The following is a 55,696-nucleotide window of genomic DNA, read 5'->3' as shown; positions in this document are numbered from 1 at the left end:
GGAGACGAGGCGATCCTCTCCTTCGCCCGCGCCCGGATCGCCGCGCAGGCCCGCGCCTACCGCGAGGCCGTCGACGCCGCGGACCCCGAGGAGCGCACCGAAGCGCTGGCCAAGGCCTTGAGCGCCGACGGGTACGCTGCTACGGCGCGCAGCGCGCCGCACCCCCAGCGGGGCGAGCAGCTCTGCCAGCACCACTGCCCCGTCGCCCACGTCGCCGAGCAGTTCCCGCAGCTGTGCGAGGCGGAGACCGAGTTCTTCTCCCAGTTGCTCGGCACGCACGTCCAGCGGCTGGCGACCATCGCCCACGGCGACGGGGTGTGCACCACGTTCATCCCCAAGATTTCCAAGAACACCGACAACGCATCTGCAAGCACGGCCGGGAGGAACCCCGCATGACTCTCCCCACGGAGACTGCCCACCCCGAACTCGAGGGTCTGGGCAAGTACGAATACGGCTGGGCCGACTCCGACGAGGCCGGCGCCTCTGCAAAGCGCGGTCTGAGCGAGGAAGTCGTCCGGGACATCTCGGCCAAGAAGAACGAGCCGGAGTGGATGACCAAGCTCCGCCTCAAGGGCCTGCGTCTCTTCGACAAGAAGCCCATGCCCAACTGGGGCTCGGACCTGTCGGGCATCGACTTCGACAACATCAAGTACTTCGTACGTTCCACGGAGAAGCAGGCGGAGTCCTGGGAGGACCTGCCCGAGGACATCAAGAACACGTACGACAAGCTCGGCATCCCGGAGGCGGAGAAGCAGCGCCTCGTCGCCGGTGTCGCGGCCCAGTACGAGTCCGAGGTCGTCTACCACCAGATCCGCGAGGACCTGGAGGAGCAGGGCGTCATCTTCCTGGACACCGACACGGCGCTGAAGGAGCACCCGGAGCTCTTCAAGGAGTACTTCGGCACCGTCATCCCCGTCGGTGACAACAAGTTCGCCTCGCTGAACACCGCCGTGTGGTCGGGCGGCTCGTTCATCTACGTGCCGAAGGGCGTGCACGTCGAGATCCCGCTCCAGGCCTACTTCCGTATCAACACGGAGAACATGGGCCAGTTCGAGCGGACGCTGATCATCGTCGACGAGGACGCCTACGTCCACTACGTCGAGGGTTGTACGGCGCCGATCTACAAGTCGGACTCCCTGCACTCCGCGGTGGTCGAGATCATCGTGAAGAAGGGCGCCCGCTGCCGCTACACGACCATCCAGAACTGGTCGAACAACGTCTACAACCTGGTCACCAAGCGCGCCGTGGCGTACGAGGGCGCGACCATGGAGTGGATCGACGGCAACATCGGCTCCAAGGTCACCATGAAGTACCCGGCCGTCTACCTGATGGGCGAGCACGCCAAGGGCGAGACCCTGTCCATCGCCTTCGCGGGCGAGGGCCAGCACCAGGACGCCGGCTCCAAGATGGTCCACATGGCGCCGAACACCTCGTCGAACATCGTCTCCAAGTCGGTGGCGCGCGGCGGCGGCCGTACCTCGTACCGCGGTCTGGTCGAGATCGGCGAGGGCGCGGCCGGCTCCAAGTCGAACGTGCTGTGCGACGCGCTGCTCGTCGACACCATCTCCCGCTCCGACACGTACCCGTACGTCGACGTCCGTGAGGACGACGTGTCCATGGGCCACGAGGCGACCGTCTCCAAGGTCTCCGAGGACCAGCTCTTCTACCTGATGAGCCGTGGTCTGACTGAGTTCGAGGCGATGGCGATGATCGTGCGCGGCTTCGTCGAGCCGATCGCCAAGGAACTGCCCATGGAGTACGCCCTCGAGCTCAACCGGCTGATCGAGCTGCAGATGGAAGGCGCGGTCGGCTAGGACCGCCCCCTCGACAGCAGCCAGCAATTTCTGACGTAGGAAGAGAGCAGACCGACAGCCATGGCTGAGGCTCAGAACATCCCGGTGGGGTCCACCACCGCCGGCCAGATCGCGGTGGCCGCCGAGTCGACCGTCGCCACGCGCATGAGCGCGCCCCCGTCCTTCGACGTGGCGGACTTCCCCGTCCCCCACGGCCGCGAGGAGGAATGGCGGTTCACGCCGCTGGAGCGGCTGCGCGGGCTGCACGACGGCACCGCCGTCGCGACCGGCGACGGCGTGAAGGTCGACATCGAGGCGCCCGAGGGCGTCGTCGTCGAGACCGTCGGCCGCGACGACGCGCGGCTGGGCAGGGCCGGCACCCCCGTGGACCGCATCGCCGCCCAGGCGTACTCGGCGTTCGAGAAGGCCGGTGTCGTCACCGTCCCCAAGGAGACGGTGCTCACCGAGCCGATCCGCATCGCCGTGCGCGGCGAAGGCGGCGTCGCCTACGGCCACCAGGTCATCGAGCTCGGTGCCTTCGCCGAGGCTGTCGTGGTCATCGACCACACCGGTGACGCGGTGCTCGCCGCCAACGTCGACTACATCCTCGGCGACGGCGCCAAGCTCACCGTGGTCTCCGTCCAGGACTGGGACGACAAGGCCGTCCACGTCGGCCAGCACAACGCGCTGATCGGCCGGGACGCCGGTTTCAAGTCGTTCGTGGTCACCTTCGGCGGTGACGTGGTCCGGCTGCACCCGCGCGTCGCCTACGCCGGCACCGGCGGCGAGGCCGAGTTGTTCGGCCTGTACTTCACGGACTCGGGCCAGCACCAGGAGCACCGTCTCCTCGTCGACCACAACACCCCGCACTGCAAGTCCAACGTCGCCTACAAGGGCGCGCTCCAGGGCGACGGCGCGCACGCGGTGTGGATCGGTGACGTCCTCATCGAGGCCAAGGCCGAGGGCACCGACACCTACGAGATGAACCGCAACCTCGTCCTCACCGACGGCGCCCGGGTCGACTCCGTGCCGAACCTGGAGATCGAGACCGGCGAGATCGTCGGCGCGGGTCACGCCTCCGCCACCGGCCGCTTCGACGACGAGCAGCTGTTCTACCTGATGGCCCGCGGCATCCCGGCCGAGGAGGCCCGCCGCCTGGTCGTCCGCGGCTTCTTCGCCGAACTGGTCCAGCAGATCGGCGTCGACGACATCGAAGAGCGCCTTCTCGTGAAGATCGACGAGGAGCTGGAGGCGTCGGTCTGATGACCACCACCTTCGTACGCGCCTGTGGACTGAGCGAGCTGGAGGACGACACCCCGAAGCGGGTGGAGCTCGACGGCACGCCGGTCTCGGTCGTCCGCACCGAGGGCGAGGTGTTCGCGATCCACGACATCTGCTCGCACGCGAACGTCTCCCTCTCCGAGGGCGAGGTGGAGGACTGTCAGATCGAGTGCTGGCTGCACGGCTCCAGCTTCGACCTCCGCACCGGCAAGCCGTCCGGCCTTCCCGCGACGCGCCCCGTCCCCGTATACCCCGTAAAGATCGAAGGGGACGACGTGCTCGTCTCCCTCACCCAGGAGTCCTGAGGAACCCATGGCAACGCTTGAAATCCACGACCTGCACGTCACCGTCGAGGCCGACAACGCCACGAAGGAGATCCTCAAGGGCGTCGACCTCACCGTGAAGCAGGGCGAGACCCACGCCATCATGGGCCCCAACGGCTCCGGCAAGTCGACTCTCGCCTACTCGCTCGCGGGCCACCCGAAGTACACGATCACCAGCGGCACCGTCACCCTCGACGGTGAGGACGTCCTGGAGATGTCCGTCGACGAGCGCGCCCGTGCCGGCGTGTTCCTGGCGATGCAGTACCCGGTCGAGGTCCCCGGTGTCTCCGTCTCCAACTTCCTGCGCACCTCCGCCACCGCGATCCGCGGCGAGGCCCCCAAGCTGCGCACCTGGGTGAAGGAGGTCAAGGAGGCCATGGAGCACCTCAACATGGACCCCTCCTTCGCCGAGCGCAACGTGAACGAGGGCTTCTCCGGCGGTGAGAAGAAGCGGCACGAGATCCTCCAGCTGGAGCTCCTCAAGCCGAAGATCGCGATCCTCGACGAGACCGACTCCGGCCTGGACGTCGACGCCCTGCGCATCGTCTCCGAGGGCGTCAACCGCGTCCGCGAGACCGGCGAGGTCGGCACCCTGCTGATCACTCACTACACGCGCATCCTGCGCTACATCAAGCCCGATCAGGTCCACGTGTTCGCCGGCGGCAAGATCGTCGAGTCGGGTGGCCCCGAGCTCGCCGACAAGCTGGAGAACGAGGGCTACGAGGCGTACACGAAGGGTGGCGCATCCGCGTGACACAGCTGCCGGGCCTCCTCGACACCGAGGCGATCCGCAAGGACTTCCCCATCCTGGACCGTCAGGTCCACGACGGCCGGAAGATCGTGTACCTGGACAACGCGGCGACCTCGCAGAAGCCGCGCCAGGTGCTGGACGCCCTCGCCGAGTACTACGAGCGGTACAACGCCAACGTCCACCGCGGTGTGCATGTGCTCGCCGAGGAGGCCACGGCGCTGTACGAGGGCGCGCGCGACAAGGTCGCCGCGTTCATCAACGCGCCGAGCCGCGACGAGGTGATCTTCACCAAGAACGCCTCCGAGTCGCTCAACCTCGTGGCCAACATGCTCGGCTGGGCCGACGAGCCCTACCGGGTCGACCACGAGACCGAGATCGTCATCACGGAGATGGAGCACCACTCCAACATCGTGCCGTGGCAGCTGCTGTCGCAGCGCACGGGCGCGAAGCTGAAGTGGTTCGGCCTCACCGACGACGGCCGCCTCGACCTCTCCAACATCGACGAGGTCATCACCGAGAAGACGAAGATCGTCTCCTTCGTGCTGGTGTCGAACATCCTGGGCACCGTCAACCCGGTCGAGGCGATAGTGCGCCGCGCCCAGGAGGTCGGCGCCCTGGTCCTGATCGACGCCTCGCAGGCGGCACCCCACATGCCCCTCGATGTCCAGGCACTCCAGGCCGACTTCGTGGCCTTCACCGGTCACAAGATGTGCGGGCCCACGGGCATCGGCGTGCTCTGGGGCCGCCAGGAGCTCCTCGAGGACCTGCCGCCGTTCCTCGGCGGCGGCGAGATGATCGAGACCGTGTCGATGCACTCGTCGACCTACGCGCCGGCGCCCCACAAGTTCGAGGCGGGCACGCCCCCGATCGCGCAGGCGGTCGGACTCGGCGCGGCGATCGACTACCTGTCATCGATCGGCATGGACAAGATCCTCGCCCACGAGCACGCGCTCACCGAGTACGCGGTGAAGCGGCTCGCGGAGGTCCCCGACCTGCGGATCATCGGCCCGACGACGGCCGAGGACCGCGGTGCCGCGATCTCCTTCACGCTGGGTGACATCCACCCGCACGACGTGGGCCAGGTCCTGGACGAGCAGGGCATCGCCGTCCGCGTCGGGCACCACTGCGCACGTCCGGTCTGCCTGCGGTACGGAATTCCTGCGACCACGCGAGCGTCGTTCTATCTGTACTCCACGCCGGCCGAGATCGACGCGCTGGTCGACGGCCTGGAGCACGTCCGGAACTTCTTCGGCTGAGGGGCTGGCTGGAACGTGAAGCTTGATTCGATGTACCAGGAAGTCATCCTGGACCACTACAAGCACCCGCACGGGCGGGGCTTGCGGGATGGCGATGCCGAGGTGCACCACGTCAACCCGACGTGCGGCGACGAGATCACGCTGCGCGTGAAGTACGACGGCGAGCGGATCGAGGACATCTCGTACGAGGGCCAGGGCTGCTCGATCAGCCAGGCCTCGGCCTCCGTACTGAACGAACTGCTCGTCGGCAAGGACGTGTCCGAGGCGCAGAAGGTCCAGGAGACTTTCCTGGAACTGATGCAGTCCAAGGGCAGGGTCGAGCCCGACGACGCGATGGAGGAGGTGCTGGAGGACGCGGTCGCGTTCGCCGGTGTCTCCAAGTACCCGGCCCGGGTCAAGTGCGCCCTGCTGAGCTGGATGGCGTGGAAGGACGCGACGGCCCAGGCACTGGGTGACGAGCCCGACAAGGCTGCGAGGAAGACGGCATGAGCGAGAACGAGACCCTGACGACGAAGCCGGCCTCCGAGGAGGAGCTCCGCGAGGCGCTGTACGACGTCGTCGACCCCGAGCTGGGCATCGACGTGGTCAACCTTGGTCTGATCTACGGCATCCACATCGACGACGCGAACATCGCGACGATCGACATGACCCTGACGTCGGCGGCCTGTCCGCTCACCGACGTCATCGAGGACCAGGCCAAGTCCGCCACGGACGGCCTCGTCAACGAACTGCGCATCAACTGGGTCTGGATGCCGCCGTGGGGCCCGGACAAGATCACGGACGACGGCCGCGAGCAACTTCGCGCCCTCGGCTTCAACGTCTGAGCAACCCCCGCGTCCGACGCGCGCGTCGACGACGGCCCCCGGCAACCGTGCCGGGGGCCGTCGTCGTGTCGCGCCCGTCCCGCTCCGCGCGGCCGGGGTTCACACGCCTTTCTCAGCGGCCTCCCAGGGCGGGCTCATCGGGGCGCGACAGCGTGGGGCCGTGCCAGAATCCGTGCGCCCCGTCTTCGTCCTCGGCTGTCCCCGCTCCGGGACCACTCTTCTCCAGCTGATGCTGCACGCGCATCCACGGATCGCGCTGCCGCCCGAGACGCGGTTCGTCCTGCCGGCCTACGAGGGGCGGCTGGGCTTCGGCGACCTCCGGGAACGCGAGAACCGGGCCGGTCTCGCGCGGTGGATCACCGGGTGCCGACAGACCCGGTTCCACGAACTGGGCGTGGACGCCGGGCAGGTCGCGCGTCGCATCACCGACGGCCCCCCGACGCTCGGCTCTGCACTCGGCATCGCCCTGAAGGCGTACGCCGAGGAGCACGGGAAGGCCCGCTGGGGCGACAAACGGCCCGCGTACGCCCTCCATGTCGCCGAGCTGCTGCGGCTGTTCCCCGACGCGCAGTTCGTCCATCTCGTCCGCGACGGACGGGACTGCGTCGCCTCGCTGCTCGGCATGCCCTGGTGGCACCGCGGCTTCCACGAGGCCGTGGCGACCTGGTCGCAGGTCATGGACGCCACCCGCGGGCACGCCGAGACGCTCGGCCCCGGCAGCTGGCACGAGCTGCGCTTCGAGGACCTGGTGGCCGATCCCGAGGGCCGGCTGCGGGAGGTGTGCGGCTTCCTGGGGGAGGAGTACCACTCCGTGATGAGCGAGCCGCACCGGATGGCCGGGGTGGCGGTACCCGCGCGCAAGACCTGGCACCGGCGCACCCACGGCAAGCTGGACGTCTCCCGCGCGGGCAGCTGGGCGACCCGGCTGACGCCCGCTCAGATCGCTCTGTGCGACGACGTGCTGGGCGACCGCCTCGTCTCCCGGGGGTACCCGCTCGCCGGAGCCGTCCGGCCCGACCCCGCCGAGTTGCTGCGTTACCGGCGCGTGGAGTTCTCGCGACGCGCCGCCCACGCCAAGCGGCGACTGCTCGACCGCGTGGCGCGGGTGCGGGAGCCGGGTCCCGTCGCCTGCAGTCCGGCCGCCCTGTCCGGGGCGGCGCGGAGGGCGTCGTGACCCGGCAGTCCCTCAGACGCGCGGGTTGGCCTCCGCCGCACGCAGCAGGACGTCGGCGAGACCTTCGCGGCGGATGCGCCGGTCGATGTAGAGCAGGGTGGTGATCAGCGGCATGAACACCATCGTGAACACCTGGCCGACGACGCTGAGGACCGTCGAGATCGTGAACGACAGACCCAGGTGCGGCAGGCTCTGCGCGAACGCGTCCGACATGCTCATGGGCTGCGGCGACGAGGGGTCGTAGGGCTGGGGGCTCGGCGTCGTGAACACCGTGGGGATGCGCAGCACCAGCGAGACGATCAGCACGGTCAGTCCGCCGAGCAGCGTGATCCCGAACGTGCGCCACCAGGCGCCCCGCATCAGCCGCACCGACCGCCGCAGCGCCTCGACCGGCCGGGCGGCCTCCAGCACGGCGGCGGCAGGGGCGAAGGAGAGGAGCACCCAGAGCCAGACCGTCAGCGGCAGGGCCAGCAGCAGGAGCAGGAAGAAGATCCCGAACAGGCTGTCGCTGCGGGCGAGCACCGCCGCGAGGAGCGAGACGACCATCGCGGCGAACAGCAGCATGGGGATCAGCAGGATCAGACCCATGAGCAGGTTCACGCCGAGCACGGACAGCGTGCGCGGCCAGGTGCGCCGCCATACCTGCCCGATGGTGGTCCGCCGGCCGAGGACCGCGTCGTGCAGGGTGGCGACACAGGACGCCTGCACGAAGGCGCTCGCGACCAGCACGGCGATCATCGCGAAGGCCCACACGCTGCCGAAGGCGACCAGGACGGGCTGGACGTCGCTCCAGCGCGGGCGCCGGTCGCTGTCGTACAGGACGTCGAGCCGGTCACTCACCGAGAAGTACGCGAGGACCGCCGCGCCGCCGATCAGCACCGCCAGGGCGAGCTGGACCAATGCCGCGAGCCCGAACAGCGGCTTGGCGTAGCGGCGCATCGTCGTGAAGGCACCGCCGAAGACATGGTCCACGCCGAGCGGGGCGAGGGGTATGACCCCCGGCTTGGGCGGCGGGGGCGGCGGCGTCCAGCCCCAGCCCGCGGGAGGGCCTCCGTACGGCCCCGCTGGTCCCCACCCCGATGTGTCCGACATTCTTCTTGCGCTCCCATGCTCCGGGAGTCCGACGACTCCGCCCCCACTGCGATGATCGCGAACGATATCCGGTGCGCCGCCCGGTGCCCATGGGGGAGGGGTGCGCAGTTTGTGTACGGTCGTACGCATCGATGAGTACACTCGTACGCATGGGATATGTGCTGCTCGGCGGAGCCATCGCCGCGGAGGTGGCCGCGACCACCGCCATGAAGTACAGCGAGGGTTTCAGCAGGCTGTGGCCGTCGCTGGTGACCCTCCTCGGGTACGTCGTCGCGTTCGCGCTGCTCGCCCAGACTCTGAAGACCGTCTCGGTCGGCACGGCCTACGCGATATGGGCGGGTGTCGGCACCGCGGTCATCGCCGCGATCGGCATGGTGTTCCTCGGGGAGGGGATCGGCGCGGCCAAGCTCGCCGGCATCGCCCTGATCATCGGCGGGGTCGTCCTGCTGAACCTCGGCGGCGCGCACTGATGGCCCGCCGGTACGACCCCGAGCGACGGCAGCGGATCATCGACGCGGCGATCCGCGTCGTGGGCGCCAGGGGAATCGCCGGGCTGAGCCACCGGACCGTCGCGGCCGAGGCCGATGTGCCGCTCGGCTCCACCACCTACCACTTCAGGACACTCGACGAGCTGATGGTCGCGGCCCTGCGCCAGGCCAACGAGGGCTTCGCCAAGGTCGTCGCCGCGCGCGGCGCGTTGGAGGACCCCCGGACCGACCTCGCCGCCGACCTCGCCGGCCTGGTGGGCGAGTGGCTCGCGGGCGACCCGACCGGCGTGGAGCTGGAGTACGAGCTGTACCTCGCCGCGCTGCGCCGCCCGGCCCTGCGTCCCGTCGCGGCCGAGTGGGTCCAGAGCCTTGTGGACCCGCTCGCCCGGCGCACCGACCCCGTGACCGCGCGGGCGCTGGTCGCCCTGATGGACGGGATCTGTCTCCAGGTGCTGCTGACCGGCACGCCGTACGACGAGGCGTACGCCCGCGAGGCGTTGCGCCGGCTCATCGGCTGACCGCACACCGCCGCGCACGGGCCTGCGGTCCGGCGGCGTGCGGCGGGCCGCTGAAGGGACGGCACCCGGACGTCCGTCGCCGCCGTGGACGACGTCTGGTCCCCGAGGTCGCCCTGGTCGGCAAGGAGGCGAGCGGCCCCGACGCGAAGCCGGGCGGACGGTGCGCCCGCACGCTGAGACGCCGGGCGCACCGGTTCGCCCGCGCGGCCCCCGCCAAGTTAGGTTTCACCCATGACCGACACGACTGCTACTCGCACCACCGGCGCCGTCGCCGCCGGGCTTGCCACCGTGACCGCCGACGGCACGGTCCTCGACACCTGGTTCCCCGCTCCCGAACTGTCCGCCGAGCCCGGCCCGGCCGGCACCGAGCGGCTGTCCGCCGAGCGCGCCGTGGAGCTGCTCGGCGAGGGTGCGGCCAAGGCCGTCGGCCCGGACGCCCGTCGGGGCGTCGAGGTGGTCGCGGTCCGTACGGTCATCGCCTCCCTGGACGACAAGCCGCTCGACGCGCACGACACCTACCTGCGGCTGCATCTGCTCTCGCACCGCCTGGTGAAGCCGCACGGCCAGAGCCTGGACGGCATCTTCGGCCACCTCGCCAACGTCGCCTGGACCTCGCTCGGCCCGGTCGCCGTCGACGACGTCGAGAAGGTCCGGCTGAACGCCCGCGCGGAGGGGCTGCACCTCCAGGTGACGTCGATCGACAAGTTCCCGCGCATGACGGACTACGTCGCCCCGAAGGGCGTCCGCATCGCCGACGCCGACCGGGTCCGCCTCGGAGCGCACCTCGCCGAGGGCACGACGGTCATGCACGAGGGCTTCGTGAACTTCAACGCGGGCACCCTCGGCACCTCCATGGTCGAGGGCCGCATCTCCGCGGGCGTCGTGGTCGGCGACGGTTCCGACATCGGTGGCGGCGCCTCCACGATGGGCACCCTCTCCGGCGGCGGCAACGTCCGCATCACCATCGGCGAGCGCTGCCTGGTCGGCGCCGAGGCGGGCGTCGGCATCGCGCTCGGCGACGAATGCGTGGTCGAGGCCGGCCTGTACGTCACCGCGGGCACCCGCGTGACGATGCCCGACGGCCAGATCGTCAAGGCCCGCGAGCTCTCCGGCGCCTCCAACATCCTCTTCCGCCGCAACTCGGTCACCGGCACGGTCGAGGCCCGGCCGAACAACGCCGTGTGGGGCGGACTCAACGAGGTCCTGCACAGCCACAACTAGCCCCACCCGCCTGACCCGTGCCGTGTGCCCTCCCGCCGTCCGCGGGAGGGCACACGCGTCATCGGGGCAGGCCCGCGGTGAACTCGGCCAGCGCCGTGAAGTCGTCCTCGCCGAGACCCAGCCGGGGATCGACGTGGCGCAGCAGCGCGGGCGCGGGGTGGCGGGCGGCGACGTACGCGTCGTCGGCCGGGCTCTGTTCGTCGTCCACCCACGCGAAGGGGCGGTCCTGCGCGTACGCGACGATCCGCTCCGTCTTCCAGTGCACCCCGTCGGGCCGCTCGGCGAACAGGGCGCCGGTGAAGTCGACGTACGGGATCTCGGGCAGCCCGATGACGGGACCGATCCAGCGGTTCGCCGCGTCCATCCAGGTGGTCGCCCAGCACAGCTCGTAGTCGAGGGCGAGGAGCGCCCGGCCGTGGTCGGGGTGCAGCCACACCCGCAGAGGCCTGCCCGGCGTCAGGGCCACCCGGATCGTCGTGTAGCCCGCCGGACGGCGCTCCGGCTGGGCCGCGTACGGGTTGAGAGGCCCGTCGACGTCGAGGAACAGCAGGGGTCGGCTCACCCCGTCACCGTAAGGGACACCTGCCGGGACCGGCTCCGAGATTTTTCCCGGGGCCAGGCATAGCGGCGGCCGGGGCCGGGCGTCACAAGGGGCACAGGGGCGGTTCATGGGGGCCGCCGGGGAAGAGAAGGTGACGATGGATGCCGAGGCGCAGGAGAGCTTCCGACAGTTCGTGGCCAACCGGTCGTCGGCTCTGCTGAAGACCGCGGTGCTGCTCAGCGGCGGGGACCGGCACGCGGCCGAGGACCTGCTGCAGAACGCCCTGATCAAGGCCGCGGGACGCTGGCGCCAGATCGACGAACCCGAGGCGTACGTACGGCAGATCCTGTACCGGCAGCAGGTGAGCCGGTGGCGGCTGAAGTGGCCGCGACGCGAACTGAGCGTCGCGGAGCCGCCCGAGACCGCGCCCGGCGCGGACCTCTCCGCCGCCGCCGAACTGCGCGTCGTGATGCGCGGGGCGCTGGCCCGGCTGACCGCACGGCAGCGCACCGTGCTGGTGCTGCGCTACTTCGAGGACCTGCCCGAGGCCGATGTGGCCCGCGTGCTGGGCTGCTCGGTCGGCACCGTGCGCTCCACGACCCATCGCTCCCTCGCCCGACTGCGCACGCTCGCGCCGGAACTGGCCGCCCTGAGCCCGGCCGGTTCCGAGCCGCCGTCCCGTGACTACCTGCCCGTGGAGGTCCGTCCATGAACGTCGAGGAACTGGTGCGCGACTCCCTGCGGGAGCAGGCCACCGAACAGCCGCCGGCCGCACCGGGGTTCGCCGACCGGGTGCTCGCGGTCCGTCGGCGCCGCCGCACCCGCAGGCTCGCCTCCGTCGCCGCCGCCACGGCGGCCGTCGTCGCGATCGCGGTCGGGGTGCCGCTGCTGGACTCCGGCAAGAGCGATGTGCGGCCGTCCGGGGACGTGGAGCAGCACTCCGATCAGTCGCCGCCGCGACAGGAGATCGCGGTGGGGCAGACGGCGCTCGCCGCGTACTACACCTGGCGGACCGTGCCGCAGACCCGCGACCGGGGCATCGGCGTCCGCACGTACTGGCTGCTCGACCCGGCGACCGGCAGGTATGTGAAGGACTCCCGGTGGGCCTACGTCGCCGTCGCACCGGGCCTGCGGACGGCCGCCGTGCTGGAGCAGACCCTGCCCGTCCGCCGGATCGGCCTGCTCGACCTCGCGACGGGGGAGGTCGAGCGGTGGATCCCGGTCGAGCACCGGGTCGGCGCACTCGCCTACTCCTACGACGGGACCAGGCTCCTGGCGACGACGTACGACGAGAACCCCGATGTGCGCGGCAAGGTCGAGAACGCCAAGGGCGGCCAGGACTGGGGACCCGCGTTCGCCCAGTCGAGCCGCACCGGCTTCTACGACCTCGACGTGGCCTCCGGCGAGGGCGCCTGGACCGGGGTCGCGTCCGACCGCAACGACCTCTCGCGCGGGGACTTCTCCTACAGCCGCACCGGCGATGAGGTGTACGCACGCGTCATCGGCGAACGGGACGGGATGCAGCAGTTCTACGACCTCGACGGCGGCAAGATCGCCGCCCCGGCGGACGAGAAGTACCTGCGCGCGGACGTCGGCGCCCGGCTGTCCCCGAACGGGCGGCTCGCCGCGCTCGGTCTGGCGAAGGAGGTCGCCCCCGGGAAGTCGTACTCCTCGATCCGCGACCCCCGCACCGGCAAGGAGATCACCAAGGTCCGCGGCGGCGACCTGCTCGCCTGGGCCGACGACCGGCGCCTCATCGCCTGGGAGCGGGTGACCGGCCTGGACGAGCCGTACCAGGCCCGGCTGGTGGTGGTGACGATCGGCAGCGACAGGATCGTGCCGCTGAGCGGGGTCCAGAAGCAGATGTACGACGAGCTGAAGGCGTGGCAGCCCGTCTTCGCCCGCCGCTGATCAGCCCGCGGTGAGCTCGTCGTACGCCACGCGCAGTCCGTCGGCCGCCTCCCGGCCGGCGGGCCGCAGCGGCGGCCTGACCGGGCCCGCGGGCAGGCCCAGCGAGCCGAGCAGCGCCTTGGCGGTGACCGAGCCCGGCAGGCCGGCCGCCATCATCGCCTCGACCAGCGGGACGGCCCGGCGCTGGAGGCGGGCCGCCTTTGCCGTGTCGCCCGCGTCGAACGCGTCGAGGATCGCCCGGAACTGGCGGGGCGCCGCGTTCGCGACGGTGCTGATGTACCCGCTCGCGCCGATCGCGCGCAGCGCGAGGACGTACTCGTCGCAGCCCGCGTAGTACGCCAGCTCGGTGCGGGCCAGCACCTTCTGGGTGCCCAGCAGGTCGTACGCGCAGTCCTTGACCGCCACGATCCTCGGGTGCCGGGCGAGCCGGATCATGGTGTCCGGCTCGATGCGGGTGCCGGTGCGTCCGGGGATGTCGTAGAGCGCGAGGGGCAGCCCGACGGCGTCCGCGATGTCCAGGAAGTGGGCCTCCAGCGCGTCCTGCGGGGGCCTGCTGTAGTAGGGGGAGACCACCAACAGGCCGTCCGCTCCCGCCTTTTCGGCCTGAAGCGACAGTTCGACCGTGTGCCGCGTGTCGGCCGTCCCCACCCCCGCCACGATGGACACGTGGTCGCCGACCGCCTCGCGTACCGCCCGCACCAGCGAGGCCTTCTCCGCATCCGTCGTGGTGGGGGACTCGCCGGTGGTGCCGGACAGCACCAGCCCGTCGCAGCCCTCGGTGACCAGCCGGTCGGCGAGCCGCTGGGCACCGTCGAGGTCGAGCGCGCCGCTCTCCGTGAAGGGCGTGATCATGGCGCACAGGGCGCGGCCGAACGGTGCGGCGTGCGCCGGTGCCGGCGTCGTGGAGTCGGTCGTGGCAGTGGTCATGACGGTAGTCTCGGCACCTCGACCGTGAAGCTCCACTTAATTCTTCTACGAAGTACATGCAACAGACGCTAAGGAGTGTCGGTTCCGTCCGCCGGGCGTGCGCCCGCGAGGGGCGGAGGCACTGGTGCCAACTCGCCCTGTTGTGGGTCACTATGGCCGGGACGACAGTCGTCGGCAGATCGCGGGAGGCGTCATGAGGCTGGGCAAGGCACTCGCCACCGGAGTCGCGGAAGAACAGGACCGGACGCAGGAGGACGGACTTCGGCTGCCCGAGGCGGTCGAGGAGCCGGAGACGTCCGTGCCCGAAGAGGTCACGGCCGGCCGATGAGGCTGCGGCTCCCCGAGGAACGCCCGACGGAGCCGCCGACCGGATACAAGATCGCCCACCCGGTGCTGTCCCAGGACGGCACCCGGGCCGGGTTCACCGGTGTGTCGCTGGGCGGTGCGCTGCCGTACGGAGTGCTGGACGAGGCGCGCTGCGTCTACGGACGGCGGCACCGGGCACCGCACCGCCGCTGCGACTGCGGCTTCCACTGCGTGCACGACCGGGCCACCGCCGAGGCGCTGTTGTGCACCGCCGAGCACCGGGCGGCCGTGCTTCTCGAAGTCGCCGTCCTGGGCGCCTACATCCGCTTCGAGCGGGGTTTCCGGTACGCCCGCCAGCGGGTACGGACCGCGACCGTCGACCCGTGCGCGTGCGGCGCCGTGGCCGGCGCCCTCGCCGACGCCGGCTGGGGGAGGCCCGGGTGGCGCGCGCTCGCGGCGGCGTGCGCGGGCTGTGTGCGCGGGCGTACGTCCGTGTCGCTCTCCGCGTTCGCCCGGCTGGCCGGAGACGGGCTGCGGGTCGTGGCGGGCCGCGGTGTGCAGCCCGCCACGGAACTGCCCGAGGGGCTCGGCGTCCCCGAACTCGTCGCGGAGGCGGCTCTGTTGCAGGCCCGTCTCGACTGGTTCCAGACGCAGCTGACCCGGCTCGACGAACGGCCGGTCGGCGGGGAGGAGTGAGGGAGGCGCCGGGACGGGCTTGACCTCGACCATGGTCGAGGTCGAAGGGTGGTCGGTACGTCCGTGACGGCCGACCACCGGAGGCCCGTATGACCCGTCGTACCCCCACGCACCCCGACCCCGCCGACCCGCGCGTCGGCGCGCCCTTCTTCAGCGTCTGGAAGCTGGGCACACCGCTGCGCCGGCAGCAGGCGGCCGAAGCCGTCGCCCGGGCCTGGGAGCGCCGGCCCTGGCCCGCCGACGGGCTGCTCGGCCACCATGTGTACGCCGGGCACGACGCCTCCAGTCTGCTGCACTACGCGCAGTGGACGAGCCAACAGGCCCATGAGGCCTTCGGGAAGACGCACCGTCAGGAGCGTGCCGACGAGATCGACATCACCGTCCCCGGCATCGAGCGGCTGGGGCCCGGCCGTTTCCGGCGCTACCGCAGCGTCGGTCCGGCGGACCGCGACGGACGTGTCCCCGGCTGTGTCGTGATCGTCGACGTGGAGTTCGAGAGCCCGGACGCCGGCCGGCAGCGTGCCTGGGTCGACGCCGTCCTCGAAGCGCTGGAGGGCGAGCCGAACCCGCATCCCGGCGGCATCGGCGCCCACTTCCACCTCGGCACCGACGGCACCCGGGTCCTCAACTACGCCGAGTGGGAGAGCGCCGAGGCCCACATCGAGGCCCTTGCCGCGCCCGGTGACGGGATCGGTTCGGCGACGGCCCTGTGGGAGCGGGTCCAGACCTGGCCGGGGCTGAAGAGCAGCACGGTCACCCGGTACGAGCACCTCTTCGGGCTCGTACCGGACTGACTCCCGTGCCTCCGGCGGCGCGCCTGGCCGTGTCGGCGAGGCGCGCCGCCGGAGGCCCACGCCTCTCCTCGCCCGCACAGCCACCGCCCGACTCACCGAACACTTCATCCGTCTGGACAAAAAAAGTTTTCGGTGAGACGGTGGGGTCATGTTGGACGTGACCGTCATCGAGGACGCAGAGGCCGCCGCCGTCTCGCTGGACCCCGTACGGGCCCGGCTGCTGGCCGAGCTGGCCGCCGGGCCCGCGTCGGCCGCCATGCTGGCCGGCAAGGTCGGACTGCCCCGGCAGAAGGTGAACTACCACCTCAAGGCGCTGGAGCGGCACGGCCTGGTCGAGCTGGCGGGGGAGCGCCGCAAGGGCAACGTCACCGAGCGGCTCATGCGCGCGACCGCCGCCTCGTACGTCATCTCACCGCTCGCCCTGTCCGCCGTGCAGCCCGATCCGGACCGCTTCCGCGACCAGCTGTCCGCCCGCTGGCTGCTCGCCCTCGGCGCCCGGCTGGTCCGGGACGTCGGCTCACTGATCACCGGCGCGGCGAAGGCCCGCAAACGGCTGGCGACCTACGCGCTGGACGGCGAGGTCCGCTTCGCCTCGGCCGCCGACCGCGCGGCCTTCGTCCAGGAGCTGACGGCCGGAGTGAGCGCCCTGATCCGCAAGTACGACGCTCCCGGCGCCGACGGCGGTCGGGACCACCGGATCGTCGTCGCCCTCCACCCGACGGTCAAGGACCCCGCCGAGACCGGCACCGCCACGACGGACCCCGCGGTGACGGAGAAGGCGGTGACGGGGGCGGACGGCGCGCAGACCGCGATCGCCGAGGCCGGCCGGCCCACCCCCGAGAACGACCCCGAGACCCACTGAGCAGGAGCCCCCATGTCCAAGGAATTCGAGATCGCCCGCGAGTACGAGGTCGACGCCACGCCCGAGCAGGTGTGGGACGCCCTCACCACCGGTACCGGGGGCTGGCTGTGGCCCATGGAGTTCGACGGCGAGCATCGCGTCGGCCCCTTCGGATCCACCCTCACCAACTGGGACCCGCCGCACCGGCTGACCTCCCGCAGCGAGGACGTCGGGTTCCCCACCCAGAGCCTCAACCAGCTGGACAACACCATCGAGCCGCGCGACGAGGGCCGCCGGGCCTGGGTGCGCTACGTGCACAGCGGGATCTTCACCGACGACTGGGACAACCAGTACGACGGCGCGAGCAAGCACACCGACTTCTATCTGCACACCCTGCGCCAGTACCTCACGCACTTCGCGCCCCGCCCGGTCGCGTTCACGACGCTCAACGGGCCCGAGGCCTCGCAGGCGTCCGACGCGTTCACCGCCGTGGGCCGGGCCCTGGGACTGTCCGACGACACGGCCGAGGGGGCCAAGGTGGCCGCCCGGGGGCCCGGCGGCCGGACCCTGGACGCGGTGGTCGACTATCGCAACCCGTACTTCATCGGCCTGCGCACCGATGACGCCCTCATCCGCTTCTTCGGGCGCAACCACTGGGGCGCGCCGGTCGGCATCAGCGTCCACGACTTCGCGGCGGACGCCGACGCCGGGCGCGACGAGACCGCCTGGCAGGGCTGGCTGAACGGCGTGTTCGACACCCCGTAGACGCGCCGGGGCCGGCCCCCAGCGGGGAACCGGCCCGTGCCGCGGTGTCGCCACCGCGAGCGGACAGGGCAGGAGCCCGGCCCCCCGGACGACGGGGCCGGGCTCCTGCCCGCGCCGGACTACGGCCTGAACCGCAGCACCTGCGGGTCGTGGTCGCTGATCTGGTCGTGGAACTCCGAGTTGATGTGCACGCTGTCGTACTCGAAGTCGCAGTCCCGGCGGATCGCGGGGCTGACCAGGATCTGGTCGAGGACCTGGCTGTTGCCCTGGTAGTCGTAGGTGTAACGCTCGCTCTTCGGCAGCGACTTGATCGCCGACCAGAGCTCGCCGTCACCCTCCAGGATCTTCACGGTGTCCGAGAACTCGAAGTCGTTCATGTCGCCGAGGGCGATGACGTCCGCGTTCTTCTGCGCCTTCAGGATCTCGTCCACGAAGGTGTTCACCAGCGTCGCCTGCGCGTGGCGCTGGGTCTCCGAGCTGCGCACCGGCGGCTGGTACTGCGAGGTCAGACCCTGGTCGCCGCCCTTGGAGTTGAGGTGGTTGGCGATCACGAAGACGGTCCTGCCGCGGAAGACGAACTCGCCCGCGAGCGGCTTGCGGCTGCTCTTCCACGCCGTGTCGGCCGGGGCGATCCGGCCCGGGGACGCGGTCAGCTGCGCCTTGCCGTGCACCCTGGTGACGCCCACCGCGGTCGTCGAGTCGCCGCCCGCGCGGTCGGTGAAGGACACCCGCTCGGGGTTGAAGAGGAAGACCTGGCGGATGTTGCCGCCGGGCTCGCCGCCGTCCTGGTCGTTGACCGGGTCTATGGAGCGCCAGTCGTACCGGGGGCCGCCCGCCGCGACGATCGCGTCGATCAGCTTGTTCACCGTCTGGTCGGCCGCGACCGTGCCGTCGTCCGTCGCGCCGTTGTTGTCCTGGATCTCCTCCAGGGACACGATGTCGGGCGACCGGAGGTTGTTCACGATCGCGGACGCGTGGGCGGCGAACGTGGCGTCGCCCGGGTCCAGGTTCTCGACGTTGTACGTCGCGACCGCCAGCTCGCCGCGCGCCTGCTTCTTCGTCGTCTCGCGCTCCAGGCCGCCCTGCTCCAGGGTGCCGAGCTGCCCGGCGACGAGCGTGTAGCCGCCGAACTGGTTGAAGTCGAGCGGCCCCGTGGTGTCGCCGGTGAGCTCGTCGCCCACATTCGCGACCGGGAAGTCGGCCGTCGAGCCCAGGGACTGGATCTGGATCCGGCCCGTGTTCTGCGAGGTGTACGAGCCGTACACCGAGCCGCCCCGCTCGTTGGCGTGCTCGCGCGGCTTCACCGTGACCCACAGCTCGCTGTACGGGTCGGTGGCGGTGACCACGCGGGCGTCGCTGACCTGGACGTTCATGCCCTCGAGGGACTCGTAGTAGTCCAGGGCGTACTTCGCCGGCTCCAGGGGCAGGGCGTTGATCGAACCGCTAGCGGCGGTGTCGCCCGCGGGCGCGTAGGCGTCCGGTACGGACCGGGCGTCGACGACCGTCGCGGCCGGGACGGCGTTGCCGCTGGAGACGACGGTCACCGTCGGCTTGGTGATCTCCGTCAGCGACTGGTTGCCGCTGGAGGCACCGCCCGGGACGTACTCCGAGACCGTGCCGGTCACCGTGACCGAGTCGCCGACCGCGACCTTCGGGGTGGAGCTGGTGAAGACGAACACGCCCTCACTGGTCGCCGGGTTGTCGTCCGGGGTGGGGTCCTGGATCCAGAAGCCCTTGGACGAGCCGTAGGTGCGCACACCCGTGACGATGCCGGCCACGTCCGTGACCTTCTGGCCCGCGAGCGGGGAGATCCGGGTGGTTCCCTGGATGTCGTGGATGTGGACGGTGTCCGCGTGAGCGGGCGTGGTGAGCACCACGGCGGAAAGGGTGGAACAGACCGCGGCGACGGTCAGCGCGCCTGTGCGCGCGGTTCTCCTGCTCGGCAAGGGAATCCCTCCGGGGACGTACGTGAGCGCCGGGACGAGGGTGGAGCTGTGGTCGAACGCGTCCTGCGTGCGGGCCGGTGACGCGCGTAGAAGCCGGCGGATCGCTGACCCGTTCGACTTCTACGCGCGTCAATCTCGTGTGTGGCGAGGGGAGTTGTCAAGGTTTCCGTGGTGTACGGGGGTTGTCGGGGACATGAACCAGGCGGCATGGGTGGAAATCCGTCTAGGCTGAGCGGTCGGCACGGATTCCCCGGCGGCCCTCGGACCCTCGCGTCCGGGGACACCTCCTCGGGTCCGGTGCGGCGGCAGGGAGACGCTCCGCGCCCGTTTTCGGGTGCTCTGCGGCTTCTTGTCACTGCTCGCCGACGCTTTTACGATTGCCCTGCTTGTCCTGGTTGTTCGGAGGAGAACCCAGCCGATGTCAGACAGCTCCCCCCTGCCGCCGGTGCGGCTGCACTCCGAAGCGGAGCTGGCGCGGGACGCGCTCGCCACCCCGCTGCTCTCCCGCGCCGCCCGGCTGGCCCGCTGGGCGGGTCCGGACACACGGGTCGGCGCGGGGGGCGAGCTCGTCGAGGAGCAGCTGCCCGAGGCCGCCGCCCTCCTCGGACTCTCCGGGGACGACGCGGAGGCCTTCGCCGCCGAGGCCTGGGGAATGGCCGTCGACACCGGACTCGTCGAGATCGTGGACGAGGAGGAGGGCACCGTCGGTCCGGGCGAGGACCTCGCCCTCCTCACCTCCGGCGCCCCGCAGGACGTCCTCGGCGTGTGGCTCGCCCTGCTCGACACGGTGCTCGCCGACGCGAGCGTGCCCGACCTCGACGACCTGGTCGACGCGATGGGGGAGAGCGGCGAACTCGACCTCTCCTCCCTGGACTGGGATCCCGAGGCGGAGGCCGAGTTCCTCGAAGGGGTGCTCGGCAACCTGTACGTGCTCACCGTGGGCGACGACGGGGCCGGCGACGGGACGGTGCCGCTGCCCGCGCTCGCCGCGTCGGTGATCGTGCCCGACGACATGGGAGAGCCCAGCGACGACGTCCTGGAACAGGTGTCGGACGCGATGATGCGGCTCGACGACCAGTTCCGGCTGCTGGAGCCCGCCGGGCTCGTCGACTTCCAGCCCGTCGACGAGGCGCTCATGGCGGACGCCGAGGACCCGGCCGCCGACGACGACACGGACGTGTCCCGGTACGGGATGGTCCGGCTGACCCCGCTCGGCCTGTACGGGCTGCGTGCCCGGCTCCTCGAAGCGGGCCTCGACGCCCCCGCGGTGGGCGACCTCGCCGACAAGGGGGCGGACGCGCTGCTGGACGGCACGGCCGTGTTCCCGCCGACGGCGGCGCAGGCCGAGACCGAGCAGTGGCTCGCCCGCCGTGAACCGCTGCCCGCCGCACACGAGTTGCTCGCCGCCGCCCGCGGCGGCGACGCCGGTGGGCCACTGCGGCGGCTGCGCTGCCAGCAGGCGCTCTCCCTGGTCGGGCTGGAGGCCGAGCCCGCGCTGCGGGACGTCCTCGACGACCCGGAGCTCGGAGGCCTCGCCCGGGTCTGGCTATCCGAACACGGGGTGCCCGACGTGCCCCCGCCGTCCGAGGCGATGGTCTTCTGGCTCACCGTCGACACGGTGGCGGCCCAGCTCGCCGCCGAAGGCAACTCCGCGGAACTCCAGGCCCTCGTGGAGGGACTGGCCCAGCAGCACAGCGGCTTCTTCGCCACGGCGTGGCGGGTCGACCATCCGGCCACCGCGGACGTTCTGGAGGCCATGGGGCGCCTGCACCCCGACAAGAAGGTCGCCAAGGAGGCCCGCAAGGCCGCGTTCAAGGCACGATCGCAGCAGGGCGGTTAGCGGCACACGCGGTACGCCGGGCGCGACCCCGCCGAGGGGGCGCCCGGCGCAGGAGCCGTCGTGGAGTGGCCGGTCGGCGCGACCGGGTGCTCGGTGAGGGTGCGGGAGGGGGCGGCGTGCGTCCGGGGTCCTGGTGGATTCATGGAAGCGGGACCGGTGAAGTCGGCCGGTGTTCAACTCCCGTTCAGGCGCGGGCGGGAGCGTGTGGCCGCAACCGAGGTCGCCACCGCCCCCCACGACAGTCCCCCTCCACCGTCACAGGAGACACCACATGTCGCTCACCCGCAGGGACTTCGCCAGACGATCCGCGATCACGGGTGCCGGAGTCGCCCTGGCCGGCAGCGTAGGCGCGCTGGCCACCGCTCCGAACGCCCTCGCCTCCACGGAGACGGACACCGACGGCGCGGGCGAGGCTTCGGGGGCGAAGCACGGCGGCGTCGGCTACGGTCCGCTGCTCCCCGACCCCGACGGCCTGCTCGCCCTGCCCGCCGGGTTCTCCTACCGCGTGATCACCTACAGCGGCAGGACCAAGCTGGAGTCCGGCGAGTTCACGCCCTCCAACCACGACGGCACGTCCACCTTCCGCGGTCCGCGCGGCGCCACCCTCCTGGTCAACAACCACGAGCTCAAGGGCCCCCGCGCCGACTGGCCGCACCCCGTTCCGCTCACCGAGGGCCTGGTCTACGACCCGGCGGCGTCCGGCGGCTGCACGGTCGTCGAGGTGCGGCACGACAAGGTCGCCGAGTGGGTCGGCATCGCGGGCACCTCCACCAACTGCGCCGGTGGAAACACCCCTTGGGGCACCTGGCTCACCTGCGAGGAGACCGAGGACAAGGCCGGCCAGAACGGCATGACCAAGGACCACGGGTACGTCTTCGAGGTCGACCCCGTGGACCACCGCCGCAACCGCGGCCCCAAGCCGATCAAGGCACTGGGCCGCTACGCCCACGAGGCCGTCGTCGTCGACCCCAAGCGCGGTCGCCTCTACCTCACCGAGGACGCCGCTGGCCCGAACGGCCTCCTCTACCGCTGGACCCCGCCGCAGGGCTTCGAGCACGGCCACGGGCAGCTCGCCACCCTCGCCGACGACGCCGGCTCGCTCCAGGCCTTCAAGTGCTTCGACTCCGGCGGCAAGTTCGTCGACGACCTCTCCCGCGCCACGAAGATCGGCACGGTCTACGGCGTGGACTGGGTGGACGTGCCCGACCGTGACGCGAAGACCACCTCCGTGCGCAAGCAGTTCACCGACGGCCAGGTCACCCGCGCCCGCAAGCTCGAAGGCATGTGGTGGGGCGACGGCGGCGTCTACATCGTCTCCTCGTACGCCCGCAGCGAGAGCCCCGTCCAGCACGACGGCGCCGTGTGGTTCTACGACCCCAAGCGCCGCACCCTGACGCTGAAGGTCCTCATCGGCGTCAACCCCGACCCGTCGGTCGACGGCGCCTTCGACGGCCCCGACAACATCACCGTCTCCCCGTACGGCGGCCTCGTCATCGCCGAGGACGGCGAGGGCATCCAGCACCTCTTCGGCGCCACGGACAGCGGCCGTACGTACCCGATCGCCCGTAACGAGCTGAACATCGGCAGCGAGGAGGAGCCCGAGTACAGCGAGTTCACCGGCGTCACCTTCTCGCCCGACGGCGGCACCCTCTTCGCCAACATCCAGGACCCGGGCATCATGCTCGCCATCACCGGCCCCTGGAAGCGCCAGAAGCGCGGCTGAACTCCCTCGGTCGACAGCACGCATTAATTCGCTCGCCCGGCCCGCGGCCGCCCTCCTAAAGTGATGCACGTCCAGGTGCGAAGGCAGGACCTACTTCCACTCATAATGGGGCGGCCGCGGGTTCGAGTCCCGCCACCGGTACAACGCGCCGGTGTAGCTCAGGGGTTAGAGCACCTTGTCGGTTCCGCCGACCTCGATCTCTGGACACCACAACTTCATGCACCTCCCGGTGCGCGGGCTGCGGCTACTTCTTCTCTCAAAAGAATCCAGAGCCGCCGCCGACTTGATCTCGGGAGGCGCAGCACAAGGTGGGTGCCCGGTGCGCAGGCGACGGATACTTCTGGGACCGAATCTCCAAGGGTGCGGGTTCGAATCCCGTCATCGACTCAGGGTCGATGTGGCGGAAATGGCAGACGCGTTCGGTGTGTACCGTCGCCGATTCCCGACCTCGGACACCTTCCTTCCGCTGCGCCTCCCTCCGGAAAAGCGACAGACCGTCGCAGGAATTCGGGGGAATTCACCATGGCGCGATTCAACACCAAGGCGGCCCGAGCGCGGCCCACCTCCCGCGTGACGTCCACAGGACGCGTGCTCCGCACGTACGAGGGCGGGCGGGGCCAGGAGCGTGACGCGCGCTCCGAGCTCTTTTTGCTCTCCGTCGCCAACTTCGTGTCCCAGCAGACCTTCTACGAGACCGGCGCCGACCGTGACGACCGCTTCGCCGCGCTCGTCCGCGACCTCGCGGTCGCCGACCCGGCGTGGACCGCCGGTCTGCTCGGCTGGCTGCGCGGCGAGGGCAACCTGCGGACCGCCTCGATCGTGGGCGCCGCCGAGTACGTGAAGGCACGGCTGGACGCGGGCGCCATCGACGGCCCCTCGAACCGCCAGGTCGTGGCCTCCGTGCTGCGCCGGCCGGACGAGCCGGGCGAGCTGCTCGCCTACTGGACCGCCACCTACGGCCGCAACGTGCCGAAGCCCGTGAAGCGCGGTGTCGCCGACGCCGTACGCCGTCTCTACAGCGGCAAGTCGCTGCTGAAGTACGACACGGCGTCCAAGGGCTACCGCTTCGGCGACATCCTCAACCTGGTGCACGCGGCGCCGGACCCGGACAAGCCGTGGCAGGGCGAGCTGTTCCGCTACGCGCTGGACCGGCGGCACAACCCGGACACGGCGGTGCCGCCCGCGTCGGACCGTGTGCTGACCGCGCACCGCGAGCTGATGGCGCTGCCCGCCGCCGAGCGGCGTGCCGTCGTGACGGCGCCCGACGGCGCCGGGCGGCTCGCGGCCGCCGGCATCACGTGGGAGGCGCTGGCCGGCTGGCTCCAGGGGCCGATGGACAAGGCGGCCTGGGAGGCCGTGATCCCGTCCATGGGTGTGATGGCGCTGGTGCGCAACCTGCGCAACTTCGACGAGGCCGGAGTGTCCGACGAGGTGGCCGAGCAGGTCGCCGCGCGGATCAGCGACCCGGCGGAGGTGGCGCGTTCGCGGCAGTTCCCGTTCCGCTACCTCGCCGCGTACCGGCACGCGCCCTCGCTGCGCTGGTCGTACCCGCTGGAGCGGGCGCTCGGTCACTCGCTGGCCAACGTGCCCGCGCTGCCGGGCCGGACGCTGGTGCTCGTGGACCGCTCGGGGTCGATGTTCTTCTCGCAGATGTCCGACCGCTCGCGGCTCAACCGGGCCGACGCGGCGGCGATCTTCGGCACGGCGCTCGCGCTGCGGGCGGCCGACGCGGACCTGGTCGAGTTCGGCTCCACGAGCAGCCGGGTGAAGTACCGCAGGGGCGACTCGGTGCTCAAGGTGCTGGAGCGTTTCGGCAGCCTCGGCGGCACCGAGACGAGCGAGGCGGTGCGCAAGCACTACAAGAAGCACGACCGGGTCCTGATCGTCACCGACGAGCAGGCCGCGTACAGCCACTGTGGCGACCCGACCGAGCAGGTCCCCGCGGACGTGCCGGTCTACACCTGGAACCTCGCCGGATACCGGCCGGGTCACGGCCCCTCCGGGCGCCCCGGCCGGCACACCTTCGGAGGCCTGTCGGACGCGGCCTTCCGGATGGTGCCGCTGCTGGAGAGCACCCGGGACGCCGACTGGCCGTGGGCGGTGTGACGGCCCGGGTGTCTGCCTGACGGCATGAGGGGAGCGGGGCCCGCACATCGGTGCGGGCCCCGCTCTTGTCGGTCCGGCAGATTGACATCTAACATTTCAGTCCATGGAGGCCCTGCGACCCGTGCGGCGGACCCTGCTCAGGGACCGCGCCTACGAAGCGATCCGCGACGCCATCGTGGCCGGGGAGATCGAGCCGGGCGCGGTCGTCCGCGACGCCGAACTCGCCGAGCGGCTCGGGCTGTCCCGGGCCCCCGTGCGTGAGGCCTTCGCGCGGCTGGTCGACGAAGGCCTGCTGGAGACCAAGCCGCAGAGCTACACACGGGTGACCCCGGTCGTGGCCGCCGACGTGCGGGACGCGGCGGCGGTGGTCGGCGCCATGCACGAGCTGGTGACCCGGGTCGCCGTGCCCCGGCTGCGGGACGCCGACGTGGACGCCATGCGCGCGGCCAACGACCGGTTCGCCGCCGCCGTGCGCGCGGGTGACGTGGACGCGGCCCTGGGCGCCGACGACGCACTGCACGACGTCCTCGTCCGGATGAGCGGCAACCGTGCCGCGGCCGCCACCGTCACCCGCTACACCCCGCTCATCCGCCGTCTGGAGCGCCGGCGCTTCGGCGAGGGCGGCAGCTGCCGCTCGGCGGGACTGCACGAGCGGCTGATCGACGCCTGCGCGGAAGGCGACGCGGAGGAAGCGGTCCGTGTGACGGCGGAGATCTGGCGGGGCCTGGAGGAGCTCGCCGACGAAGACACCGACTGATCCGGGAGGTCCCATGTCCCTTTCCTCGTACGCCCGTTATCCGCTGCTCTTCGGCCCCTCCCCGGTGCACCGGCTGGAGCGGCTGACCGGACATCTCGGCGGGGCCGAGCTGTGGGCCAAGCGGGAGGACTGCAACTCCGGTGTCGCGTACGGCGGGAACAAGACCCGCAAGCTGGAGTACCTCGTCGCCGACGCGCTGGCCGAGGGCTGCGACACGCTCGTCTCGATCGGCGGAGTGCAGTCCAACCACACCCGCCAGGTCGCCGCCTGCGCCGCTCGCGCCGGACTCAAGTGCGTGCTGGTCCAGGAGAGTTGGGTGGAGTGGCCGGACTCCGTGTACGACAAGGTCGGCAACATCCTGATCAGCCGGCTCGCCGGGGCCGACGTGCGGCTCGTGCGGGCCGGGTTCGGGATCGGCTTCAAGGAGAGCTGGGAGCAGGCACTGCGCGAGGTCGAGGAGTCGGGTGGCAAGCCCTACGCCATCCCCGCCGGCGCCTCGGACCACCGGCTCGGCGGGCTCGGCTTCGCGAACTGGGCGTACGAGGTCGCGGAGCAGGAGCGGGAACTGGGGACCTTCTTCGACACCGTGGTGGTGTGCTCGGTGACCGGGTCGACCCAGGCGGGCATGATCGCCGGGTTCGCCGCCCTGGAGGAGTCGGGCGGAAGGCCGCGGCGCGTCCTCGGGATCGACGCGTCGGCAGAGCCCGCCCGCACCCGGGGACAGATCGAGAGGATCGCGCGCGACACCGCCCGGCTCATCGGCGTACGGAGGGAACTCACCGAGGCGGACGTCGAGCTCGACGAGCGCTACCACGCGGGCACGTACGGGATCCCCGACGAGACGACGCTGGAGGCGATGCGGCTCGCCGCGCGGACCGAGGGCATGGTCACCGACCCCGTCTACGAGGGGAAGTCGATGGCCGGGATGATCGACCTCGTAGCGCGCGGCGAGCTGGACCGGGACTCCACCGTGCTCTACGCCCACCTCGGCGGGCAGCCCGCCCTGAACGCGTACAGCGCCCTCTTCTAGACGGCGCGCCGCCGCCCCTTGATCACGATCGCCGACACCAGCAGCGCGGCCAGCGCGATCAGCGAGCCGATGCCGAACGCGCGGGCCGCGCCCGCGGTGAGGATCTCGGCCGGGGAGCCGGTCGTGTGCCGGGTCGTCGTGCCGAACACCGTGACCAGGACGGAGAGCCCGAGGGTGCCGCCGAGCCATTGAAGGGTCTGGAGCAGGCCGGAGGCGGCACCCGCCTCGCGGGGCTCGACGCGCGCGAGGATGGTCGCGTTCAGGGGCATGAAGCTCAGACCGACGCCCACGCCGAGCAGCAGCAGCGGGCCGAGCAGTCCCGCCAGATAGCCGTCGCCCGGTGCCAGCCGCCACAGCCAGGCTCCCGCGGCGACGAGCAGGGCCATACCGGTGAGCAGCACCGGCTTGGCGCCGAGGCGCTGGAGCAGCCGCGGCACGCACCGCACGGTCGTGAACATCGCCAGCGTCATGGGCAGGAAGGCGAAGCCCGCGCGCAGCGGGCTGTACTCCAGCACCCGCTGGCTGAACAGGGTGAGGAAGTAGAACGCGCCGAACATGCCCGCGGGCAGCAGCAGGACGCCCGCGTAGCCGCCCGCCCGGTCGCGGTCGGCGAACAGGCGCAGCGGCATGATGGGCTGCTGCGCGCGCCTCTCGATCAGGGCGAAGCCCGCGAGCAGGGCCGCCGCGGCGCCGAAGCCGAGCTGTGCCTGCGCGTCGCTCCAGCCCTGGTCCGACACCCGGATGAACGCGTAGACGAGGGAGGTCGTCCCGGCCGTGCCGGTGAGCGCTCCCGCCGCGTCGAACCGGCCCGCGTGGCGCGGGGTCTCGGCCGCGAAGCGGGGGAGGGCGAGGGCCACCGCGAGGCCGATGGGCACATTGATGAGCAGGGCCCAGCGCCAGGACGCCCAGGAGGTGAGCATGCCGCCGAGGACCAGCCCGACCGAGGCGCCGATGCCCGCCATGGAGGAGTAGACGCCGAGGGCGTGGTGGCGGCGGGGGCCGTCCGGGAAGTTCGTGGTGATCAGGGCGAGGGTGCTCGGAGCGATGAGGGCGGCGCCGACGCCCTGGAGCGCGCGGGCGGCGAGCAGCCAGCCGCTCTCGGTGGCGAGTCCGCCGAGCAAGGAGGAGGCGGCGAAGAGGATTACGCCGGTGGTGAGTGTGCGGCGGCGTCCCGCGATGTCGCCGACCCGGCCGCCGAGGAGGAGCAGACCGCCGAAGGTGAGGGTGTAGGCGTTCAGGACCCAGGACAGGCCGGTCGGGGTGAAGCGCAGGTCCGTCTGGATGTCGGGCAGGGCGACGTTGACGACGGTGGAGTCGACGCCGACCATCAGATACGCGGTGACGATGACGAGCAGAGCGGGGCCGAGCCCGGCGGTTCCGGATGACGCGGAGGGTGCGTCGGCAGTGGTGGACGGTGCGGACGGGGTGGACATGGGATGCTCCCTGTCTCTTGTCCCCGACGGATGCGTGCGGGCAGCACCGACCGCCCGCGAAGATAAGCGGGGACTGTCTCCGTTTAGTCCTCGTTAAGATACGGAGACGGTCCCCGGTTGGCAAGGAGTATCTGAATGGCGCAGGTCAAGCCGATGCGGGCAGACGCGCGGCGGAACTACGAGCGACTCCTGAAGGAGGCGGCGCTCGCCTTCGCCGAGCACGGGGAGAGCGCGTCCCTCGACGACATCGCCAAACGCGCCGGCGTCGGGTCCGGGACGCTGTACCGGCACTTCCCCAACCGGCAGGCGTTGTTGGAGGCCGTGTACGTCGACCGCATCGAGGAGATCGCGGCCCGCGCCGACGCTCTCGCCGCCGAACTCCCGCCCGGCGCGGCGCTGGTGGAGTGGCTGAACGAGCTGAGCGAAGGCATGATCCAGGTCCGCGGCCTCAAGGCGCTCCTCGGATCGGCGGTCACCGACGGCAGCTCCGCCGTGGTGACGGCTTGCGGCAATTCGGTGAAAGGGGCCGCGGCCCGCCTGGTCGGCGCGGCTCAGCGGGAGGGCACCCTGCGCGCCGACGTGGAGTCGATCGACATCCTGCGCCTGGCCCACGGCGTGGCCACGGCGTCGGAACTGGCGAACGGCGAGGGCAAGCACATCCGGCGCTATCTGTCCCTGCTGACGGAGGGCTTGCGTCCCTGACGGAGGGCCTGCGTCCCCGACGGAGGGCCTGCGTCCCTGGAGGGGGCGGGCGGCACCGGCACCCGGCCGGGGAGCAGAACACACGGCACGGCGGTGGTGACCCGAAGTCACCACCGCCGTCTGCGACTTGTGTTCCCGGATGTGCCCGTCCGCTGCCTTCGAGGGCGTGGCCGGGGGGTGGGTCAGAGCGCCTGGGCCGCCGGCTTCACCATGCCGCGGACCGTGCGGGACTTGACGAAGTCGCCCATGGCCGTCATCTCCCACTCGCCGGAGAACTGCTTGATCAGCTTGGCCATCATGACGCCGGTCTGGGCCTCGGCGTTGGTGAGGTCGAAGCGGACCAGTTCCTCGCCGGTGGCGGCGTCGAGGAGACGGCAGTAGGCCTTGGCGACCTCGGTGAACTTCTGGCCGGAGAAGGAGTTCACCGTGAAGACCAGGCCGGTGACCTCCTGGGGCAGGCGGCCGAGGTCCACGACGATCACCTCGTCGTCGCCCCCGCCCTCGCCCGTGAGGTTGTCACCGGAGTGCTTGATCGCGCCGTTCACGATGGAGAGCTTGCCGAAGTAGCAGCTGTCGATGTGGTTGCGCTGGGGGCCGTACGCGATGACCGAGGCGTCCAGGTCGATGTCCTTGCCGCGGTACGCGGGCTCCCAGCCGAGGCCCATCTTCACCTGGGAGAGGAGCGGACGGCCGCCCTTGACCAGGGAGACCGTCTGGTTCTTCTGGAGGCTGACCCGGCCCTTGTCGAGATTGATCTTTCCGCTGCCGGGCGCGGCGGCGGGCGGAGCCGGGGGAGCGGCCGGGACGGGCGGGGCGGCGGCCGTCCGGGGGTCCAGCGGCGGGGCCGGCGGGGTGACGGGCGGCGCGGGCGGCGGGGCGATGGGCTGAGCGGGGGCCGGTGCCGGTTCCTCCACGGTCACGCCGAAGTCGGTGGCGATGCCCGCCAGGCCGTTCGCATAGCCCTGGCCGACCGCCCGGGCCTTCCAGGCGCCGTTGCGCAGGTAGATCTCCATGACCACCAGGGCCGTCTCCGTGCCCAGGCGGGGCGGGGTGAAGGTGGCCAGGACCGCGTTGTCGTCCGCATTGCGCACGGTGGCGGTGGGCTCGATGCCCTGGAAGGTCTGGCCCGCCGCGTCCGGGCTGGCCGTGACGACGATCTTCTCGATGCCCGGGGGGACCGCGGTCGTGTCGACCGTGATCGCGTCCGGGGCGGTGCCGCCGCCGGAGCGGTAGGTCACACCGGGGCCCGCGGGCTGGTTGTAGAAGATGAAGTCGTCGTCGGAGCGCACCTTGCCGTCGGCGGTGAGCAGCAGGCCCGAAACGTCGAGCCGCACCGGGGCGGTGACGTCCACCGTCACGCGGGAGACGGGGAGAGGGATGTTCGAGCCGGGGGTCATAGCTGTCATGCCGGGGATAACGAGCGGGGCCGCTTTACCGTTCCCTTACCCAAGGAATGATTCAAGCGGCCTCGTCGGACTCGTGAGTCGCTTCGGCCCTGCCTGTCCCGTCGGCCCCACCCGGTCCCGTCTGCCTCACCCGTCCTGTCGGTCCTGTCGGTCCCACCCGTCCCGTCGGTCCCGTCAGCGTCGTCCGAGCGCGTAAGGAGCGGCCCGTTTCCGGCCGCGTCCGTCCGCCTCGGTGCGTCCCGGACCGCCCAGGTCCGGACCCGTCGTACCGCTCCGGGCCCGGACCGTCCCGCATCCACACGAGGGCGGCTACGGAACCACGACGATCTTGCGCCCCACTCCCTTCGCGAACTGCTCCAGCGCCTGCGGGTAGCTCGTCAGCGGCAGCCGGTCGCTGATGAACACGTCAGGGTCGAGCACCCCCGTGGCGAACAGTTCCGCGGCCCGTTCGAAGCTGTGCAGCACCGCCATCGACCCGGTGATGGTGATCTCCTGGTTGTAGATGCGGTAGGGGTCGATGGTGACCCGGGTCGCGTAGTCGGCCACGCCGAACTGGAGGAAGGTGCCCGCCTTCGCCACCCGGTCCAGGCCGTCCTGGATCGCCGCCGCGTTGCCCGTCGCGTCGATCACCACGTCCCAGCCCTGCGGGCGGTCCAGTTCGTCGGCCCCCGCCGCGGCCGCCGACACGCCCAGCTGCCGGGCCGTGGCCAGTCGTCGCGGGTTCACGTCCACCACGTCCACGCTCGCCGCGCCCGTGCGCTTGGCGAGCTCCAGCATCATCAGGCCCATGGTGCCGGAGCCGTAGACGAGCACATGGGCGCCGAGACGGGCGTTCAGCACGTCGTAGCCGCGGACCGCGCAGGAGAGCGGCTCGACGAGGGCGGCGTCCTCGGTGCGGACGTGTTCGGGCAGCTTCACACAGTTGGCCACGGGTGCCACCGCGTACTGGGCGGCGCCGCCCGCCGTCGTGACGCCGATCGCCGCCCACCGCTCGCACAGGTTGTTGTGGCCCGTGCGGCAGTACCGGCACTCGTAGCAGTACAGGGAGGGGTCCACCGCCACCCGGTCGCCGACCGCGAGCTCCGTGACCCGGTTGCCCACACCGACCACCTCGCCCGCGAACTCGTGGCCGGGCACGATGGGCAGTTCGGGCGCGAACTCGCCCTGGAGGATGTGCAGGTCGGTGCCGCACAGGCCGCAGGCGGCGACCTCGACGACGACCTCGCGGGGGCCTGGCGTCGGGTCCGGGACCTCGGCGACGACGGCCTTGCCCACGGACTCGATGACGGCGGCCTTCATTTCACGGCTCCCAACGACAGGCCCTGGACCAGCTTGTCCTGGGCGGCGAACCCCGCGGCGAGCACCGGCAGGGAGATGACGAGCGACGCGGCGCACACCTTCGCCAGGAACAGTCCCTGGCTGGTGATGAAGCCGGTCAGGAAGACGGGCGCGGTCTCCGCGACCACCCCCGTGAGCACCCGGGCGAAGAGCAGCTCGTTCCAGCTGAAGATGAAGCAGATGAGTGCCGTCGCGGCGATGCCGGGCAGGGCGATCGGGGCGACCACGCGGGCCAGGACCGTCGGCAGCCTGGCGCCGTCGATCTGCGCGGCCTCGATCACCGCGACCGGCACCTCGGCGAGGAAGGACTGCATCATCCACACCGCGATCGGCAGGTTCATGGAGGTGTAGAGGATGACCAGGAGCCAGATGTTGTCCAGCATCCCGGTGTTCTTGGCGAAGAGGTAGATCGGCAGGAGGCCCGCGACCACCGGCAGCATCTTCGTCGACAGGAAGAAGAACAGGACGTCGGTCCACTTCCGCACCGGCCGGACGGACAGCGCGTACGCGGCCGGCAGGGCCAGCAGCAGGACGCAGAGGGTGGAGACCAGCGACGCGACCGTGGAGTTGACCAGCGCGGGCCACGGGCTCGCACCGCCTCCGGTGCCGAAGAACTCGCGGTAGCCGTCCAGGGTGAGTGCGGCGCCCAGGGAGGGAGGGTTGGTCGCGGCGTCCGACTCCGAGTGGAAGGACGTCAGGGCCATCCACGCGATGGGCAGGAAGAAGACGACTCCGGCCAGCCAGGCCACCAGGCCCAGGCCCGCACCCCGGGCGCGGACGGTACGGCGGGGACCGCGGGTGCGGCGGGATCGTACGGGTACGGCGGTGGCGCTCATGCGCGGGACACCTCCTCGCGGAACAGGGACGACACCACGCGCAGGGCGAAGGTCGCGATGATGATCGAGCCGATGACGACCAGGACGCCCGCGGCCGACGCGAGGCCGTTCTCGTGGGCCTGGTAGAAGCTCTGGTAGACGGTGTAGGGCAGGTTCGCGGTGCCCAGGCCGCCGGAGGTGAGGGTGAAGACCGCGTCGAAGTTCTGCACGATGTAGATCGACCCCAGGAGTGCGCCCAGTTCGAGATAGCGGCGCAGGTGGGGGAGGGTGAGGTGGCGGAAGATCTGCCAGTCGCTCGCGCCGTCCACCCGCGCGGCCTCGATCTGCTGATGGTCGCGGCTCTGCAGCCCGGCCAGCAGGATGAGCATCATGAACGGTGTCCACTGCCAGACCAGGGAGGCCTCGACCGCCAGCAGCGGGGTGTTCGAGATCCAGTCCGGCTGGGGGCCGCCCACGATGTGCAGGAGCCCGTTGAGCAGGCCGTACTCGGGGTTGTAGAGCACGTGCTTCCAGAGCAGTGCCGCCGCCACCGGGACCACCAGGAAGGGCGCGATCAACAGGGTGCGGACGATGCCGCGGCCCCGGAACCTGCGGTCCAGGAGCAGGGCGAGGCCGAGGCCCACGATCAGGCTGACCAGCACCACGGTGACGGTCAGCACGATCGTCGTCCAGACCGAGTGCCGCAGGTCGGCGTCGGTCAGGACGTCGGAGTAGTTGCCGAGGCCGGTGAAGTGCCGGGCCTTCGGGTAGAGGGCGTTCCAGTCGAAGAAGGAGATCACCAGCGTGGCCACGAAGGGCAGCTGGGTCACGGCGATCATGAAGATCAGGGCGGGCAGCAGCGGGGCGCGGGTGGCCCAGGCGCGCAGCCGGGAGGACGGCCTGCGCAGGGTGCGTACGGGAGTCGCGGCCACGGGGGCCGTCGTCGTGGCGGTCATCGTCCCTCGTACTCCTTGGAGATCTTCTCGGCGAGCTTCTGGGACTTGCTCAGGGCCGAGTCGACGGACTGGCGTCCGGCGATGGCCGCGCTGATCTCCTGCGAGACCTTGGTGCCGAGGTCGGTGAACTCGGGGATGCCGACGAACTGGATGCCGGGCGCGGGACGCGGCTGCACCCCGGGGTCGCGCGGCCGGGCCCCTTCGATGGCCTCGCGGGTCATGTCCTGGAAGGCGGCGGCCTCCTTGCGGTAGGCGGCGTTCGTGTAGGTCGAGGCGCGCTTGCCCGCCGGGACGTTGGACCAGCCGGTGGTGTCCCCGACCAGCTGCTCGTACCGCTTGCTGGACGCCCAGGAGATGAACTTCCAGGCCTTGTCGGAGTTGTGGGAGGCCTTCTGCATGCCCCACGCCCAGGTGTAGAGCCAGCCGGAGGAGTCGGTCTTCTGGACCGGCGCCGGGACGTAGCCGAGCTTGCCCTTGACCGGGGAGTCGGCCGCCTCCAGCAGGCCGGCGGCCGACGTGGCGTCGTACCACATGGCCGTCTTGCCCTGCGTCATGTTGTTGAGGCACTCGGCGAATCCGGACTGGGCCGCGCCCGACTCGCCGTGCTCGCGGACGAGGTTCACATAGAACTTGGTCGCCTTCTCGAACTCGGGGGAGTCGAGGCGGGCCTTCCAGTCCTTGTCGAACCAGGTGCCGCCGAAGGTGTTCACGACGGTGGTGAGGGGGGCCATCAGCTCGCCCCAGCCGGGCAGGCCGCGCAGACAGATGCCCTTCATGCCGGACTCCGCGCCGTCGGCCTGTGCGGCCAGTTCGCCCACCTGTTCCCAGGTGGGATGCGCGGGCATCGTGAGCCCCTTCTTCGCGAACACGTCCTTGCGGTACATCAGGAAGGACGACTCGCCGTAGAACGGCTGCCCGTAGAGCTTGCCGTCGTCGGCCGTCAGGGACTGCCGCATCGGCTTCAGGATGTCCTGCTCGTCGTACGCGCCGTCGTCGCGCACGTACGAGTCCATCTCGTGCAGCCAGCCGTTCCTGGCATAGATCGGTATCTCGTAGTTGCTCAGTGTGGCGACGTCGTACTGGCCCGCCTGGTTGGCGAAGTCCTGGCTGATCTTGTCGCGCACGTCGTTCTCCGGCAGCACGGTGAAGTTCACCTTGATGCCGGTCTCTTCGGTGAAGTGCGCCTTGGTGAGCTTCTGGAGCTCCACCATCTGAGGGTTGTTGACCATCAGGACGTTGATGGAGTTGCCTCCGGAGCCCGCGCCGCCCGCTCCGGTCCAGCAGCCGGAGAGCAGCGGGGTGAGCAGCGTCCCTGCGGCGACCGCGGCGAGCAGCGCGCGCGGCCTCCGTCGGCTCGGGGTTCGCATGGATCACTCCTGGACGTATGGGGAGATAAAGGGCGCGACCGGGTGCGGACGGGCCCCTGGGGAGGGTCGGTTGGGTTTCTGGATGTGATGAGGGGAGGGCGGGGGCGGGGGAGAGCGGGTGGGTTGGGTTCTCAGACTCGGATGACCTGGGGGCCTTGCAGGGAGTAGCGGTGCGCCTCGGACGCCGGGAGCAGCGTGCTGGTGACGATCGCCTCCAGGGCTGTGACGTCGGCGAACCGGCAGAAGCTGACGGCACCGAACTTGGTGTGCACGCCCGCGAAGACGGTGCGCCGGGAGGCCCGGATCGCCTGCGCCTTGACCTCGCTGACCGCCGGGTCGGGGGTGGTGAGGCCGTGCTCGCGGGAAATGCCGTTCGCCCCGATGTAGGCGAGGTCGATGACGAAGCCGGCGAGCATCTTCGTCGTCCAGTGGTCCACGGTCGCGAGCGTCCCGGGACGGACCCGGCCGCCGAGCAGCAGGACGCTGGTGTGGTCCGCCTCGGCGAGCGCGCCGGCAGTGGCCAGGGACGCGGTGACCACCGTCAGCGGCCGGTCCCTGGGCAGTGCCTCGGCGATGAGCTGCGGGGTGAAGCCCTCGTCGACGAACACGGTCTCGGCGTCCCCGAGCAGTTCGGCCGCCGCGGCCGCGATCCGGCGCTTCTCGGGCACATGGCTCGTGGTGCGGAAGGCGAGCGTGGTCTCGAAGCCGGCGCTCTCCACGGGATAGGCGCCGCCGTGGGTGCGACGCACCAGGCCGTGGTCCTCCAGGGTGCGCAGATCGCGCCGTACGGTCTCCTTGGCGACGCCCAGTTCGGCGGCGAGCGCGGTGACGTCGACCGAGCCCGCGCGGCGTGCGGCCCGGACGATCTCGCGCTGCCGTTCCTCCGCCGTCATCGCCGTCATGGCCGTCACCCGCTCCCTCGCGCTCCGTCGCACACTGCCCGTTCGGGCCCGGCGGGCCCTTGAGGGAAGTTCTACAGCGGGTTTTCGCCACTGACCAGGCCTGTTGCGTGCCCGATGGTGCCCGGTCGTGCCCGTTTCGCGCAACGGCTGCCCGCGGCGGACCTGGGGTGGAGCGGGAGCCGAAGAGGGATCGGGCAGGGTGCGTGCCCGAACGCGGGAGCGGGCGGGCCCGTTCGGTGCCCGCCCGCTCCCGGGTCGTCGTCCTGTGCCGCCGTGCCGGGCCGCCGTCAGTGCGGCCAGATCGGCGGGCGGGTGGTGAAGTGGCCGCCCAGGTGGGCGTGGTCCGGGTTGTCCGGGTCGAGCTCGCCCTGCTCGGCGATCAGCTTCTCCGCGTACGGCTCGGAGTCGTCCCGCGGCTCGTAGCCCAGAGCCCGCGCGGTCGACAGGTCCCACCACAGACGGGTATTGGCGGACGAGCCGTAGACGACGGTGTGCCGCACGTCCTCGGCGGTCAGTGCCGCGTGGAAGAGGCGGGCCCCGTCCTCCGGGCTCATCCAGACGGAGAGCATGCGCACGCTCGTCGGCTCGGCGAAGCAGGAGCCGATCCGCACCGAGACGGTCTCCAGGCCGTGCTTGTCCCAGTAGAACTGCGCGAGGTCCTCGCCGAACGACTTGGACAGTCCGTAGAAGGTGTCGGGGCGGCGCGGCGTGTCGATCGGGATGAGCGGGTCCTCGCCCCGCGGGCGCGGGGTGAATCCCACCGCGTGGTTGGAGGAGGCGAACACGATCCGGCGTACGCCCTCTTCGCGCGCCGCCTCGTAGAGGTTGTACGTGCCCTCGATGTTCGCCTTGAGGATCTTGTCGAAGGAGGCTTCCAGGGAGATCCCCGCGAGGTGGATGATCGCGTCGACGCCCCGGACCGCCTCGCGCAGCGCCGCCCGGTCGGAGAGGTCCGCGGTGATCGCGTCCGGCTCGCCCTCGACGGGCAGCAGGTCGAGGAGGCGCAGCTCGTAGCCGTACTCCGGCAGCAGTCCCCGCATCAGGGTGCCGAGTCCGCCGGCGGCGCCGGTGAGCAGAACGGTGCGGGGAGCGGGCATGCGGGTGTCTCCTCGGTGCGGGGCGATGTGCCACGACGGGCGGCCGTATTCATGTACGACATTCACATCCGTGGACACGCTAGGGAGTGCCGACCTGCCCCGTCAAGTGTCGCGCGGAGGTGGCGAATCCGCTGCGGTGTTGCGGGTTTGCGCGCTTGACCCGTCCTGAGGTCGCGAATTAGCGTGGGCGCGTTCAGAAATATAGACGTGGATCAGAAACGTGCACCGGTGAGCACCTGTCTAGGGAGAGCCCGTGACCTCAGCCCCTCTCGCCGCTCGACTGAGTATCCCGAGCGGGCCGTTGTTCTTCCCCGTCACCGCGTACCGCCCCGACGGCTCCGTCGACCTCGACGTCTACCGCGCACATGTGCGGCGCGGTGTCGAGGCCGGAGCCGCGGCCGTCTTCGCCTGCTGCGGCACGGGTGAGTTCCACGCGCTCACGCCGGAGGAGTTCGAGGCGTGCGTGCGGGCGGCGGTGGAGGCGGCCGCGGGTCGCGTGCCCGTCGTCGCGGGCGCCGGGTACGGGACCGCGCTGGCCGTCCGCTACGCGCGGCTGGCGGAGGCCGCCGGGGCCGACGGGCTGCTCGCCATGCCGCCGTACCTCGTCGTGGCCGGCCAGGAGGGACTGCTGCGGCACTACCGGGAGATCGCCGCCGCCACCTCGCTCGACATCGTCGTCTACCAGCGCGACAACGCCGTCTTCACGCCGGAGACCGTGGTCGAACTGGCCCGCACGGACGGCATCATCGGCTTCAAGGACGGGCTCGGCGACCTCGACCTGATGCAGCGCATCGTGAGTGCCGTGCGCAGCGAGGCCCCGGGGGACTTCCTGTACTTCAACGGACTGCCGACGGCGGAGCTGACCGGGCTCGCCTACCGGGGCGTGGGCATCACGCTCTACTCGTCCGCGGTGTTCTGCTTCGCCCCCGAGATCGCGCAGGCCTTCCACCGCGCGCTGAACACCGGGGACGACGAGACGGTGAACCGGCTGCTCGACGGCTTCTACCGCCCCTTCGTCGACCTGCGGGCACTGGGCCGCGGCTACGCCGTCGCACTCGTCAAGGCGGGCGTACGGCTGCGGGGCCTGGACGTGGGCGAGGTACGGCCGCCGCTGCAGGAACCGGCCGAGGACCACGTCAAGCAGCTGGCACAGCTGATCGAGCGCGGCCTCGCGCTGCTGGAGGAGGGCCTGTGAAGACGTCCGCCTTCCTCTACCCGTGGGACGTCAACGGAGACCCGGAGGCCGCCGCGCGCACGGCCGGACTCGGCGTCCGGCAGGTCACGCTCGCCTCCGCCTACCACTCCACGCGGGCCCTGACGCCCCGGCATCCCCGGCACCGCGTCGTCACCGCCTCGCACGCGGCCGTGCTGTACCCGGCGGACGACGCGCGCTGGCAGGGGCGCACCCCGCGGCCGTACGCGGCCGGCGACTGGGCGCCCGGGGACGCGTTCGGGACGGCCGCCGCCGAGCTCGCCGGCGCCGGCCTGGAGGTCCACACATGGGTGGTCCTCGCGCACAACTCCCGCATGGGAGCGGACCATCCGTCGACATCCGTCGTCAACGCGTACGGCGACCGCTACCCCTGGGCACCATGCGTCGCGCAGCCCGCGACGCGGGCCTACCTCGTCGACCTCGCCGCGGAGGCCGCCGTGCGCCCCGGAGCGCGCGGTACGGAGCTGGAGTCGCTCGGCTGGTACGGGCTGGCCCACCTGCACGCACACGACAAGATCGGCGGGGTGGCGCTCGGCGACGCCGGCCAGTACCTGATGTCGCTGTGCTTCTGCCCGGCGTGCCTCGACGGCTACGCCGGACAGGGCCTCGACGCAGGGCGGCTGCCGACCGCCGTACGGGAGGCGCTGGACGCGGTGTGGCGCGGCGCGCCGTCGGACGGCGGCTGGGCCGGGGTCGAGAAGCTGCTCGGAGCTCAGGCGGCGGCGGGCACGCGCGCGTGGCGCGACGCGGTCGCCGGGGAACTCCAGGAGGCGGCGGTCGCGGCGGTGCGGGCCGCGGCGCCGGACGGGTTCCAGGTGCTGCTGCACGCGGACCCGGTGTCCTACCACTGCGGCGCGAACGCCGGTGTCGATCCCGCACGCGTCCTGTCCGTGGCGGACGGGGTGGTCGTCCCGTGCACCGGCGGCGCGGGGCTGCTCACCCCCTTCGCCGAGGCCCGCCCGGCCGGCCGGGAGAGCGTGCTGGCCGCCAACTTCACCGTCGTGTCGGGGATGGGCGGACACCCGGGGACGCTCGCCGCGGACGCGGAGCGGGCGGCGGCGCTGGGCGCGACCGAACTCCGCCTCTACCACGCCGGGCTGGCGTCGGACGCGGACCTGGCCGCGGTACGGGAGGCGCTGGCGAGGCTGATCTAGCGGGCAGTGCCGCAGCCCGTCCGGCGTCCGAGGGCGAGGCCGTTCGGGCAGCCGGAGCGGGGGGCCGGGGTGGCACCCCCCGGGGTGTCGGGACGGGCAGGGGCGAAGGGGGCGAGCCACCCGGTCCTACCCCCGCACCGGCGCCCCGGACCGCCGCAGCAACGGCCCCACCGTGACCAGACGAGCGACCCCCAGCGCCACCAGCAGCACCCGATGGTCGACCAGCTCGACCAGCCCCGCACCGACGGCCAGCCCCACGGCGTTGGGCGCGTACAGCAGCGTGCCCGCCGTCGCGGTGACACGGCCGAGCAGATGACCGGGGGTCTCCCGCTGGATCGCGGTGTACGCCGCGACCAGGACGCACGGCAGTCCGACACCGACGGCGACGCACGAGCCGAGCACCACGGCGTCGGAGGGGACCGCGCGCAGCGCGACCGCGACGGCGGTGAGCGCGATCCCGTACCCGGCGAACCGCCGTTCGCCCAGACGGCGCAGGAGCGGCCCGGAGGCCAGTCCGACGGCGATGGACCCGACGCCCTGGGCGACGTACAGCACGCCCACGTACGCGGGGGAGTGCCCCAGCCCCTCGGCCACGGCGTAGACCGTCGCGCCGTTCAGGCCCGCGAAGAGCATGGTCGTGCCCCCGGCCACGACCAGGGCCCGCAGCTCGCCGTGGCGCCACAGGGCACGCACGCCCAGCGCCGTGCGGGCCCGCCACCCCTCCGTCGACCCCTTGGGCGGCGGGGTCTCGCGGACGCGCAGCAGCGCGAACACGCCCGCCGCCGAGGCGAACGTCACCGCGTCCAGCAGCGCGACCGGCGCTCCCCCGTACGCCGCGTACAGGCCGGCCCCGGTGAGGGGGGCGACCAGCTTCATGCCCTCGTTGACCGCCATGCGCAGACCGTTGAAGTCGCCGAGGAGCGGGGTGCCGACCGCGGAGGCGAGCAGGGCGGACTCGGCCGCGTCGAGCACGACCCCGGTCGCGCCGTAGATCAGGAGCACCGCGAACAGGACCCACAGGCGGTCCGGCGCGTCCACGGTGAGCAGCAGGGGCAGCAGCGCGGCGAGGGCCAGGTTCGAGGCGATCAGGAGCGGTCTGCGGCGGGTGCGGTCGGCGAGGGTGCCGAGCGCGGGGCCGATCAGCGTCGGGGCCCACAGCGTGAAGACGCACAGGGCCGCCAGGCCGTCCGAACCGGTCAGGTCCTTGACCCAGATGCCGCAGACCAGCCACATCGCCGACGATCCGAAACCGGAGATCACCGCTCCGGTGAGGTAGAGCGCCGCGTTGCGGTCGCTCAGCACTCGGGTCACTGTCCATGTCATGGCCGGTGATCGTGGTTCTAAGGCGGCTGCCCGGGGATCGGGCGATCGCCCTAGGGTCCGGCCTGCGCGGGCCGGGCCGGCGAGCGGCCGATGAGTTTCGGGCGCGACTCCGGTCCATCCGTCAGTGGACACGAATGCTGAGGAGAAGTGGATGACCGTCGAGATGTTCGACCTCGGGCCGCAGGCCCTGATCGTGGCGCGGCTCGCGGAGGGCGTGATGGACGGGCAGCTCGACAACGAGACGCCCTGTCCGAGGTACCCGGTGCACACCATGCTGGGACATCTGGCCGGACTGTCCGTGGCCTTCCGCGACGCGGGCCGCAAGGACCTGGGTCCCACGACGGACAGCAGCCCCGACACCTCGCTGCCGGACATCGAGGCCGGCTGGCGGGAGACCCTGCCGATGGCGCTCGACGAGCTCGCCGAGGCCTGGCGGGACCCGGCGGCCTGGACGGGCGAGACCCGGGCGGGCGGAGTGCCGCTGCCGGGCGCGGTGGCCGCCGCCGTCGCCGCCGACGAACTGGTGGTGCACGGCTGGGACCTCGCCCGCGCCACCGGCCAGGCGTACGAGCCGGACCCCGTCGCCCTCCAGGCGTCGTACGGGTTCCTCGCCGCCGCTGCCGAGGATCCGAGCAGGGGCGGCGGCATCTTCGGTCCCGTGGTGCCGGTGCCCGACGACGCGCCGCTCCTCGACCGGGTGCTCGGGCTGAGCGGCCGCGACCCCGGCTGGAAGGCGTAGCGCGCTCGCACCGGGCGCCCGCGAGCCGGCCTCTGGCGTCCGGGGGGACACGCCGGCCCGGCACCGTCGGCCCCGGCGCGTGCCCCGTGCAGGCGCGGCCCCGCGTGCGGCGGTCCCGGGGGAAAAGCCGGCCCCTGCAACGCGGCCCGCGCGTACGCTCCCCGCATGGCCATCGCCCTCACGGTCCTCGGCACCGCCTCTCCGCACCCGCAGCCTGGCCGCCCCTGTTCCGGCCATCTGCTGCGGGGCGGGGGCGCCGAGGTGTGGGTCGACGCGGGGCCCGGGACCTTCGCCGCATTGCAGAGGCACACGGATCCGACGCGGCTGGACGCGATATGGGTCTCGCATCTGCACGCAGATCACTACGCCGATCTGACGGCCGCCCTGTACGGGTTCGCCTACGGAGGGCTCACGCTTGCCGCGCCCCTGCCCGTGTTCGGGCCGCCGGAGCTCGCACGGCGGCTCGCCGGCTTCTTCGGGCAGCCCGATCCCGGCTTCATGGCAGGGGTGTTCGACTTCAGGCCCCTGTACGACGGCCACGAGGAGCGCGTGGGCGAACTGGTGCTGCGGACGAGGGCCGTCGTGCACGACGTCGAGGCCTACGGGCTGCGGGCCGAGTGCGGCGGCAGCGTCCTCGCCTATTCCGGAGACAGCGGGCCGTGCCCCGCGCTCGACGAACTCGCGTCCGGAGCGGACCTGTTCCTGTGCGAGGCGGACATCGACCGGCATGGCGAAAGCGAACGCCCGGTGCACCTCACGCCGGAGGACGCCGGCGCGGTCGCCCGACGGGCCGGGGTGGGCGAGTTGCTCGTCACCCATGTGGGGCCGACGCTGACGCCGCAGACGGCGACAGCGCGCGCGGCGGACGCCTTCGGCGGCCGGACCGCGACCGCCCGCGAGGGCGGCACCCGAGCCTTCTGACCGCACACCGGCCGTGCCTCCGCCTCGGAGGCGCACCCCTGAACATCTCGTGCGCGTCGGTGTGTCCGGCCGGGAGGCGCACGCGAACATCTCGTGCGCGTCGGTGTGTCCGGCCGGGAGGCGCACGCGAACATCTCGTGCGCACCGGTGTGTCCGGCCAAGACGCGCACCCGAACACCCCGTGCGCGTCGGTGTGTCCGGCCGCGGCGCGCACCCCTGAACAGTCCGTACGCACCGGTGAGTCCGGCCGCGGCGCGCACCCCTGAACAGCCCGTGCGCCACGCACCCCGACTCGCCGGGCGCCGCCCCCACCCCGCCGGTCACCCCAACTTCTTTTGTCCGAAGCGTTGACGAAACACGGCACCGCTCTTACCTTCATCGCGTCGTACTTCGTACGTCATATATGAGACGCGATACGCGAGATCCGATACACGCGATCCGACACGTGAGATCCGAGAGGCGCGCATGACCTCTGTGCCCACCCCGATCCCGTCCCGCACGCAATTCGTGCTGGAGGGGATCAAACACCGCATCCTCACCGGGCAGTTGACGCCCGGACAGGCCCTGGTCGAGACCGAGCTCGCCGCGCAGTTCGGGGTGTCGAAGACACCGGTGCGCGAGGCGCTCAAGACACTGGCCGGTACCGGTCTTGTCGTGATGAGCCAGTACAAGGGCGTCACGGTGCGCATGGTGGATGCGGACATGGCGCGCGAGGTGTACGACGTGCGGCTGCTCCTCGAACCGGAGGCACTGCGCCGGGCGGTTCGCCGGGGGGCCTCCCTCGACGCCGCGCGAGACGCGCTGACCCGCGCCGACGAGGCCGCCGACACCGCGGAACGCTCGCTCGCCAACCGGGAGTTCCACCGCGCCCTGTACGTGCCCTGCGGCAATCCACTGCTCGGCCGGATGCTCGACGAGGTGCGCGACCAGGCCGCCCTGGTCTCCACGGTCGCCTGGGCCGCGAACCCGTCCTGGGAACGCGAGGCCAGCGAGCACCGGGAGATCCTGCGGCTCGCCCTCGACGGTGACGCCGACGGCGCGGCCGGGGCGCTGCACGCCCACATCGCGTCGTTCGTGCAACGGGCCTTCCCCCAGGGCCAGGAAGAGGATGGACAGGAATGACAGCGACGTACGAGACCCAGCGGGCGGCGCTCGCCGAGGTCGTGGCGATCCCCGTGACCCCGTTCGCCGAGGACGGCACGATCGACCGCGACACTCACCGGGCCCTGCTGCGCCGGCTGCTCGACGGCGGAGTCAGAACCCTGACACCGAACGGCAACACGGGGGAGTTCTACGCGCTGACGCCCGAGGAGAGGCAACTCGTCACCGAGCTGACCGTCGAGGAGGCGGGGGACCGGGCCGCCATACTCGTCGGCGTCGGACACGACGTGCCCACCGCGATCGCCTCGGCACGGCACGCACGGCAGCTCGGCGCCCAGATGGTGATGGTCCATCAGCCGGTGCACCCGTACGTCTCGGAGGGCGGCTGGGTCGACTACCACCGGGCCATCGCCGAGGCCGTGCCCGAGCTCGGCGTCGTCCCCTACCTCCGCAACCCGCTCCTGGAGGGCGCGCGCCTGGCCGAACTCGCCGACGTCTGCCCGAACGTCATCGGGGTGAAGTACGCCGTGCCGGACGCCGCGCGCTTCGCCGCCTTCGCGCGGGACGCCGGACTCGAACGCTTCGTCTGGGTGGCTGGACTCGCCGAGCCCTACGCGCCCTCGTACTTCTCGGCCGGTGCCACCGGCTTCACCTCGGGGCTCGTCAACGTCGCCCCGGCGGTCTCCCTGAACATGATCGAAGCGCTTCGATCCGGGGACTATCCGGCCGCCATGAAGGTCTGGGAACAGATCCGCCGCTTCGAGGAGCTGCGCGCGGCCAACGGCTCGGCGAACAACGTCACCGTGGTCAAGGAGGCGCTGGCCTCGCTCGACCTGTGCCGCCGTGACGTCCGCCCGCCGAGCAAGCCGCTGCCCGCACCCGAGCGCGCGGAAGTGGCGGCCATCGCCGCGGGGTGGTCCATATGAAGCGCCCGGAAGACCTCAGAAGCCACCAGTGGTACGGCACGGACGGGCTCCGCTCGTTCAGCCACCGGGCCCGGACGCGGCAGCTCGGCTATCTGCCCGAGGAGCACCTCGGCAAGCCGGTCGTCGCGATCCTCAACACCTGGAGCGACATCAACCCCTGCCACGTGCACCTGCGCGACCGCGCGCAGGCCGTGAAGCGCGGAGTGTGGCAGGCCGGCGGTTTCCCGCTCGAATTCCCGGTGTCGACGCTCAGCGAGACCTTCCAGAAGCCGACCCCGATGCTCTACCGCAACATGCTCGCGATGGAGACCGAGGAACTGCTGCGGTCGTACCCGGTCGACGGCGCGGTGCTGCTGGGCGGCTGCGACAAGTCGACTCCCGCCCTGCTGATGGGCGCGGCCTCCGTCGACCTGCCGACCGTGTTCGTGCCCGCCGGGCCGATGCTCCCCGGACACTGGCGCGACGAGGTCCTCGGCTCCGGCACGGACATGTGGAAGTACTGGGACGACAAGCGCGCCGGGCTCATCGGGGACTGCGAGATGAGCGAACTGGAGAGCGGGCTCGCCAGGTCGCCGGGGCACTGCATGACCATGGGGACGGCGTCCACGCTCACCGCTGCCGCCGAGGCCCTCGGCGTCACCGTGCCCGGCGCGTCGAGCATCCCCGCCGTCGACTCCGGACACGATCGGATGGCCGCCGCGTCCGGGCTCAGGATCGTCGAACTCGTCCGCAAGGACCGCAAGTTGTCCGACATCCTGACGGCCGACGCCTTCGCGGACGCGGTGACCACCGTCCTCGGGCTCGGCGGCTCCACCAACGCCGTGATCCATCTGATCGCCATGGCCGGTCGGTCCGGGGTTCCCCTCGCCCTCGACGACTTCGACCGCATCGCGCGGACCGTGCCGGTGCTCGCCGACGTCCGGCCCGGCGGACGGAAGTACCTGATGGAGGACTTCCACTTCGCCGGCGGCCTGCCCGGGTTCCTGTCGCGGATCACCGACCTGCTGCATCTCGACCGGCCGACCGTGTCGTACGACAGCATGCGCGAACAGCTCGACGGCGCACGCGTGCACAACGACGACGTCATCCGCACCCGCGACAACCCGGTCGCCTCGGAGGGCGGGGTCGCCGTGCTGCGCGGCAACCTCTGCCCCGACGGCGCCGTCATCAAGCACATCGCCGCCGAGCCGCACCTGCTCAAGCACACCGGTCCCGCGGTCGTGTTCGACGACTACCGGACCATGCAGCGCACCATCAACGACCCCGGGCTCGGCATCACGGCCGACAGCGTGCTGGTGCTGCGCAACGCCGGCCCCAAGGGCGGCCCCGGCATGCCCGAGTACGGGATGCTGCCCATCCCCGACCACCTGCTGAAGCAGGGCGTCCGGGACATGGTGCGGATCTCCGACGCCCGGATGAGCGGTACCAGTTACGGCGCGTGCGTGCTGCACGTGGCGCCCGAGTCGTACGTCGGCGGGCCGCTCGCCCTGGTGCGCAGCGGTGACACGATCACCCTCGACGTCGAGGCCCGCACCCTTCGGCTCCACGTGGACGACGAGGAGCTGGAGAACCGCAGGGCGCGGTGGACGCCGCCGCCCGCCCGGTACGAGCGCGGCTACGGCGCGCTCTACAACGACCAGATCACGCAGGCCGACACCGGCTGCGACTTCGAGTTCCTGGCCAGGCCGGGGAAGGTGCCGGACCCGTACGCCGGGTGACCCCGAGCGGGGGCGGGGATGCCCGCCCCCGCACACGGGGACCCCGATCCGCACCCGGGGTCCCCGGACCGCACGTCCGCACGGCCGACATCCCGAACGAGATCCGCGAAGCGCTTCAACCAGATGCATGGAGCAAGCGCTTCCTGCACAGTCCGTGAACGACCGGGCACCCACCGAACAGACCCACCGCAAGCGAACGGAGAACAGTCATGGCCCAAGCCGCAGCCGTGGCGAAACCGCCCGCGCCGGCCCGGCGACGCCGTGCCTCCGCGACGCCGCACAGGCTCCCGTACCTGCTGATCGCCCCGGCGGCGCTGCTGATGCTGGGCTTCATCGCCTACCCCGTCATCAGCGTCTTCTACTACAGCCTGCAGAACTACAACCCCACCAAGCCCTGGCGCAACGGCTACGCGGGCTTCGACAACTTCGTGCACGCCTTCACCGACGACCCCCAGTTCTGGGACACGCTGACCTTCAGCGCCAAGTGGGTCGTCGTCGAGGTGGGCCTCCAGCTGCTGTTCGGCCTGGCGCTCGCGCTGATCGTCAACCAGACCTTCGTGGGACGGGCGGTCGGCCGCGCGCTGGTCTTCTCACCGTGGGCCGTCTCCGGCGTGCTGACCTCCGCGATCTGGGTGCTGCTCTACAACTCCCAGACGGGCATCACCCGTTACCTCGCCGACGCGGGCATCGGACAGTACGGCACCAGCTGGCTCTCCGACACCTCCACCGTCTTCCCGGCCGCGGTGGTCGCCGATCTGTGGCGCGGCGTGCCGTTCTTCGCGATCCTCATCCTCGCCGACCTCCAGTCCGTCTCCAAGGATCTGTACGAGGCCGCCGAGGTCGACGGCGCGGGCCGGGTCCGGCAGTTCCTGCACATCACACTGCCGCACCTCAAGGACGCCATCGTCCTGTCCACGCTGCTGCGCGCGGTGTGGGAGTTCAACAACGTCGACCTGCTCTACACGCTGACCGGGGGAGGCCCCGCGGGCGAGACGACGACACTGCCGCTCTACATCGCGAACACCAGTGTCGACGCCCACAACTTCGGCTACGCGTCGGCCCTGACCACGGTCGCGTTCGTGATTCTGCTCTTCTGCTCGATCGTCTACCTGCGACTGAGCAAGTTCGGAGGCGGGGACAAGTGATCACCAAGGACGCCGGGACGATCGCTCCGGCCGCACCCGCACCGGCGGCCGAGGAACCCCGGCCGACCCTCCAGAAGACCAGGCGGGCCTGGGACGAGGTGCCCCGCTGGCAGATCTACCTCCCGCTGTCGGTCTACCTGCTCTTCACCCTGGTCCCCTTCTACTGGATCCTGCTGTTCGCGCTCCGCCCCGCCGGCTCCACCTCGCTCGTCCCGTGGCCCATGACCTTCGACCACTTCGACAAGGTCTGGACCGAGCGCAGCTTCGGGACCTACTTCCAGAACAGCGTGCTCATCGCGCTCGCCACCCTGGTGCTGACCACCGTCGTCGCCCTCGCCGGCGGATACGCCCTCGCCCGCTTCGACTTCAGGATCAAGCGCGGCTTCATGCTGGCGCTGCTGTGCTCCCAGTTCGTGCCGGGGGCGCTGCTCCTCGTGCCGCTCTTCCAGATCTTCGCCAAGCTCCAGATGATCAACTCGCTGGGCAGCGTCATCATCGCCGAGACGGTCTTCCAGCTGCCGCTGTCGATGATCCTCATCAGCGGGTTCATCAGGAACGTGCCGTACTCCCTGGAGGAGGCCGCCTGGGTCGACGGCTGCGACCGCTTCAAGGCCTTCCGGATCGTCGTGCTCCCGCTGCTGCGGCCCGGCCTGATCGCCGTCGGCTCCTTCGCCTTCGTGCACGCCTGGAACCATTTCCTGTTCGCCCTGATGTTCCTCAGCGATCAGGGCAAGCAGACCATCCCGGTCGGCCTCAACACCCTGATGAGCTCGGACAGTGTCGACCTCGGCGCGCTCGCCGCCGGCGGAATCATCGCCGCCGTCCCCGTCGTCATCGTCTTCGCCTTCATCCAGAAGTGGCTGATCACGGGATTCAGCGCGGGGGCGGTGAAGGGATGAGCCACCAGCCTCAGGCGTCCGCCGTCGGCGGGCCGACGAACCCGCCCGCCCGGGACCTGCCGCTGCCCGTCGTCCTCGCGGGCGCCCGCGGCCACGGCGACTGGCACCTGCGCAACATCCGCCGTCTTCAGGACCAGGGCCTCGTACGGCTCGCCGGTATCTGCGAGCTGAACCCGCTCACGGACGCGGAGCTGGGCGGCCTGCAGGTCCAGCAGTCCGCCGACTTCGGTGCCCTCCTCGACTCCACCCGCGCGGCGATCGCCGTGATCTGCACCCCCATCCCCACCCACACCGACCTGGCGCTGACCGCCGCGGGCAAGGGCGTGCACCTGCTGCTGGAGAAGCCGCCCGCCCCCTCGTACGCGGAGTTCCGCAGGATGGCCGACGGGGTCGCCGCGGCCGGCGTCGCCTGCCAGATCGGCTTCCAGTCGCTCGGCTCGCACGCCGTGCCCGCCGTCCGGGAACTGATCGCCGAGGGTGCGATCGGCCGGGTGCTGGGGATCGGCGGCGCCGGAGCGTGGGCACGGGGCGAGGCGTACTACCGGCGTGCGCCGTGGGCGGGCAAGCGCCGCCTGAACGGCGTGGACGTCGTCGACGGCGTGCTGACGAACCCCCTCGCCCACGCCGTCGCCACGGCGCTCGCCCTCGACGGTGCCACCCGCGCCGAGGACGTCACCGGGATCGAGACCGAGCTGCTGCGCGCCAACGACATCGAGTCCGACGACACCTCGTGCGTGCGCGTCACCACGGCCGGCGGCCGGATCACCGTGGCCGCGACCCTGTGCGCCGAACGCCCCGACGAACCGTACGTCGTGGTGCACGGCAGCGCCGGGCGGATCACCTTCTGGTACAAGCAGGACCGCGTTCTCGTGCAGCGCTCCGGGCACGGCCCCGAGGAGACCGACTTCGGCCGGACGGACCTGCTGGAGAACCTGGTCGCCCATCTGACGGACGGCACGGACCTGCTGGTCACACCCGAGTCGACGGGTGCCTTCATGAAGGTCGTTGAAGCGATTCGACAGGCGCCCGATCCGCGTGCCCTGCCCGAGGACAGCTGGACCCGGGTGCCCGGAGAGAACCGCCGGGTCGTGCGCGGCGTCGACGGCCTGGTCGCGGCGGCCGCCGACACCCTCGCCCTCTACTCCGAGCTGGGCGCCGTCTGGGCGCCGCCGAAGGAGGTGAGCACCGGATGAACGAGGAGTCGCTGGTCCTGCGCGTGGCGGGCCGCCCCGTCGGCCGCTACTTCACCCGGCCCGCACTGCCGGCCCGGCTGTCGCCGCGCCCGTACCTGCACCCCGTCACCACACTGGCCGGCACCGCCGTCACCGAGCTGAGCCCCGCCGACCACGTACACCACCTCGGCGTCGGTGTCGCCGTACCCGACGTCGAGGGGCACAACTTCTGGGGCGGGCGCACCTATGTCCGCGACCGGGGTCCTACCGAACTCGACAACCACGGCGCTCAGCGGCACACCGCCTTCCAGCTGCGCGACCCCGACGGCTTCGTGGAGGAGCTGCGCTGGGTGGCCGCGGGCGGCGAACTGCTGCGCGAGCGGCGCACGGTGGCGACCACCGCACTGACCGGGTCCGCCTGGGCACTGGACTTCACCTTCTCGCTGACGAACACCACCCGGGGCACGCTGACCATCGGCAGCCCGGCCACCAACGGGCGGCCCGGCGCGGCCTACGGCGGCTTCTTCTGGCGCGCCCGCAAGGAGGCCGAGACACCACGGGTGTTCACCGCCGACGCCGAGGACGTGACCGCGGTGCACGGCCGGCGCGCCGACTGGCTCGCCCTCGCGGGCGCCACCTGGACGCTCGTCTTCGCCGGCGCCACCGCGGCGACGCGTCAGGACCCGTGGTTCGTGCGCACCGCCGAGTACCCGGGGGTGGGTTCCTCGCTCGCCCACGAGGAGCGGCTGCCCGTCGCCGCCGGTGACACGTTCGTGCGGCGGATCGTCACCGTCGTCGCCGACGGCCGGCTCGACCGGGCCGAGGCCGCCGCGCTCGTCCGCAAGGCGGTGAGTCCCTGATGGCCCTGCCCTCCGCCGACCTCGGTGACGGGACCTACCGCAACCCCGTCCTGGACGCCGACTGGTCCGACCCCGACATCCTGCGGGTCGGCGACGACTTCTACCTCACCGCCTCCAGCTTCGGCCGTGCTCCGGGCCTGCCGCTGCTGCACTCCCGCGACCTGGTCAACTGGACGCTCGTCGGACACGCCCTGCCCCGCCTGGAGCCGGCGGCGGGCTTTCGCACCCCCCGGCACGACTGCGGGGTGTGGGCCCCGTCGCTGCGGCACCACGACGACCGCTTCTGGATCTTCTGGGGCGACCCCGACCACGGCGTCTTCCAGGTCAACGCCCGCGAGATCCGGGGTCCTTGGACCCGTCCGCACCTGGTCAAGGAGGGCAAGGGGCTCATCGACGCCTGTCCGCTGTGGGACGAGGAGACCGGCGAGGCCTATCTCGTGCACGCGTGGGCCAAGTCCCGTTCGGGCATCAAGAACAGGCTCACGGGCCACCGCATGCGCCCCGACGGCACGGGCCTGCTCGACGAGGGGAAGGTCGTCGTCGACGCCGACCGGATCCCCGGCTGGTTCACCCTCGAAGGCCCGAAGCTCTACCGGCACGACGGCTGGTTCTGGATCTTCGCGCCCGCCGGGGGAGTGGAGACCGGCTGGCAGGGCGTCCTCCGCTCACGCGACTTCTTCGGGCCGTACGAGGAGCGTGTCGTCCTGGAGCAGGGCGACACCGACGTCAACGGCCCGCACCAGGGCGGCTGGGTACGCACCGGTGGCGGCGAGGACTGGTTCGTGCACTTCCAGCAGCGCGGCCCCTACGGGCGGGTCGTCCACCTCCAGCCGATGCGCTGGGAGGAGGACGGCACGCCGGCCGGCGGAGCCTGGCCGGTGATCGGCGACAGGGGTGCCCCGGTCGCCGTGCACCGAAAGCCCGCTCTGCCGCCGCAGCCGCCGTCCGCGCCCGCCACGGACGACGACTTCCCCGGGGGCCGCTTCGGGCGCCAGTGGCAGTGGACGGCCAACCCGCAGGACGGCTGGGCCACGCAGCACTCCGGGGACGGGCTGCGGCTGAGCTGTGTGCGCACGGCCGACGCGCACGACCTGCGCAGGCTGCCGCATGTGCTCACCCAGCGGCTGCCCGGCGGCGCCGCCTGCGTCGAGGTCGGGCTGCGGCTCGACAGCGAGGAGCCGGGCGCCCGGGCCGGACTCGCGGTGCTCGGGGACGCGTTCGGCTGGATCGGGCTCCAGCGGGAGGCCGATGGATCGGTGCGGCTCGTGCACCGGTTCGCCGAGTCGGCCGCCGAGTACGAGCGCGACGCCGCGCACTCCCGGGTGGCACCCGACGGGTGGGCCCGGTTGTGGATCGAGATCGGCGCGGGCGCGCGCTGCCGCTTCTCGTACGACGTGGGCGACGGCCGGGAGTCCTCGGGACAGGTCTTCGCCGCCACGCCCTGGCGCTGGGTCGGGGCCCTGCTCGGGCTCTTCGCGCTCGCCCCGGCGGGCGCGGGTCATGCCGGCGCCGCCACGTTCACGCAGTTCCGTGTCACCGCGGCCCGTTGAGGGCCGCTCCCGATGCACGCACACCGGTGCGGCGACACCGCAGTCGGCGCACATCCACAAGACCCCACAACCCCGTTGAATCCAGAAGAAGAGAGCCGACCAATGAAGATCAGCATCCGTAGAAGCAGGCGTGCCGCGACGGCCGTCGCCCTGGGTTCCGTGCTCGCGCTGACCGCCACCGCCTGCGGCGACGACGGCAGTGGCTCGGCCGGTGACAAGGGCGGCGAGGGCTCCGGCAAGGGCGAGATCACCTTCTGGGACAACAACGGCGGTGTCCGCACCGACATCTGGAAGCAGATCATCGCCGACTTCGAGAAGAAGTACCCGGACATCAAGGTGAACTACGTCGGCATCCCCGCGGCGAGCGCCCAGTCGAAGTACGACACCGCCATCCAGGGCGGCGGCCTGCCCGACGTCGGCGGTGTGGGCACGGCGATGCTCGCCGAGGTCGCGGTCCAGGGCGCGCTGGAGCCGCTGGACAGCCGGGTCGAGAAGAGCGCGCTGAACGGCAGGCTCAGCAAGAACCTGCTCGACAGCAGCCGGGCCGCGGGCGGCGGCGACACGCTCTACCAGGTGCCGACCTCCGCCAACAACGGCACGCTGTGGTACCGCACCGACCTGTTCGAGAAGGCCGGTCTGGACGCCCCGACGACCTGGTCGAAGTTCTACTCGGCGGCCGACAAGCTCACCGCCAAGGGCAAGAACGCGTTCGGCTTCACCATCCGGGGCGGCGAGGGCGCGATCGCGCCGGCGCTGGACGCGGTGTACGGCCAGACCGGCATCACCTCGTTCTGGAACGGCGACAAGACCACCGTCAACGATCCGAAGAACGTGGCCGCGCTGGAGAAGTACGTGGCCCTGTACAAGAAGGACACCCCGTCCGCGGACGTCAACAACGACTTCACCAAGATGGTCGCCCAGTGGGACAGCGGCACCATCGGCATGCTCAGCCACAACCTCGGCTCCTACCAGGACCACCTGAAGGCCCTCGGCGCGGACAAGTTCCGCGGCATCCCGAACCCGACGCAGGACGACGGCACGCGCGTCCAGGTGTCCAACCCGGTCGACGGGCTGAGCCTGTTCAAGTCGAGCAAGAACAAGGCCGCCGCCTGGAAGTTCATCGAGTTCGCGCTCTCGGCCGAGGAGAACTCCAAGTTCAACGAGTCCGCGGGCCAGGTGCCGGCGAACACCGACGCCGCCAAGGACGCATGGATCCAGCAGGCCGAGCCGACCAAGCTGGCGGCCGAGGCGCTCAACGGGACCGGCACCAAGATTGTGCAGCTGCCGTACTACCTGCCGGACTGGAACACCATCTCCAAGGCCGACAACGAGCCGAACTTCCAGAAGCTGCTGCTCGGCAAGATGACCGCGAAGCAGTTCCTGGACACGCTGGCCGACCAGCTCAACGCCGCGCAGGCGGACTGGAAGAAGAACCACGGATGACCCGCCCGAACGCGCGGTGATGCGACTGCGCGGCCGTCGTCCGGCCGTCGGGCCGGCCGGTCGCGCAGTGCCTCGCGCCCCTGTCGGGGGCGCGTTTCCCACCCCCTGTTGAAAGGCACGACGAGATGTCCCTCAGCCGAAGACAGGTCACCTCGGCGGCGCTCGCCGCCGTCCCGCTCGCCCTCGCGGCCACCGGCACCGCCCGGGCCGCGCACCGGCGCCGCACCCTCTACATCGCCGGCGACTCCACCGCCGCCCAGAAGTACGCCGACGCGGCGCCCGAGACCGGCTGGGGCACGGCCCTGCCGTTCTTCCTGCACGACGGTCTGGCCGTCGCGAACCATGCGGTGAACGGCCGCAGTTCGAAGAGCTTCATCGACGAGGGCCGGCTGGACGTCATCCTCGACGCGATCCGCCCCGGCGATCTCCTCGTCGTCCAGTTCGGCCACAACGACGAGAAGAGCGCCGACCCCACCCGCTACACCGAGCCCTGGACGACGTACCAGGACCACCTGCGTCAGTACCTCGACGGGGCGCGGGCCCGGGGCGCGCGTCCGGTGCTCGCGACGCCCGTCGAACGCAGGAAGTTCGACGCGGACGGCAACGCCGTGCCGACCCACGGCGACTATCCGGCGTCGATGCGCGCGCTCGCCGCGGACGAGCACGTCGCACTGCTCGACATCCAGGCGCTGTCCCTCGCCCTGTGGCAGCGCCTCGGTGCCGAGGAGACGAAGAAGTACTTCAACTGGACCGCGACCGAACAGGACAACACACACTTCAACCCGCCCGGCGCGATCGCCGTGGCCCGTCTCGTCGCCGCCGCGCTGCTGCGTCGCGGGGTGCTCGCGCCCCGGGACGTGCGCCGGCTCGACGACGCGGTCCCCGAGTCCTGGATCACCTGGCCCACGGCCTGACCGAGCACCACCCGCCACCCGACCCGACGGGAAGAGAGCCGCACCATGAACGCACAGGAATGGCATGGGCATGCCACAGCACGACGTTCGGCGACACGTGCCGCGGCGCTGATCGGCTGCACCGCCCTCGTCCTCGCCGTCACCGGCACCACCGCCGAGGCCCGCTCCGCCGACCCCGCGCGCCAGACCCTCGCGGCCCGCGACGGATGGGCCTCCGCGGGCACCGGCACCACCGGCGGATCCACCGCGGACGCCGCGCACGTCTACACCGTCACCACCTGGGACGGATTCAAGGCCGCCCTGGCCGCCGGCGGCACCGCCCCGAAGATCATCAAGGTGAAGGGCACCATCGACGCCAACGCCGACGGCTGCGACTCCTTCGCCGCCGACGGCTACGACTTCGACGCCTACCTGCAGAAGTACGCGCCGGAGAACTGGGGTTACGACACCGACCTGTCGGCCGAACCCGACGACAGCCCCGAGGGACTGCGCCGCGCCTCCGCCGCCCGCCAGGACACCGCCATCAAGGCCTCCGTCCCCGCCAACACGACACTGATCGGCATCGGCGAGGACGCGGGCTTCAAGGGCGCCGGCCTCCAGATCAAGGACGTCGACAACGTCATCGTCCGCAACCTCGCCTTCGAGAGCCCCCTCGACTGCTTCCCGCAGTGGGACCCCACCGACGGCGACACCGGGAACTGGAACTCCGAGTACGACAGCGCCGTGGTGTACGGCTCCACACACGTCTGGCTGGACCACAACACATTCACCGACGGGGAGCACCCGGACAGCACCCTGCCGACGTACTACGGCCGGATCTACGAACAGCACGACGGAGAACTCGACATCGTCAAGGGCGCGGACTACGTGACCGCCTCCTGGAACGTGTTCGCCGACCACGACAAGACGATCCTGATCGGCAACAGCGACAGCGCGGCGACCGCCGCCGTCGACCGGGGACACCTGAAGACCACGTTCCACCACAACCTGTTCACCGGCCTCGTCGAGCGCGCGCCCCGCGTCCGCTTCGGCCAGGTCGACTCCTACAACAACCACTTCGTCGCCGACTCCACGTTCTCCTACAGCTTCGGCATCGGCATGGAGTCCCAACTGGTCGCCGAGCACAACGCGTTCACGCTGCCCGACGGGATCAGCGCCGCGACGGTCCTGAAGAAGTGGAAGGAGGCGCCGCTCACCGCCGCCGACAACTACGTCAACGGCAGGAAGACCGACCTGATCGCCGTGCACAACGCGGAGATCCCGGCCGAGACGCTCCAGTCCGGTGCCGGCTGGACTCCCACCCTGCGCACCAAGGTCGACCCGCCGAAGGCCGTCCCGGGCCTCGTCGACCACCGGGCGGGCGCCGGAAGGATCTGCTGACATGGCCGGACCCCCGCTCAGCAGACGGGCGTTCGTCGCCGCGAGCAGCGGAGCCGCGCTGGCTCCACTGCTCGCGGCCCCCGCGACCGCCGCACCCCGGTCGGCGTCACCGCGTCACGGCAGGCCCTTCGGGCGGTACGGATCGCCGTCCGCGCGGCTCACCGAGCGGACCCTGTACGTCCATCCCGGCGGCCGTGGCGACCACACCACCGTGCAGGCAGCGGTGAACGCCGCGACGGGCGCCGGACACACCCTGGTCATCGCGCCCGGTGTGTACCGCGAGACCGTCTCGGTCGGGGTCACCGACCCGGCCACGGG

Annotated in this window: 54 protein-coding genes (2 of these 54 only partly in view); 41 read left to right on the top strand and 13 right to left on the bottom strand. The window is 71.4% G+C overall.

Annotation, left to right across the window (positions count from 1 at the left end; genetic code table 11):
• The 9 genes from BKI49_RS08065 to BKI49_RS08025 form a co-directional block, all read left to right on the top strand.
• Positions 1–396 carry the 3' portion of a helix-turn-helix transcriptional regulator gene (locus BKI49_RS08065; protein ID WP_095933520.1) on the top strand. Its footprint begins 333 nt before the window's first position, so 396 of the gene's 729 nt are visible here — the last part of the coding sequence; the start codon falls outside the window, past its left edge; it ends in the stop codon at positions 394–396.
• Positions 393–1,814, top strand: a complete 1,422-nt coding sequence (gene sufB, locus BKI49_RS08060) for a Fe-S cluster assembly protein SufB (RefSeq protein ID WP_028803409.1) — start codon at positions 393–395, stop codon at positions 1,812–1,814. Before BKI49_RS08065 ends, sufB begins: the two co-directional genes overlap by 4 nt.
• 60 nt (positions 1,815–1,874) lie before the next feature.
• On the top strand, positions 1,875–3,056 hold the full coding sequence (sufD, locus tag BKI49_RS08055) for a Fe-S cluster assembly protein SufD (protein WP_095933519.1): 1,182 nt from the start codon (positions 1,875–1,877) through the stop codon (positions 3,054–3,056).
• The gene (locus BKI49_RS08050) at positions 3,056–3,379 is read left to right on the top strand and encodes a non-heme iron oxygenase ferredoxin subunit (RefSeq protein ID WP_095933518.1); all 324 of its coding nucleotides are present in this window, start codon (positions 3,056–3,058) and stop codon (positions 3,377–3,379) included. The genes sufD and BKI49_RS08050 overlap by 1 nt, the downstream gene beginning before the upstream one ends.
• Before the next feature lie 7 nt (positions 3,380–3,386).
• Positions 3,387–4,151 carry a Fe-S cluster assembly ATPase SufC gene (sufC, locus tag BKI49_RS08045; RefSeq protein WP_095933517.1) on the top strand — a complete coding sequence of 255 codons (765 nt, stop codon included), beginning with the start codon at positions 3,387–3,389 and terminating at the stop codon, positions 4,149–4,151.
• Entirely contained in the window at positions 4,148–5,404 is a 1,257-nt protein-coding gene (locus BKI49_RS08040) for a cysteine desulfurase (protein WP_095933516.1), read from the top strand. The genes sufC and BKI49_RS08040 overlap by 4 nt, the downstream gene beginning before the upstream one ends.
• A gap of 15 nt (positions 5,405–5,419) precedes the next feature.
• Positions 5,420–5,893 (top strand): Fe-S cluster assembly sulfur transfer protein SufU, encoded by a 474-nt coding sequence (sufU, locus tag BKI49_RS08035; RefSeq protein WP_028803404.1) that lies wholly within the window; start codon positions 5,420–5,422, stop codon positions 5,891–5,893.
• Positions 5,890–6,228 (top strand): metal-sulfur cluster assembly factor, encoded by a 339-nt coding sequence (locus BKI49_RS08030; protein ID WP_028803403.1) that lies wholly within the window; start codon positions 5,890–5,892, stop codon positions 6,226–6,228. Before sufU ends, BKI49_RS08030 begins: the two co-directional genes overlap by 4 nt.
• A gap of 160 nt (positions 6,229–6,388) precedes the next feature.
• Entirely contained in the window at positions 6,389–7,402 is a 1,014-nt protein-coding gene (locus BKI49_RS08025; RefSeq protein WP_257004659.1) for a sulfotransferase family protein, read from the top strand.
• 12 nt (positions 7,403–7,414) lie between these two features.
• Here the strand turns inward: BKI49_RS08025 and BKI49_RS08020 are convergent, their stop codons facing one another.
• Entirely contained in the window at positions 7,415–8,494 is a 1,080-nt protein-coding gene (locus tag BKI49_RS08020; protein ID WP_143658392.1) for a DUF7847 domain-containing protein, read from the bottom strand.
• 149 nt (positions 8,495–8,643) lie between these two features.
• On the opposite strand from BKI49_RS08020, the gene BKI49_RS08015 reads away from it, so the two are divergent.
• From BKI49_RS08015 to dapD, 3 genes are all read left to right on the top strand, one after another.
• Positions 8,644–8,964 carry a DMT family transporter gene (locus BKI49_RS08015; protein ID WP_095933513.1) on the top strand — a complete coding sequence of 107 codons (321 nt, stop codon included), beginning with the start codon at positions 8,644–8,646 and terminating at the stop codon, positions 8,962–8,964.
• A complete protein-coding gene (locus tag BKI49_RS08010; protein WP_095933512.1) occupies positions 8,964–9,500 on the top strand; it encodes a TetR/AcrR family transcriptional regulator in 537 nt (178 codons plus the stop codon). The genes BKI49_RS08015 and BKI49_RS08010 overlap by 1 nt, the downstream gene beginning before the upstream one ends.
• Positions 9,501–9,731: 231 nt before the next feature.
• The gene (gene dapD / locus BKI49_RS08005) at positions 9,732–10,721 is read left to right on the top strand and encodes a 2,3,4,5-tetrahydropyridine-2,6-dicarboxylate N-succinyltransferase (RefSeq protein ID WP_095933511.1); all 990 of its coding nucleotides are present in this window, start codon (positions 9,732–9,734) and stop codon (positions 10,719–10,721) included.
• Positions 10,722–10,779: 58 nt separating this feature from the next.
• Here dapD and BKI49_RS08000 read toward each other — a convergent pair whose 3' ends face one another.
• On the bottom strand, positions 10,780–11,283 hold the full coding sequence (locus BKI49_RS08000; RefSeq protein WP_095933510.1) for a hypothetical protein: 504 nt from the start codon (positions 11,281–11,283) through the stop codon (positions 10,780–10,782).
• Between the two features lie 136 nt (positions 11,284–11,419).
• On the opposite strand from BKI49_RS08000, the gene BKI49_RS07995 reads away from it, so the two are divergent.
• Positions 11,420–11,974, top strand: a complete 555-nt coding sequence (locus BKI49_RS07995; protein ID WP_095933509.1) for a SigE family RNA polymerase sigma factor — start codon at positions 11,420–11,422, stop codon at positions 11,972–11,974.
• On the top strand, positions 11,971–13,173 hold the full coding sequence (locus BKI49_RS07990) for a beta-propeller fold lactonase family protein (protein WP_095933508.1): 1,203 nt from the start codon (positions 11,971–11,973) through the stop codon (positions 13,171–13,173). Before BKI49_RS07995 ends, BKI49_RS07990 begins: the two co-directional genes overlap by 4 nt.
• Here the strand turns inward: BKI49_RS07990 and dapA are convergent, their stop codons facing one another.
• The gene (dapA, locus tag BKI49_RS07985) at positions 13,174–14,100 is read right to left on the bottom strand and encodes a 4-hydroxy-tetrahydrodipicolinate synthase (protein WP_179332363.1); all 927 of its coding nucleotides are present in this window, start codon (positions 14,098–14,100) and stop codon (positions 13,174–13,176) included.
• 193 nt (positions 14,101–14,293) lie between these two features.
• On the opposite strand from dapA, the gene BKI49_RS35695 reads away from it, so the two are divergent.
• The 5 genes from BKI49_RS35695 to BKI49_RS07965 all read left to right on the top strand — a co-directional run bounded on the left by BKI49_RS35695 (position 14,294) and on the right by BKI49_RS07965 (position 17,502).
• Entirely contained in the window at positions 14,294–14,428 is a 135-nt protein-coding gene (locus BKI49_RS35695; RefSeq protein ID WP_257004658.1) for a hypothetical protein, read from the top strand.
• Complete coding sequence (locus BKI49_RS07980; protein WP_095933506.1) at positions 14,425–15,102, top strand: hypothetical protein; 678 nt, start codon at positions 14,425–14,427, stop codon at positions 15,100–15,102. Before BKI49_RS35695 ends, BKI49_RS07980 begins: the two co-directional genes overlap by 4 nt.
• 89 nt (positions 15,103–15,191) lie before the next feature.
• Positions 15,192–15,896: an antibiotic biosynthesis monooxygenase gene (locus BKI49_RS07975; protein ID WP_095933505.1), complete on the top strand. Its 705-nt coding sequence runs from the start codon at positions 15,192–15,194 to the stop codon at positions 15,894–15,896.
• Positions 15,897–16,044: 148 nt separating this feature from the next.
• Complete coding sequence (locus BKI49_RS07970) at positions 16,045–16,758, top strand: ArsR/SmtB family transcription factor (protein WP_257004657.1); 714 nt, start codon at positions 16,045–16,047, stop codon at positions 16,756–16,758.
• 12 nt (positions 16,759–16,770) lie between these two features.
• Entirely contained in the window at positions 16,771–17,502 is a 732-nt protein-coding gene (locus tag BKI49_RS07965) for an SRPBCC family protein (RefSeq protein ID WP_095933504.1), read from the top strand.
• A 119-nt stretch (positions 17,503–17,621) separates the two neighbouring features.
• Here the strand turns inward: BKI49_RS07965 and BKI49_RS07960 are convergent, their stop codons facing one another.
• The gene (locus tag BKI49_RS07960) at positions 17,622–19,448 is read right to left on the bottom strand and encodes an endonuclease/exonuclease/phosphatase family protein (protein ID WP_095933503.1); all 1,827 of its coding nucleotides are present in this window, start codon (positions 19,446–19,448) and stop codon (positions 17,622–17,624) included.
• A 418-nt stretch (positions 19,449–19,866) separates the two neighbouring features.
• Here BKI49_RS07960 and BKI49_RS07955 point away from each other — a divergent pair, with 418 nt between their 5' ends.
• The 5 genes from BKI49_RS07955 to BKI49_RS07935 all read left to right on the top strand — a co-directional run bounded on the left by BKI49_RS07955 (position 19,867) and on the right by BKI49_RS07935 (position 26,904).
• Positions 19,867–21,288, top strand: a complete 1,422-nt coding sequence (locus BKI49_RS07955; RefSeq protein WP_095933502.1) for a hypothetical protein — start codon at positions 19,867–19,869, stop codon at positions 21,286–21,288.
• A gap of 271 nt (positions 21,289–21,559) precedes the next feature.
• Positions 21,560–23,011 carry an alkaline phosphatase PhoX gene (locus BKI49_RS07950; protein ID WP_095933501.1) on the top strand — a complete coding sequence of 484 codons (1,452 nt, stop codon included), beginning with the start codon at positions 21,560–21,562 and terminating at the stop codon, positions 23,009–23,011.
• A 522-nt stretch (positions 23,012–23,533) separates the two neighbouring features.
• Positions 23,534–25,117: a TROVE domain-containing protein gene (locus BKI49_RS07945; RefSeq protein ID WP_095933500.1), complete on the top strand. Its 1,584-nt coding sequence runs from the start codon at positions 23,534–23,536 to the stop codon at positions 25,115–25,117.
• A 103-nt stretch (positions 25,118–25,220) separates the two neighbouring features.
• Positions 25,221–25,874, top strand: a complete 654-nt coding sequence (locus tag BKI49_RS07940) for a GntR family transcriptional regulator (protein ID WP_095933499.1) — start codon at positions 25,221–25,223, stop codon at positions 25,872–25,874.
• A 13-nt stretch (positions 25,875–25,887) separates the two neighbouring features.
• A complete protein-coding gene (locus BKI49_RS07935; RefSeq protein WP_095933498.1) occupies positions 25,888–26,904 on the top strand; it encodes a 1-aminocyclopropane-1-carboxylate deaminase in 1,017 nt (338 codons plus the stop codon).
• Here the strand turns inward: BKI49_RS07935 and BKI49_RS07930 are convergent.
• Entirely contained in the window at positions 26,901–28,337 is a 1,437-nt protein-coding gene (locus tag BKI49_RS07930) for an MFS transporter (protein WP_095933497.1), read from the bottom strand. The two genes, BKI49_RS07935 and BKI49_RS07930, sit on opposite strands and share 4 nt — an antisense overlap.
• Before the next feature lie 135 nt (positions 28,338–28,472).
• Between BKI49_RS07930 and BKI49_RS07925 the strand changes: the two genes are divergently transcribed.
• The gene (locus tag BKI49_RS07925) at positions 28,473–29,039 is read left to right on the top strand and encodes a TetR/AcrR family transcriptional regulator (RefSeq protein WP_095933496.1); all 567 of its coding nucleotides are present in this window, start codon (positions 28,473–28,475) and stop codon (positions 29,037–29,039) included.
• Between the two features lie 182 nt (positions 29,040–29,221).
• Here the strand turns inward: BKI49_RS07925 and BKI49_RS07920 are convergent, their stop codons facing one another.
• The 7 genes from BKI49_RS07920 to BKI49_RS07890 all read right to left on the bottom strand — a co-directional run bounded on the left by BKI49_RS07920 (position 29,222) and on the right by BKI49_RS07890 (position 36,920).
• Positions 29,222–30,436 (bottom strand): TerD family protein, encoded by a 1,215-nt coding sequence (locus tag BKI49_RS07920; protein ID WP_179332365.1) that lies wholly within the window; start codon positions 30,434–30,436, stop codon positions 29,222–29,224.
• A 318-nt stretch (positions 30,437–30,754) separates the two neighbouring features.
• Entirely contained in the window at positions 30,755–31,744 is a 990-nt protein-coding gene (locus BKI49_RS07915; protein WP_095933494.1) for a zinc-dependent alcohol dehydrogenase family protein, read from the bottom strand.
• Positions 31,741–32,619: a carbohydrate ABC transporter permease gene (locus BKI49_RS07910; RefSeq protein WP_095933493.1), complete on the bottom strand. Its 879-nt coding sequence runs from the start codon at positions 32,617–32,619 to the stop codon at positions 31,741–31,743. Before BKI49_RS07910 ends, BKI49_RS07915 begins: the two co-directional genes overlap by 4 nt.
• Positions 32,616–33,554, bottom strand: coding sequence for a carbohydrate ABC transporter permease (locus tag BKI49_RS07905; protein WP_095933492.1), 939 nt, complete (start codon positions 33,552–33,554; stop codon positions 32,616–32,618). Before BKI49_RS07905 ends, BKI49_RS07910 begins: the two co-directional genes overlap by 4 nt.
• Complete coding sequence (locus tag BKI49_RS07900) at positions 33,551–34,921, bottom strand: ABC transporter substrate-binding protein (RefSeq protein ID WP_095933491.1); 1,371 nt, start codon at positions 34,919–34,921, stop codon at positions 33,551–33,553. Before BKI49_RS07900 ends, BKI49_RS07905 begins: the two co-directional genes overlap by 4 nt.
• A gap of 131 nt (positions 34,922–35,052) precedes the next feature.
• Positions 35,053–35,823 (bottom strand): DeoR/GlpR family DNA-binding transcription regulator, encoded by a 771-nt coding sequence (locus BKI49_RS07895; protein ID WP_095933490.1) that lies wholly within the window; start codon positions 35,821–35,823, stop codon positions 35,053–35,055.
• Positions 35,824–36,110: 287 nt separating this feature from the next.
• The gene (locus tag BKI49_RS07890; protein ID WP_095933489.1) at positions 36,111–36,920 is read right to left on the bottom strand and encodes an NAD-dependent epimerase/dehydratase family protein; all 810 of its coding nucleotides are present in this window, start codon (positions 36,918–36,920) and stop codon (positions 36,111–36,113) included.
• A gap of 253 nt (positions 36,921–37,173) precedes the next feature.
• Here BKI49_RS07890 and BKI49_RS07885 point away from each other — a divergent pair, with 253 nt between their 5' ends.
• The gene (locus tag BKI49_RS07885) at positions 37,174–38,115 is read left to right on the top strand and encodes a 5-dehydro-4-deoxyglucarate dehydratase (RefSeq protein ID WP_095933488.1); all 942 of its coding nucleotides are present in this window, start codon (positions 37,174–37,176) and stop codon (positions 38,113–38,115) included.
• On the top strand, positions 38,112–39,287 hold the full coding sequence (locus BKI49_RS07880) for a hypothetical protein (RefSeq protein WP_095933487.1): 1,176 nt from the start codon (positions 38,112–38,114) through the stop codon (positions 39,285–39,287). The genes BKI49_RS07885 and BKI49_RS07880 overlap by 4 nt, the downstream gene beginning before the upstream one ends.
• A gap of 126 nt (positions 39,288–39,413) precedes the next feature.
• Here the strand turns inward: BKI49_RS07880 and BKI49_RS07875 are convergent, their stop codons facing one another.
• The gene (locus BKI49_RS07875) at positions 39,414–40,610 is read right to left on the bottom strand and encodes an MFS transporter (RefSeq protein ID WP_095933486.1); all 1,197 of its coding nucleotides are present in this window, start codon (positions 40,608–40,610) and stop codon (positions 39,414–39,416) included.
• Positions 40,611–40,761: 151 nt separating this feature from the next.
• On the opposite strand from BKI49_RS07875, the gene BKI49_RS07870 reads away from it, so the two are divergent.
• The 14 genes from BKI49_RS07870 to BKI49_RS07805 all read left to right on the top strand — a co-directional run.
• Positions 40,762–41,349, top strand: coding sequence for a TIGR03086 family metal-binding protein (locus BKI49_RS07870; protein WP_095933485.1), 588 nt, complete (start codon positions 40,762–40,764; stop codon positions 41,347–41,349).
• A gap of 165 nt (positions 41,350–41,514) precedes the next feature.
• The gene (locus BKI49_RS07865; RefSeq protein ID WP_095933484.1) at positions 41,515–42,270 is read left to right on the top strand and encodes an MBL fold metallo-hydrolase; all 756 of its coding nucleotides are present in this window, start codon (positions 41,515–41,517) and stop codon (positions 42,268–42,270) included.
• Between the two features lie 465 nt (positions 42,271–42,735).
• Positions 42,736–43,392 (top strand): GntR family transcriptional regulator, encoded by a 657-nt coding sequence (locus tag BKI49_RS07860; RefSeq protein ID WP_095933483.1) that lies wholly within the window; start codon positions 42,736–42,738, stop codon positions 43,390–43,392.
• The gene (locus BKI49_RS07855) at positions 43,389–44,297 is read left to right on the top strand and encodes a dihydrodipicolinate synthase family protein (RefSeq protein WP_095933482.1); all 909 of its coding nucleotides are present in this window, start codon (positions 43,389–43,391) and stop codon (positions 44,295–44,297) included. The genes BKI49_RS07860 and BKI49_RS07855 overlap by 4 nt, the downstream gene beginning before the upstream one ends.
• Positions 44,294–46,015, top strand: a complete 1,722-nt coding sequence (araD, locus tag BKI49_RS07850; protein ID WP_095933481.1) for an L-arabinonate dehydratase — start codon at positions 44,294–44,296, stop codon at positions 46,013–46,015. Before BKI49_RS07855 ends, araD begins: the two co-directional genes overlap by 4 nt.
• A 209-nt stretch (positions 46,016–46,224) precedes the next feature.
• Entirely contained in the window at positions 46,225–47,160 is a 936-nt protein-coding gene (locus tag BKI49_RS07845; RefSeq protein WP_028803372.1) for a carbohydrate ABC transporter permease, read from the top strand.
• Complete coding sequence (locus BKI49_RS07840) at positions 47,157–48,059, top strand: carbohydrate ABC transporter permease (protein WP_095933480.1); 903 nt, start codon at positions 47,157–47,159, stop codon at positions 48,057–48,059. The genes BKI49_RS07845 and BKI49_RS07840 overlap by 4 nt, the downstream gene beginning before the upstream one ends.
• Positions 48,056–49,252 (top strand): Gfo/Idh/MocA family protein, encoded by a 1,197-nt coding sequence (locus tag BKI49_RS07835; RefSeq protein ID WP_095933479.1) that lies wholly within the window; start codon positions 48,056–48,058, stop codon positions 49,250–49,252. Before BKI49_RS07840 ends, BKI49_RS07835 begins: the two co-directional genes overlap by 4 nt.
• The gene (locus tag BKI49_RS07830) at positions 49,249–50,091 is read left to right on the top strand and encodes a DUF6807 domain-containing protein (RefSeq protein ID WP_095933478.1); all 843 of its coding nucleotides are present in this window, start codon (positions 49,249–49,251) and stop codon (positions 50,089–50,091) included. The genes BKI49_RS07835 and BKI49_RS07830 overlap by 4 nt, the downstream gene beginning before the upstream one ends.
• Positions 50,091–51,641, top strand: a complete 1,551-nt coding sequence (locus tag BKI49_RS07825; protein WP_095933477.1) for a glycoside hydrolase family 43 protein — start codon at positions 50,091–50,093, stop codon at positions 51,639–51,641. Before BKI49_RS07830 ends, BKI49_RS07825 begins: the two co-directional genes overlap by 1 nt.
• Positions 51,642–51,743: 102 nt before the next feature.
• Positions 51,744–53,084, top strand: coding sequence for an ABC transporter substrate-binding protein (locus tag BKI49_RS07820; RefSeq protein ID WP_095933476.1), 1,341 nt, complete (start codon positions 51,744–51,746; stop codon positions 53,082–53,084).
• Positions 53,085–53,209: 125 nt separating this feature from the next.
• A complete protein-coding gene (locus BKI49_RS07815) occupies positions 53,210–53,998 on the top strand; it encodes a rhamnogalacturonan acetylesterase (RefSeq protein ID WP_095933475.1) in 789 nt (262 codons plus the stop codon).
• A gap of 45 nt (positions 53,999–54,043) precedes the next feature.
• Positions 54,044–55,378, top strand: a complete 1,335-nt coding sequence (locus BKI49_RS07810; protein WP_095933474.1) for a pectate lyase family protein — start codon at positions 54,044–54,046, stop codon at positions 55,376–55,378.
• Between the two features lies 1 nt (position 55,379).
• Positions 55,380–55,696: the 5' end (the start) of a pectinesterase family protein gene (locus BKI49_RS07805; RefSeq protein ID WP_095933473.1), read on the top strand. 847 nt of this gene lie beyond the right edge of the window; only the first 317 of its 1,164 coding nucleotides appear in the window; its start codon is at positions 55,380–55,382; the stop codon falls past the right edge of the window.

Origin of the sequence: Streptomyces sp. Tue6028 (assembly GCF_002300165.1) — a bacterium.
GTDB classification, from domain to species: Bacteria; Actinomycetota; Actinomycetes; order Streptomycetales; family Streptomycetaceae; genus Streptomyces; species Streptomyces siamensis.
The sequence above is the reverse complement of the archived record's forward strand: the minus strand, read 5'-3'. Positions and strand labels throughout refer to the sequence as shown.

Excerpts from the sequence above, each read along its gene's own strand:
- sufB (WP_028803409.1), top strand. The coding sequence starts at position 393 with ATGACTCTCCCCACGGAGACTGCCCACCCCGAACTCGAGGGTCTGGGC.
- sufD (WP_095933519.1), top strand. The coding sequence starts at position 1,875 with ATGGCTGAGGCTCAGAACATCCCGGTGGGGTCCACCACCGCCGGCCAG.
- BKI49_RS08050 (WP_095933518.1), top strand. The coding sequence starts at position 3,056 with ATGACCACCACCTTCGTACGCGCCTGTGGACTGAGCGAGCTGGAGGAC.
- sufC (WP_095933517.1), top strand. The coding sequence starts at position 3,387 with ATGGCAACGCTTGAAATCCACGACCTGCACGTCACCGTCGAGGCCGAC.
- BKI49_RS08030 (WP_028803403.1), top strand. The coding sequence starts at position 5,890 with ATGAGCGAGAACGAGACCCTGACGACGAAGCCGGCCTCCGAGGAGGAG.
- BKI49_RS08020 (WP_143658392.1), bottom strand. The coding sequence starts at position 8,494 with ATGTCGGACACATCGGGGTGGGGACCAGCGGGGCCGTACGGAGGCCCT.
- BKI49_RS08015 (WP_095933513.1), top strand. The coding sequence starts at position 8,644 with ATGGGATATGTGCTGCTCGGCGGAGCCATCGCCGCGGAGGTGGCCGCG.
- BKI49_RS08010 (WP_095933512.1), top strand. The coding sequence starts at position 8,964 with ATGGCCCGCCGGTACGACCCCGAGCGACGGCAGCGGATCATCGACGCG.
- dapD (WP_095933511.1), top strand. The coding sequence starts at position 9,732 with ATGACCGACACGACTGCTACTCGCACCACCGGCGCCGTCGCCGCCGGG.
- BKI49_RS07995 (WP_095933509.1), top strand. The coding sequence starts at position 11,420 with ATGGATGCCGAGGCGCAGGAGAGCTTCCGACAGTTCGTGGCCAACCGG.
- BKI49_RS07990 (WP_095933508.1), top strand. The coding sequence starts at position 11,971 with ATGAACGTCGAGGAACTGGTGCGCGACTCCCTGCGGGAGCAGGCCACC.
- dapA (WP_179332363.1), bottom strand. The coding sequence starts at position 14,100 with ATGACCACTGCCACGACCGACTCCACGACGCCGGCACCGGCGCACGCC.
- BKI49_RS35695 (WP_257004658.1), top strand. The coding sequence starts at position 14,294 with ATGAGGCTGGGCAAGGCACTCGCCACCGGAGTCGCGGAAGAACAGGAC.
- BKI49_RS07980 (WP_095933506.1), top strand. The coding sequence starts at position 14,425 with ATGAGGCTGCGGCTCCCCGAGGAACGCCCGACGGAGCCGCCGACCGGA.
- BKI49_RS07975 (WP_095933505.1), top strand. The coding sequence starts at position 15,192 with ATGACCCGTCGTACCCCCACGCACCCCGACCCCGCCGACCCGCGCGTC.
- BKI49_RS07970 (WP_257004657.1), top strand. The coding sequence starts at position 16,045 with ATGTTGGACGTGACCGTCATCGAGGACGCAGAGGCCGCCGCCGTCTCG.
- BKI49_RS07965 (WP_095933504.1), top strand. The coding sequence starts at position 16,771 with ATGTCCAAGGAATTCGAGATCGCCCGCGAGTACGAGGTCGACGCCACG.
- BKI49_RS07955 (WP_095933502.1), top strand. The coding sequence starts at position 19,867 with ATGTCAGACAGCTCCCCCCTGCCGCCGGTGCGGCTGCACTCCGAAGCG.
- BKI49_RS07950 (WP_095933501.1), top strand. The coding sequence starts at position 21,560 with ATGTCGCTCACCCGCAGGGACTTCGCCAGACGATCCGCGATCACGGGT.
- BKI49_RS07945 (WP_095933500.1), top strand. The coding sequence starts at position 23,534 with ATGGCGCGATTCAACACCAAGGCGGCCCGAGCGCGGCCCACCTCCCGC.
- BKI49_RS07940 (WP_095933499.1), top strand. The coding sequence starts at position 25,221 with ATGGAGGCCCTGCGACCCGTGCGGCGGACCCTGCTCAGGGACCGCGCC.
- BKI49_RS07935 (WP_095933498.1), top strand. The coding sequence starts at position 25,888 with ATGTCCCTTTCCTCGTACGCCCGTTATCCGCTGCTCTTCGGCCCCTCC.
- BKI49_RS07930 (WP_095933497.1), bottom strand. The coding sequence starts at position 28,337 with ATGTCCACCCCGTCCGCACCGTCCACCACTGCCGACGCACCCTCCGCG.
- BKI49_RS07925 (WP_095933496.1), top strand. The coding sequence starts at position 28,473 with ATGGCGCAGGTCAAGCCGATGCGGGCAGACGCGCGGCGGAACTACGAG.
- BKI49_RS07920 (WP_179332365.1), bottom strand. The coding sequence starts at position 30,436 with ATGACCCCCGGCTCGAACATCCCTCTCCCCGTCTCCCGCGTGACGGTG.
- BKI49_RS07915 (WP_095933494.1), bottom strand. The coding sequence starts at position 31,744 with ATGAAGGCCGCCGTCATCGAGTCCGTGGGCAAGGCCGTCGTCGCCGAG.
- BKI49_RS07910 (WP_095933493.1), bottom strand. The coding sequence starts at position 32,619 with ATGAGCGCCACCGCCGTACCCGTACGATCCCGCCGCACCCGCGGTCCC.
- BKI49_RS07905 (WP_095933492.1), bottom strand. The coding sequence starts at position 33,554 with ATGACCGCCACGACGACGGCCCCCGTGGCCGCGACTCCCGTACGCACC.
- BKI49_RS07900 (WP_095933491.1), bottom strand. The coding sequence starts at position 34,921 with ATGCGAACCCCGAGCCGACGGAGGCCGCGCGCGCTGCTCGCCGCGGTC.
- BKI49_RS07895 (WP_095933490.1), bottom strand. The coding sequence starts at position 35,823 with ATGACGGCGATGACGGCGGAGGAACGGCAGCGCGAGATCGTCCGGGCC.
- BKI49_RS07890 (WP_095933489.1), bottom strand. The coding sequence starts at position 36,920 with ATGCCCGCTCCCCGCACCGTTCTGCTCACCGGCGCCGCCGGCGGACTC.
- BKI49_RS07875 (WP_095933486.1), bottom strand. The coding sequence starts at position 40,610 with ATGACATGGACAGTGACCCGAGTGCTGAGCGACCGCAACGCGGCGCTC.
- BKI49_RS07870 (WP_095933485.1), top strand. The coding sequence starts at position 40,762 with ATGACCGTCGAGATGTTCGACCTCGGGCCGCAGGCCCTGATCGTGGCG.
- BKI49_RS07865 (WP_095933484.1), top strand. The coding sequence starts at position 41,515 with ATGGCCATCGCCCTCACGGTCCTCGGCACCGCCTCTCCGCACCCGCAG.
- BKI49_RS07860 (WP_095933483.1), top strand. The coding sequence starts at position 42,736 with ATGACCTCTGTGCCCACCCCGATCCCGTCCCGCACGCAATTCGTGCTG.
- BKI49_RS07855 (WP_095933482.1), top strand. The coding sequence starts at position 43,389 with ATGACAGCGACGTACGAGACCCAGCGGGCGGCGCTCGCCGAGGTCGTG.
- araD (WP_095933481.1), top strand. The coding sequence starts at position 44,294 with ATGAAGCGCCCGGAAGACCTCAGAAGCCACCAGTGGTACGGCACGGAC.
- BKI49_RS07845 (WP_028803372.1), top strand. The coding sequence starts at position 46,225 with ATGGCCCAAGCCGCAGCCGTGGCGAAACCGCCCGCGCCGGCCCGGCGA.
- BKI49_RS07835 (WP_095933479.1), top strand. The coding sequence starts at position 48,056 with ATGAGCCACCAGCCTCAGGCGTCCGCCGTCGGCGGGCCGACGAACCCG.
- BKI49_RS07830 (WP_095933478.1), top strand. The coding sequence starts at position 49,249 with ATGAACGAGGAGTCGCTGGTCCTGCGCGTGGCGGGCCGCCCCGTCGGC.
- BKI49_RS07825 (WP_095933477.1), top strand. The coding sequence starts at position 50,091 with ATGGCCCTGCCCTCCGCCGACCTCGGTGACGGGACCTACCGCAACCCC.
- BKI49_RS07820 (WP_095933476.1), top strand. The coding sequence starts at position 51,744 with ATGAAGATCAGCATCCGTAGAAGCAGGCGTGCCGCGACGGCCGTCGCC.
- BKI49_RS07815 (WP_095933475.1), top strand. The coding sequence starts at position 53,210 with ATGTCCCTCAGCCGAAGACAGGTCACCTCGGCGGCGCTCGCCGCCGTC.
- BKI49_RS07810 (WP_095933474.1), top strand. The coding sequence starts at position 54,044 with ATGAACGCACAGGAATGGCATGGGCATGCCACAGCACGACGTTCGGCG.